Source organism: Rhizobium sp. 01T437, from assembly GCF_056398505.1.
The window spans coordinates 1-57,671 of sequence record NZ_JBFTPM010000015.1 but is presented as its reverse complement, the minus strand read 5'-3'; the positions used below and the strand labels follow the sequence as shown (position 1 = coordinate 57,671).

Annotated in this window: 50 protein-coding genes and 1 pseudogene (1 of these 51 running past the window's edge); 22 read left to right on the top strand and 29 right to left on the bottom strand. The window is 59.0% G+C overall.

Translation table 11 applies throughout. The features are described 5' to 3' along the window. The 6 genes and pseudogenes from AC1DM5_RS26210 to AC1DM5_RS26185 form a co-directional block, all read left to right on the top strand. Positions 1–351, top strand: the 3' portion of a protein-coding gene (locus tag AC1DM5_RS26210) for a flavin reductase family protein (protein WP_477820692.1). 390 nt of this gene lie to the left of the window's left edge; 351 of the gene's 741 nt are visible here — the last part of the coding sequence; its start codon lies off the left edge, out of view; the stop codon is at positions 349–351. Positions 352–562: 211 nt separating this feature from the next. Next, positions 563–817 (top strand): annotated as a pseudogene (locus AC1DM5_RS26205) (mandelate racemase/muconate lactonizing enzyme family protein); the annotation flags it as partial. A gap of 191 nt (positions 818–1,008) precedes the next feature. Beyond that, positions 1,009–1,884 (top strand): carbohydrate ABC transporter permease, encoded by an 876-nt coding sequence (locus AC1DM5_RS26200; protein WP_037108821.1) that lies wholly within the window; start codon positions 1,009–1,011, stop codon positions 1,882–1,884. Next, positions 1,881–2,789, top strand: a complete 909-nt coding sequence (locus AC1DM5_RS26195) for an ABC transporter permease subunit (RefSeq protein WP_025670029.1) — start codon at positions 1,881–1,883, stop codon at positions 2,787–2,789. Before AC1DM5_RS26200 ends, AC1DM5_RS26195 begins: the two co-directional genes overlap by 4 nt. Positions 2,790–2,793: 4 nt before the next feature. Then, on the top strand, positions 2,794–3,897 hold the full coding sequence (locus tag AC1DM5_RS26190) for an ABC transporter ATP-binding protein (RefSeq protein WP_477820691.1): 1,104 nt from the start codon (positions 2,794–2,796) through the stop codon (positions 3,895–3,897). A gap of 40 nt (positions 3,898–3,937) precedes the next feature. Continuing rightward, a complete protein-coding gene (locus AC1DM5_RS26185; RefSeq protein WP_477820690.1) occupies positions 3,938–5,185 on the top strand; it encodes an ABC transporter substrate-binding protein in 1,248 nt (415 codons plus the stop codon). Between the two features lie 79 nt (positions 5,186–5,264). On the opposite strand, the gene AC1DM5_RS26180 is transcribed toward AC1DM5_RS26185, so the two are convergent. Next, positions 5,265–5,708: a VOC family protein gene (locus tag AC1DM5_RS26180; protein ID WP_477820689.1), complete on the bottom strand. Its 444-nt coding sequence runs from the start codon at positions 5,706–5,708 to the stop codon at positions 5,265–5,267. A 3-nt stretch (positions 5,709–5,711) separates the two neighbouring features. After that, positions 5,712–6,146, bottom strand: a complete 435-nt coding sequence (locus AC1DM5_RS26175; RefSeq protein WP_477820688.1) for a VOC family protein — start codon at positions 6,144–6,146, stop codon at positions 5,712–5,714. Between the two features lie 258 nt (positions 6,147–6,404). Here AC1DM5_RS26175 and AC1DM5_RS26170 point away from each other — a divergent pair, with 258 nt between their 5' ends. Next, complete coding sequence (locus AC1DM5_RS26170; protein ID WP_477820687.1) at positions 6,405–7,217, top strand: IclR family transcriptional regulator; 813 nt, start codon at positions 6,405–6,407, stop codon at positions 7,215–7,217. A gap of 133 nt (positions 7,218–7,350) precedes the next feature. Here AC1DM5_RS26170 and AC1DM5_RS26165 read toward each other — a convergent pair whose 3' ends face one another. From AC1DM5_RS26165 to AC1DM5_RS26155, 3 genes are all read right to left on the bottom strand, one after another. Continuing rightward, positions 7,351–8,475, bottom strand: coding sequence for a Gfo/Idh/MocA family protein (locus AC1DM5_RS26165; protein ID WP_477820686.1), 1,125 nt, complete (start codon positions 8,473–8,475; stop codon positions 7,351–7,353). A 9-nt stretch (positions 8,476–8,484) separates the two neighbouring features. Continuing rightward, on the bottom strand, positions 8,485–9,414 hold the full coding sequence (locus tag AC1DM5_RS26160) for a sugar phosphate isomerase/epimerase family protein (RefSeq protein WP_477820685.1): 930 nt from the start codon (positions 9,412–9,414) through the stop codon (positions 8,485–8,487). A gap of 208 nt (positions 9,415–9,622) precedes the next feature. Then, entirely contained in the window at positions 9,623–10,681 is a 1,059-nt protein-coding gene (locus AC1DM5_RS26155) for a substrate-binding domain-containing protein (RefSeq protein ID WP_477820684.1), read from the bottom strand. 226 nt (positions 10,682–10,907) lie between these two features. Here AC1DM5_RS26155 and AC1DM5_RS26150 point away from each other — a divergent pair, with 226 nt between their 5' ends. The 6 genes from AC1DM5_RS26150 (at position 10,908) to AC1DM5_RS26125 (ending at position 18,246) form a co-directional block, all read left to right on the top strand. Then, on the top strand, positions 10,908–11,837 hold the full coding sequence (locus tag AC1DM5_RS26150; protein ID WP_477820683.1) for an aldo/keto reductase: 930 nt from the start codon (positions 10,908–10,910) through the stop codon (positions 11,835–11,837). Positions 11,838–12,186: 349 nt separating this feature from the next. Continuing rightward, positions 12,187–12,933, top strand: a complete 747-nt coding sequence (locus AC1DM5_RS26145) for a histidine phosphatase family protein (RefSeq protein WP_477820682.1) — start codon at positions 12,187–12,189, stop codon at positions 12,931–12,933. Positions 12,934–13,096: 163 nt separating this feature from the next. Then, positions 13,097–13,795, top strand: a complete 699-nt coding sequence (locus tag AC1DM5_RS26140) for a GntR family transcriptional regulator (RefSeq protein ID WP_477975984.1) — start codon at positions 13,097–13,099, stop codon at positions 13,793–13,795. Positions 13,796–14,231: 436 nt separating this feature from the next. After that, complete coding sequence (locus tag AC1DM5_RS26135; RefSeq protein WP_477820680.1) at positions 14,232–15,431, top strand: amidohydrolase family protein; 1,200 nt, start codon at positions 14,232–14,234, stop codon at positions 15,429–15,431. Next, positions 15,431–17,005 carry a gamma-glutamyltransferase family protein gene (locus tag AC1DM5_RS26130; protein ID WP_477975982.1) on the top strand — a complete coding sequence of 525 codons (1,575 nt, stop codon included), beginning with the start codon at positions 15,431–15,433 and terminating at the stop codon, positions 17,003–17,005. The genes AC1DM5_RS26135 and AC1DM5_RS26130 overlap by 1 nt, the downstream gene beginning before the upstream one ends. Continuing rightward, entirely contained in the window at positions 17,002–18,246 is a 1,245-nt protein-coding gene (locus AC1DM5_RS26125) for an amidohydrolase family protein (RefSeq protein ID WP_477820678.1), read from the top strand. The genes AC1DM5_RS26130 and AC1DM5_RS26125 overlap by 4 nt, the downstream gene beginning before the upstream one ends. Before the next feature lie 52 nt (positions 18,247–18,298). Here the strand turns inward: AC1DM5_RS26125 and AC1DM5_RS26120 are convergent, their stop codons facing one another. From AC1DM5_RS26120 to AC1DM5_RS26060, 13 genes are all read right to left on the bottom strand, one after another. Next, positions 18,299–19,042 carry a tyrosine-protein phosphatase gene (locus tag AC1DM5_RS26120; protein WP_477820677.1) on the bottom strand — a complete coding sequence of 248 codons (744 nt, stop codon included), beginning with the start codon at positions 19,040–19,042 and terminating at the stop codon, positions 18,299–18,301. Positions 19,043–19,044: 2 nt separating this feature from the next. After that, complete coding sequence (locus tag AC1DM5_RS26115; RefSeq protein WP_477820676.1) at positions 19,045–19,905, bottom strand: carbohydrate ABC transporter permease; 861 nt, start codon at positions 19,903–19,905, stop codon at positions 19,045–19,047. Beyond that, positions 19,895–20,848, bottom strand: coding sequence for a carbohydrate ABC transporter permease (locus AC1DM5_RS26110; protein WP_477820675.1), 954 nt, complete (start codon positions 20,846–20,848; stop codon positions 19,895–19,897). The genes AC1DM5_RS26115 and AC1DM5_RS26110 overlap by 11 nt, the downstream gene beginning before the upstream one ends. Positions 20,849–20,929: 81 nt before the next feature. Next, positions 20,930–22,225: an ABC transporter substrate-binding protein gene (locus tag AC1DM5_RS26105; protein ID WP_477820674.1), complete on the bottom strand. Its 1,296-nt coding sequence runs from the start codon at positions 22,223–22,225 to the stop codon at positions 20,930–20,932. A gap of 16 nt (positions 22,226–22,241) precedes the next feature. Further along, positions 22,242–23,084, bottom strand: a complete 843-nt coding sequence (locus AC1DM5_RS26100; RefSeq protein ID WP_477820673.1) for a metallophosphoesterase family protein — start codon at positions 23,082–23,084, stop codon at positions 22,242–22,244. A 111-nt stretch (positions 23,085–23,195) separates the two neighbouring features. Then, on the bottom strand, positions 23,196–23,837 hold the full coding sequence (locus AC1DM5_RS26095) for a TetR/AcrR family transcriptional regulator (RefSeq protein ID WP_477820672.1): 642 nt from the start codon (positions 23,835–23,837) through the stop codon (positions 23,196–23,198). 166 nt (positions 23,838–24,003) lie between these two features. Next, entirely contained in the window at positions 24,004–25,728 is a 1,725-nt protein-coding gene (locus tag AC1DM5_RS26090) for a peptidoglycan D,D-transpeptidase FtsI family protein (protein WP_477820671.1), read from the bottom strand. A 585-nt stretch (positions 25,729–26,313) separates the two neighbouring features. Continuing rightward, positions 26,314–27,624 carry an HlyD family type I secretion periplasmic adaptor subunit gene (locus tag AC1DM5_RS26085; RefSeq protein ID WP_477820670.1) on the bottom strand — a complete coding sequence of 437 codons (1,311 nt, stop codon included), beginning with the start codon at positions 27,622–27,624 and terminating at the stop codon, positions 26,314–26,316. Then, positions 27,611–29,458 (bottom strand): type I secretion system permease/ATPase, encoded by a 1,848-nt coding sequence (locus tag AC1DM5_RS26080; RefSeq protein WP_477820669.1) that lies wholly within the window; start codon positions 29,456–29,458, stop codon positions 27,611–27,613. The genes AC1DM5_RS26085 and AC1DM5_RS26080 overlap by 14 nt, the downstream gene beginning before the upstream one ends. A gap of 7 nt (positions 29,459–29,465) precedes the next feature. Continuing rightward, the gene (locus tag AC1DM5_RS26075) at positions 29,466–30,203 is read right to left on the bottom strand and encodes a hypothetical protein (RefSeq protein ID WP_477820668.1); all 738 of its coding nucleotides are present in this window, start codon (positions 30,201–30,203) and stop codon (positions 29,466–29,468) included. 76 nt (positions 30,204–30,279) lie between these two features. Continuing rightward, entirely contained in the window at positions 30,280–32,679 is a 2,400-nt protein-coding gene (locus AC1DM5_RS26070; RefSeq protein WP_477975980.1) for a TonB-dependent receptor, read from the bottom strand. 373 nt (positions 32,680–33,052) lie between these two features. Further along, complete coding sequence (locus AC1DM5_RS26065; protein ID WP_477820666.1) at positions 33,053–34,069, bottom strand: FecR family protein; 1,017 nt, start codon at positions 34,067–34,069, stop codon at positions 33,053–33,055. A 117-nt stretch (positions 34,070–34,186) separates the two neighbouring features. Further along, complete coding sequence (locus tag AC1DM5_RS26060) at positions 34,187–34,687, bottom strand: RNA polymerase sigma factor (protein WP_477820665.1); 501 nt, start codon at positions 34,685–34,687, stop codon at positions 34,187–34,189. Between the two features lie 421 nt (positions 34,688–35,108). Between AC1DM5_RS26060 and AC1DM5_RS26055 the strand changes: the two genes are divergently transcribed. From AC1DM5_RS26055 to AC1DM5_RS26040, 4 genes are all read left to right on the top strand, one after another. Beyond that, positions 35,109–35,780 (top strand): L,D-transpeptidase, encoded by a 672-nt coding sequence (locus tag AC1DM5_RS26055; protein ID WP_477820750.1) that lies wholly within the window; start codon positions 35,109–35,111, stop codon positions 35,778–35,780. 13 nt (positions 35,781–35,793) lie between these two features. Continuing rightward, complete coding sequence (locus AC1DM5_RS26050; protein ID WP_477820664.1) at positions 35,794–36,330, top strand: OmpA family protein; 537 nt, start codon at positions 35,794–35,796, stop codon at positions 36,328–36,330. 287 nt (positions 36,331–36,617) lie between these two features. Next, entirely contained in the window at positions 36,618–37,928 is a 1,311-nt protein-coding gene (locus tag AC1DM5_RS26045) for a polysaccharide biosynthesis/export family protein (protein WP_477975978.1), read from the top strand. A gap of 79 nt (positions 37,929–38,007) precedes the next feature. Next, entirely contained in the window at positions 38,008–39,516 is a 1,509-nt protein-coding gene (locus tag AC1DM5_RS26040; RefSeq protein WP_477820662.1) for an O-antigen translocase, read from the top strand. 71 nt (positions 39,517–39,587) lie between these two features. Here the strand turns inward: AC1DM5_RS26040 and AC1DM5_RS26035 are convergent, their stop codons facing one another. Genes AC1DM5_RS26035 through AC1DM5_RS26010 form a run of 6 tightly spaced genes read right to left on the bottom strand, consistent with a single transcriptional unit; the run spans position 39,588 to position 45,122 of the window. Then, positions 39,588–40,805 (bottom strand): DegT/DnrJ/EryC1/StrS family aminotransferase, encoded by a 1,218-nt coding sequence (locus AC1DM5_RS26035; protein ID WP_477820661.1) that lies wholly within the window; start codon positions 40,803–40,805, stop codon positions 39,588–39,590. Further along, complete coding sequence (locus AC1DM5_RS26030; protein WP_477975976.1) at positions 40,802–41,776, bottom strand: NAD-dependent epimerase/dehydratase family protein; 975 nt, start codon at positions 41,774–41,776, stop codon at positions 40,802–40,804. The genes AC1DM5_RS26035 and AC1DM5_RS26030 overlap by 4 nt, the downstream gene beginning before the upstream one ends. Next, entirely contained in the window at positions 41,773–42,492 is a 720-nt protein-coding gene (locus AC1DM5_RS26025) for an acyltransferase (protein ID WP_477975974.1), read from the bottom strand. Before AC1DM5_RS26025 ends, AC1DM5_RS26030 begins: the two co-directional genes overlap by 4 nt. After that, complete coding sequence (locus tag AC1DM5_RS26020) at positions 42,482–43,585, bottom strand: DegT/DnrJ/EryC1/StrS family aminotransferase (protein WP_477824202.1); 1,104 nt, start codon at positions 43,583–43,585, stop codon at positions 42,482–42,484. The genes AC1DM5_RS26025 and AC1DM5_RS26020 overlap by 11 nt, the downstream gene beginning before the upstream one ends. Further along, positions 43,582–44,619, bottom strand: a complete 1,038-nt coding sequence (locus AC1DM5_RS26015; protein WP_477824201.1) for a Gfo/Idh/MocA family protein — start codon at positions 44,617–44,619, stop codon at positions 43,582–43,584. The genes AC1DM5_RS26020 and AC1DM5_RS26015 overlap by 4 nt, the downstream gene beginning before the upstream one ends. Further along, the gene (locus AC1DM5_RS26010) at positions 44,616–45,122 is read right to left on the bottom strand and encodes an acyltransferase (RefSeq protein ID WP_477824206.1); all 507 of its coding nucleotides are present in this window, start codon (positions 45,120–45,122) and stop codon (positions 44,616–44,618) included. Before AC1DM5_RS26010 ends, AC1DM5_RS26015 begins: the two co-directional genes overlap by 4 nt. A 556-nt stretch (positions 45,123–45,678) precedes the next feature. Between AC1DM5_RS26010 and AC1DM5_RS26005 the strand changes: the two genes are divergently transcribed. Then, positions 45,679–46,467 (top strand): LuxR C-terminal-related transcriptional regulator, encoded by a 789-nt coding sequence (locus AC1DM5_RS26005; protein WP_477824200.1) that lies wholly within the window; start codon positions 45,679–45,681, stop codon positions 46,465–46,467. 279 nt (positions 46,468–46,746) lie between these two features. Here the strand turns inward: AC1DM5_RS26005 and AC1DM5_RS26000 are convergent, their stop codons facing one another. The 5 genes from AC1DM5_RS26000 to AC1DM5_RS25980 form a co-directional block, all read right to left on the bottom strand. Next, positions 46,747–47,739 (bottom strand): glycosyltransferase family 2 protein, encoded by a 993-nt coding sequence (locus tag AC1DM5_RS26000; RefSeq protein ID WP_477824199.1) that lies wholly within the window; start codon positions 47,737–47,739, stop codon positions 46,747–46,749. Positions 47,740–47,811: 72 nt separating this feature from the next. Then, positions 47,812–48,816: a glycosyltransferase family 8 protein gene (locus AC1DM5_RS25995; RefSeq protein WP_477824205.1), complete on the bottom strand. Its 1,005-nt coding sequence runs from the start codon at positions 48,814–48,816 to the stop codon at positions 47,812–47,814. Between the two features lie 59 nt (positions 48,817–48,875). Continuing rightward, positions 48,876–49,928 (bottom strand): UDP-glucuronic acid decarboxylase family protein, encoded by a 1,053-nt coding sequence (locus AC1DM5_RS25990; RefSeq protein WP_007813015.1) that lies wholly within the window; start codon positions 49,926–49,928, stop codon positions 48,876–48,878. A gap of 45 nt (positions 49,929–49,973) precedes the next feature. After that, on the bottom strand, positions 49,974–51,461 hold the full coding sequence (locus AC1DM5_RS25985) for a sugar transferase (protein ID WP_477824198.1): 1,488 nt from the start codon (positions 51,459–51,461) through the stop codon (positions 49,974–49,976). A 15-nt stretch (positions 51,462–51,476) separates the two neighbouring features. Further along, a complete protein-coding gene (locus AC1DM5_RS25980) occupies positions 51,477–52,334 on the bottom strand; it encodes a WecB/TagA/CpsF family glycosyltransferase (protein WP_477824197.1) in 858 nt (285 codons plus the stop codon). Positions 52,335–52,703: 369 nt separating this feature from the next. On the opposite strand from AC1DM5_RS25980, the gene AC1DM5_RS25975 reads away from it, so the two are divergent. The 4 genes from AC1DM5_RS25975 to AC1DM5_RS25960 all read left to right on the top strand — a co-directional run bounded on the left by AC1DM5_RS25975 (position 52,704) and on the right by AC1DM5_RS25960 (position 57,430). Beyond that, the gene (locus AC1DM5_RS25975; protein WP_477824196.1) at positions 52,704–53,534 is read left to right on the top strand and encodes a phytanoyl-CoA dioxygenase family protein; all 831 of its coding nucleotides are present in this window, start codon (positions 52,704–52,706) and stop codon (positions 53,532–53,534) included. A gap of 712 nt (positions 53,535–54,246) precedes the next feature. Beyond that, positions 54,247–55,197 carry a glycosyltransferase family 2 protein gene (locus AC1DM5_RS25970; RefSeq protein ID WP_477824195.1) on the top strand — a complete coding sequence of 317 codons (951 nt, stop codon included), beginning with the start codon at positions 54,247–54,249 and terminating at the stop codon, positions 55,195–55,197. Continuing rightward, positions 55,194–56,294: a glycosyltransferase family 4 protein gene (locus tag AC1DM5_RS25965; RefSeq protein WP_477975972.1), complete on the top strand. Its 1,101-nt coding sequence runs from the start codon at positions 55,194–55,196 to the stop codon at positions 56,292–56,294. The genes AC1DM5_RS25970 and AC1DM5_RS25965 overlap by 4 nt, the downstream gene beginning before the upstream one ends. After that, positions 56,288–57,430 carry a glycosyltransferase family 4 protein gene (locus tag AC1DM5_RS25960; protein ID WP_477824193.1) on the top strand — a complete coding sequence of 381 codons (1,143 nt, stop codon included), beginning with the start codon at positions 56,288–56,290 and terminating at the stop codon, positions 57,428–57,430. Before AC1DM5_RS25965 ends, AC1DM5_RS25960 begins: the two co-directional genes overlap by 7 nt. Positions 57,431–57,671 lie beyond the last annotated feature (241 nt).

Genomic DNA, 57,671 nt, shown 5'->3' with positions numbered 1-57,671 from the left:
GAGGTCGGGAACCGCAGCCTGTTTGAGGAGCCGGACAAGCTGCAGAAGTCGGGGGTTTCTATTTTCGACGTGCCGGGACAGGACCTGCCCTTCGTGGAAGGCTGCTCGGCCTGGCTCGCCTGCAAACTGATCAACGAGCCTCATATCCAGCATGCCTACGACCTGTTCATCGGTGAAGTAACGGCGGCATGGGCAGATGATCGTGTGTTCCGCGATGGACACTGGCACTTTGAAACGGCCGGCCCTGAATGGCGCAGTCTGCACCACGTCGCGGGTGGCCATTTCTATGCGATTGGCGAAGCGCTTTCGGTTGAAGCCAAACCTGTCGAGCGCGCGCAATCCTCACTCTGAGCGGAAGGCCAATTTAGCCCTTGGTCGCCCCTGCCGTCAGCCCGCCGACGAAAAGGTTCTGGAAGAAGAGAAACAGGAGAGCGATCGGCACCGTCATCACCATGGAGGCGGCCATGACCGCTCCCCAATCGGTGTTGAACTCGGTCGAGAATTCCGCAAGCCCGATCGGCAGGGTCTTGATCGAGGAATCCGTCGCAAAGCAGAGCGCGCGCACGGCACAGCGAACGGGCTGCTTGGCCTCGGTGCGCTCATCCGGGTCTGCGCCACCCTCCCCCGTAACTTCATCGCCTTCGAATATACGACCGGCGATCCGGACTGGTGGTACGACATCGTCGAAGGGCTACCGCAGGCGATCGTCAAGGATGGCTTTGTCGATGTGATCGAAAGGCCGGGCATAGGCGTCGACCTCGTGCCCGAACGGGCAAGACAGTATCACGCGGAAGACGACCAGACGTTCTTCGATTGATCGGCGGTCCGAGAGCCCTCACCCTTCCAACTTCAGCGCGAACAATACCGAAGGGCGCAGCCAATTGTTATTTGACATCGCGATTTTTTGAATCCTATAGTTGATCCGTTATGAACTGGATATAGTTCATATAGAAACAGGATGGCGGCGATCCGGAGGAGCGGAGCGCTGTCGACCTGAGGAGGAGGCTCATGGGAATCCGATGGAGCCGCGTCATTCCGCATCTGGCCGTTGCGCCTGCTGCGCTGTTGACGCTTGTCTTTTTCATTGGGGCGATAGGCTGGACAGTCTATCTCTCCTTCACGGCATCTAGACGCTTTCCCGACTATGAACTGGTTGGCTGGAAGCAGTATTGGCGGCTGTTTCACGATCCGTCCTGGACCCTGTCGCTGCAGAACCTCGTCATCTTTGCCATCGGCAGTCTGCTGTCGATCGTGATGGGCTTTATTCTCGCGGCCTTGATCGACAAGGAGGTGCATGGCGAAGGCATCTTCCGCACGGTTTTTCTCTATCCGCTTGCGGTCTCGCTGATCGTCACCGGGCTCGTCTGGCGCTGGCTCTTCAATCCGGGCCTCGGCGTCGAAAATGTTCTGCATTCGATGGGCTGGGAGAGCGCCTCCTTCAACTGGCTTGCGAGCCAGGACACCGTCATGTTCGGGGTCATTCTGGCGGCGGTCTGGCAATCGACCGGCTTCTTCATGGCGCTGATGCTATCAGGCCTGAAGTCGATCAATACCGAGATCTGGCAGGCCGCGCGCCTCGATGGCGTGCCCTTCTGGCGACTATATATCGAGGTCATCATTCCGATGATGAAACTCACCTTCCTGACCTGCATCATCCTGCTCTGCATCGGCGTAGTGAAGGCCTATGACATCATTGTCGCCATGACCAATGGCGGGCCAGGCGGCGCATCGGTCATGCCGGCCTATTTTGTCATCGATGCCTATTGGCAGAAACAGAATCTCGGCTTCGCCTCGGCGGGTGCCACCGTCATGCTTTTGACGACGCTCGTTCTCTTCCTGCCCCTCGTCATCATCACCGCGATCCGGCAAAGGAGGGACGCATGACGGCGATATCAGCCACATCGCAACCCGGCCGCGTGACGAAAGTGCGCCGGCGCCCGCTGATCCGGCCAAGCCGGGTGGTGATCTTCGTCTTCCTGCTGATGGCAGCCGCCTTCTTCGCGGTTCCGCTCTATGTCGTCGTCGTCACGTCCTTCAAGACGATGGATCAGATCCGCGAGGGACAGATTTTCTCGCTACCCTCGCCCTGGACGGTCGATGCCTGGTCCTATGCGTGGATGCAGGCCTGTTCCGGCATGAACTGCAACGGCGTGCGCGTCGGCTTCGTCAACTCGCTTTATATCCTCGCCCCCAGTCTGGTTCTGACGATCTCGCTGTCGATCGTCACCGGCTACGGTCTGGCGCTCTGGAACATCAAATGGGCGAACGGTTTCCTGTTCGTGCTTTTCATCTGCGCCTTCGTGCCGTTCCAGATCATCATGTATCCGCTGATCAAGATCACCGGCTCACTGCATATCTACGGCACGACATTCGGCATCGCTGTCATTCACAGCGTCTTGTCGATGCCTTTCCTCACATTGATCTTCCGCAATTATTTCAAGGGTATGCCACCGCAGATCATCGCCGCGGCGATGATCGATTCCGGCTCCTTCTGGCGGATCTTCTTCGAGATCGTCCTGCCGATGTCGGGCAATATCATGATCGTCGTGCTGATCCTGATGATCACGGGCATCTGGAACGACTTTCTGGTCGGCCTGACCTTCGGCGCGCAGGACACGCAGCCGATGACGGTCGTGCTCAATAACATCACGGTTACGACGACCGGCGCCAAGAATTATGCGGTCGATATGGCTTCGGCTCTGCTCACCGCGTTGCCGCCGCTGGTCATTTACTTCGTTCTCGGCAGATTTTTTGTGCAGGGCATCACTGCCGGCGCCATCAAGGGATAGAGGCATGCCTTCCATCGCATTCAACAATATCGTCAAGAAGTTCGGTGCGCTGACGGTTATCGAGAACCTGAACCTCAGCGTTGGCGATGGCGAGTTTCTGGTGCTGCTCGGACCTTCCGGCTGCGGCAAGACAACGCTTCTCAATCTTCTGGCCGGGCTGCTCGAAATCGACGACGGGGAAATCCTGATCGATGAGCGGGATGTGAGCTATCTCGATCCCAAGGATCGGGGCCTCGCCATGGTTTTCCAGTCCTATGCGCTTTATCCGACCAAGACCGTGCGCGGGAACATGAATTTCGGGCTGTCTTCCCGCGGCATTTCGCGGGAGGAGGCGAACAGGCGAATCGCCTGGGCGGCCAAGCTTCTGCAGATCGAGCACCTGCTCGACCGCAAGCCCTCGCAGCTTTCCGGCGGTCAGCGCCAGCGCGTCGCGATTGGCCGCGCGCTGGTCAAGCAATATGGCGTCTGCCTGTTCGACGAGCCGCTTTCGAACCTCGATGCCAAGCTGCGCAACGAGATGCGCATGGAGATCAAGAAGCTCCATAACCAGCTCAAGAATACCGTCGTCTACGTGACCCACGACCAGGTCGAGGCCATGACCATGGCGACCAAGATCGCCGTGATGAACAAGGGTGTCATCCAGCAATTCGGCACGCCCGATGAAATCTACAACGAGCCGGCCAATCTCTTCGTCGCCGATTTCGTCGGCTCCCCGGCCATGAACGTGCTCGACTGCACCGTCAGACGCGACGGTGGCGATCTTGTTGCCGTGGATGAGAAGGATGGCATTCGCATCAATCTCGGTGACTACAAGTGGAAGGCGAAGGCTGCCGAAGACAAGCCCGTCAAGATCGGCTTCCGGGCGGAGGAGCTTCTGGTCGAGGAGCGCCACGATGCCGGAAATACCGTGCGCTTCGATTGCCCGGTCGAATATTTTGAGAAATCCGGACCTGACGCTTTCGCCTTCCTGACCATGTCGGGAAAGAGCATCGCCGTGCGTATCGATGGGCGAGATGCCAACCGCTATCGCGGCCAGCCGGCTCTGCCCGTTTATCTGCCGCTGACCAAACTCAATGTCTTCGATGCGCCGACCGGCCAGCGCCTGTGATCAGAAAGATCTGACGAGATTACAAAGGGAGGAATGTTGCATGACGAAATGGAAATCGCTGAAGAGACTATCGCTCCTGCTTGCCGCGACCACACTTGCCGCCAACGCATGGGCAGATGAAGTCGTCGTCTATCACACTTGGTCCAAGCCATCCGAGATCGCCGCACTCGGCGTTCTCCGCGATGCCTGGGCAAAAGACGGTCACCAGTGGAAAGATCTGTCAATCGCCCATGATTCCGGCGCCAATGTCAGCCTGATGAACATGATCACCGGTGGCAATCCGCCCGCGATCTTCATGAATTCTGATCCCGGCATCTATCGCGATCTGAACAAGCAGGGCCTCGGCGTGCCGCTCACCAAGCTGTTCGACAGCATCGGCGCCACGAAGAACTTCCCGCCCTCGGTTCTCAAGAACATTACGGTCGACGGCGAGATCATGAAGGCGCCGGCAACGGTGCATATCGACGGGATGGTTTACTACAACAAACATGTCGCCGAAGCCGCAGGCGTCGACCCGAAGTCCTGGAAGTCGCTCGACGACCTCTTCGCTGCCTTCGACAAGGTAAAGGCCGCCGGCTACATCCCGATCGCCCAGGGCGGCGATCAGTTCCAGAAGGCCTATCTGCTGCAGGCCCTGATCGCCTCGGAAGAAGGTCCTGACATCTACAATCGGTTCTATGGTGAAAAGCCCGACCGTACCGTGATCGACACGCCGGAAATGCGGGCGGCGCTGAAACGCTTCCGCCAGATCGCCGACCACACCGATCCAGGTTCCCCGAACCGCCAATGGAACGATACGACCAATCTCGTTATTACGGGCAAGGCCCTGCTGCAGATCCACGGCGACTGGATGAAGGGCGAGTTCATGGCGGCGCAGAAGAAGCTCGGCGAGGATTTCGACTGCATCAATATCCCGGGAACCAAGGCCGTCGTCGTCACCGTCGATTCCTGGGGCTTCCTCAACACCAACAATGCTGACACTGCAAAAGCCCAGGAAGACTTCGCCAAGCTCGATGTCGATCCGAAGCTCAATGCCGATTTCGTCTTGAAGAAAGGCGCAAGCCCGGTTCGCACAGACGCCGATGCGACGAACCTTGATGCCTGCAACAAGCTCGTCCTGGAGACGCTGAAGGATCCGACAAAGCAGGTTTCCAACCCCTTCAATATGGCGGATGCTGACTGGTATCGCACCATCTGGCAGGAAGCCGACAAATATTGGAGCGATCCGAAGCGGACAGATGACGAGTTCGTGCAGGCGATGCAGGACGCCTACGACCAGATCTTCTGACATCCCACAACGAAAGAACCCGCCAGGTGACTGCCGGGTTCTTTCTCGTTATTTGCAACCGTCGCAGAATACAGTCCGTTCAGACTGATTCTTTATGCAGTCTCTTGATGGCCTGCAGCTGAATGCAATCCGGCGCCATCTCCATGACCTCGATCTGCGTGCCATCGGGATCCTCGATCCATGCGCCGCGATTACCGTCGATGCCGATCTTGGTCGGCCTTGGCTTGCTGGGCTGGATGCCGACTTTCGCAAGCTCTTCGAACGTCTTGTCGATATCTTCGACGGTGAGGCAGATATGGAAGATGCCGATAACATCAGGGCCGGATTCCGGCCTCTTCACGCCCTTCGGGAAAAGCTCGAGGTATTGATCATCGTTGATGCGCAGATAGACGATCCACGCCTCGCCCTGATCGTTGAGCAGACGCGTCATCTCGCGAAAGCCGAGCTTCTGATAGAACGCCAAGGACTTGTCCAGGTCATTGACGCGCAATGCGATATGGCCGAGATGTTTGAAAAGATCCATGACTCAGCCTCGCCCGTTGATGCGGCGAACGGCTGCTGTCTGCATAGCGTCGGCGCCAAGCTGCATCAGCTCGATGCGGTTGCCTTCCGGATCGGCGATCCAGGCCTGATAGTTGTTGTCTACGCCGAGCTTCTTTTCAGCCGTCAGGACAACACCGCGGCTGGTGATGTCAGCGATCGCCTCGTCGATATTCTCGACCTCAAGACAAAGATGGTTATAGCCGACATTGGCAAAAGGCGGCGCGGTGTCACCGACACCTTCCGGAAACAGCTCGATGAACTGCGTGTCGGTGATCCTGAGATAAACGATCCACAGGCGGCCGTCGCGCTCCAGCCGGAACATTTCGTCGAAGCCGAGCTTGTTGACATAGAAGTCGAGCGAGCTGTCGATGTTCTTCACACTGACGGCCACGTGTCCGATCGATTTCACACTCTTCATTGCATCCTCCTCCGTCTTTCCGTTTCACCGCGCGTACTGGCGCAGCCACTCGCCGAACCTCCCGATCCGGCATCTTTTCGGAACGCCGCGTGCGGAATAAATCGACGTGACGTTTCTTATTTGAACTGATATAAGTTCACGTAAGAATTTATCGGCATTCGCGTGCCGGAGTCAATCGAAAGGAGCCGCGATTGCGTGAACTCCACGCATTGCTTATGGAAGGCGAAGCATCGCCTGATGGGCCTGGCAGGATTTTCAATGACCGACATTAGTGAAGACGCCGCGCAGAAATATCGTATCCCCGTCATCGAACAGATGGTGGAGGTGTTCGCGCTTCTGGAACGCACGCCAGAAGGCGCGACGATCCGCGACGTGGTCAAAGCGGTACGGCTGTCACGCACCACCGTCTACCGCATGCTCAACACGCTGAGCGCCTACGATTTCGTGCATCGCTCGCCAGCGGGAAGCTATACGCTCGGCCGCCGCCTCCTGACACTTGCGGCCCATGTCGCGCCGACCGTTGCGAGTTACGACCTGCTGGCGATCGCGCAGCCGCATCTGAACAAGATCTCCGAGCTTCTGGGTGAAGGCAGCAAGCTGACGGTACCGTCAGGCGACAATATTCTGGTTGTCGCCTCGGCGCAGGGGCATGGCCAATATGCGCTATCGGCGACGGCCGGCCAGCGCCTGCCGTTTCATGCCGGTGCGGCCGGCAAGATCCTGCTCGCCTTTTCACTGCAGGAGGACATCGAGCGGCGTCTGACCAAGCTCGAGCGCTTCACCAACCAGACGATTACCGATCCCAAGCAGATGCTTGAAGAGCTTGCGCAGATCCGCAAGCAGAATTGGGCGCGGGACATGGGCGAGCAGATGTCCGGCGTTCACGCAATCGCAGCGCCGGTCAGGGATCATCAAGACACCGTCATTGCAGCCGTCAGCGTTCCTTTCGTTACAGGCGTCGACGAAAAGCGCGTGGCAGACATCAAACAGGCGGTGATCGCGGCAGCGCAATCGATCACCAACGACATCCGATCCGCAACGCCCGCGGCGCCAGCGGCGGGTTGCCACTGAGAAGCCTGCATCAAAACACGCATCTCAGAAGACGGTGGCAAAGCCGAAACAGCGATAGACGTCTGGCAGCCTAAGACCTCTTCCCCTCGGCGGACGGTGCATTCGCGCATCGCCCGACCGGCCGGGAGGAGCTTTACGTGAACTTGCCTTCCTTCAAATACTTCGGGATCGGATCTGGGCGGCCGCAGCTGCTGCGGATGGCAACCGGGCGTTTCGATTGGGCAGACCGTTCAAAGGCGGTCATCACTTCAAGCGCGTGGAAGGCGAGTTCCGACGAGACGCGATGCGGCCTGCCGGAACGCAGTGAATCGACCATCTCGGCAGCACCAAGCCCTCTCAGGCCGAGATGACCGGGAACGCCTTCGACATAGGGATGGTCGACCGCCACCTCCTCCCAGGCCTCATCACCCTCGGTGAAGATCTCGACCTTGCCAGTGAAGTTGTTCGGGTCCGGCGTTACCATCGAGCCCTTGGAACCGTAGATTTCGATCTGGTTGTGCTTGTGTTTGATAACGTCAAAGCTTGTGGCGATCGTCACCGTCGCGCCACTATGGAACTCCATGACGCCGGTCAGATGCGTCGGCGTCAGCACCTTGATCGTCTCGCCGAAACGCGGCTGCGTCTTCACGGTCCGCTCTATGCGGGTGACCTTGGCAGCGCCGAAGACTTCGCGAACCGGCCCGAGAAGAGCAATCAGATTGGTGACATAATAGGGGCCGACGTCGAGCATCGGCCCGCCGCCGCGTCCGTAGAAGAAGGCCGGATTGGGATGCCAATGCTCGTGACCAGGCAGAAGCAGCATGGCGGTTGCGGAAATCGCCGTGCCGATGCGGCCTTCATCGTAGAGACGCCGCGTCAGCTGATGACCGCCGCCAAGGAAAGTATCGGGCGCGCAGCCGAGCCGCAGATCGCCAGCGCGGGCAAGGGCCATCAGTTCCTCGGCTTCTTCCATGGAAACCCCCAGCGGCTTTTCGGAGTAGACGTGTTTGCCGGCAAGCAGCGCCTTCTTGCTGATCGAATAGTGAGCGGTCGGCGTGGTCAAGTTGATGATGAGGCCGATTTCGGGGTCGGCGAGCATCGAATCCAGCGACACCGACTGGACGCCAAACTGCTCGGCAAGCTTACGCGCAGGCTCTTGGTAGAGATCGTAGATCGACTTCACGCGAATGAAATCAAACATATGCAGCGTCGCGACATAGGTGGCGCTGATATTCCCGGCACCGACGATGCCGACTTTCATGGGGCTGTTCCCGCTCATTTTTGTTCCTCAGGCGATGATGATGTCGAGTTCTGCAGCGCAGTCGCGCAGGTAGCGGATGCCGCGTTTCATTTCGGAATCGAATTCCGGCGTGGCTTCCCGGAAATGGGTCCAGTGTGATGCGCCCGGTGCATCCTCGAGCTCCAGGGTGATCGGCCCGGAATAACCGATCGTTCGCAAGGCTGCGAAAATCGCCTTCCAGTCGATCTTGCCGCGGCCGGGGCGCCAGTGGGCATTGGTGTGCCCTTCATTGTCGGAGAAATGCGTGTTGTAGATCCGGTCTCCGAGCGACAGCACCACGTAATGCGGCATGTCGCCGGCAGGAAAGAGATGACTTGGATCGAAATTGAGCCCCAGGTTGGGAGCGCCCGTGCGCTCGATCAACCGCAGCATTCCCTGACCTGAACTGACCCAGCGATAGGGATGCGGCTCGATGGCGACACGCAGCCCGGCATCAGCGGCAATGGCGCAGGCTGCCGCGAAACCTTCGACGACGACCTCATATTCCTCTGCCCAATCCCATTCGGGCTTCACGACAGCCGACCATTCCTGGGCCGTCGGCCGCTGCAGGATCGGCCTGATATCCGATTGGAAAGGATAAGGCGTCATGCTTGTCATGATCGGCGTGCCGATCTTTGCCGCCAGCTCGACGCCGCGTTTATAGGCATCCAGGTCTACGCGTGAAACCGGCGCGCCGTCTCCACGCGAAAACGGCAGATTGTAGAAGAAGTTGGTCAGCGTCAGCCCTTCACCATCAGCGATCGACTTGAGTTCGCGGATCGTCTCGTCGGTGTAATAGCCGAGCATGTCGACCGACCATGCAGTCAGCTCGAAACCTTTGCAACCGGTGGCCGCCAGCCGGCGCAGAGGCGCCGCATAAGGCGGATTCCAGTTGAACGTCCAAATTGGCGAACCGAAAAAAAGTGCTTGAGCACCCACGCCGTCCTCCCATCATTGTCGTAGCGTCTTTGTCTTCCCTTGGGAGCGCTCCAACCCGCCCAAAAGTTAATTCGTAACGTTACGAATGCATGGCAATGCCGATACTGTCAACGTCCTCCTCCATGGAACTTTTACCGCATTGCGGTAGGAAAAGATGAATTCGTAACGTTACAAATGACTTGAGCTGCGCAAGATTTCTGAGGGATTTTTAGCGGAGGCTGAATTCGCTGCGGCGTTCGACGAAACTGGCGCGGACTATCTCGATCAGGCCGGATGCCGGCTCGCCCTGCATCGACCTGTAGAGGAGATCGCTCAGACGCTGTCCGATGACGAAATTCGGAAAATAATAGGTGCTGAGCGGCGGATTGTAGAAATCGTGGAGACGACTGCCGGAATAGGTCAGGATGGAAAAATCCTCGCCGACCTTTCGCCCAAAATCGGCCAGAGCGGAGACGAAGCCGAGAGCTGCCTCGTCGCTTGCCACGAAGGCGCTCGTGACATCAGGATATTTGGCAAGCGCATCCACGGCAATCTTCTTGCCGCTATCAGGCGTGGTTGCGGTGAAGAACATCCGCTCGTCAGGAACAGTCAGGTTCCTACGGTTGAACTCAGCTGTCCAGCCCTTGATGAATTGCAGGCTGTAAGTGAACTGACTGGAGGGCGCGACCAGCAGCGGCGCCTTGTGTCCGGCGTCGAGCAGCCGCGCCGCCGCAGCCGCGCCGATCTCCTCGTGGTCGATATCGATGCTCGGATGTTTGCTGAGCAGCTCGGTGCGGCCGAAGGTGACGAAGGGCATGCCGACTTCCAGCAGATATTTCACCCGATCGTCCTGAGGCCTCGTATGAGTAAGGATGAGACCATCGACGGTCCCCTCCTCGACAAGATCCCGGACGGTTGTCAGCGGGTCGTCAGCCTGAAACTGAGGGGCGACCGTCGTGCGGTAGCCATGTTGTTTCATTGCGCCGCAGAAGCCCTCGATCAGTGAGGCTACCACGATATTCATCTCGCCCTCCCGATGGAACGGCATGATGACGCCGACGGCATGTGTCTTGCCTGTTCTCAGATTGATGCCGCCGAGGTTCGGTCGGTAACCGAGATCGGACGCGGCTTTTTTGACGAGGTCGATCGTCTCCCGGTTGACCTCGGGGCCATCCTTCAAGGCGCGGCTGACGGTCGTGACGGAAAGGCCGAGCGACTTCGCCACAGTGCGCAATGTCACCCGTTGTGCAGCCCGGCGGGATGCCGCCAGTTTTGCTTGATCCGCCACGCAGATTTCCTCCAATTCGACAGCCGATGTCCTTGCTGGACCACGGCGATCTCTAGCCTATCATGGGAGTTTCGTCCAAAGGGAGCGGCGGAATCCGAAGCCGACATCTGCGAATTCCCGACGCCATCGATCGTTGACAGCAACAGCTCCGGCTAGCCACGCGGCCGCCGTTCCCGTAATAAGCGGATAACCATTTAGTTATTTCGCAACCCCTGAGGTATTCATCATGAAATTCTATAGTCTTCCGCAGACAGACCTCGACGTGTCGAGCATCATCCTCGGAATGATGCGGATCGCCAATATGAGCAATGGCGAAATCCAGCAGCTGGTCGGCGGCGCACGCGATGCCGGCGTGACTTTTATCGACCACGCGGACATTTATGGCGGTGCTCCGCATCGCTGCGAGGCTCGTTTCGGCGAGGCGATTTCCCTCACCGCCGCCGAACGCGAGAAGCTTGTCATCCAGAGCAAGGTCGGCATTCGCAAGGGATTTTTCGATTTCTCTGCCGAGCATATTCTGGCCTCGGTGGATCAGTCGCTCGCAGCGTTAAAGACTGACTATATGGACGTGCTTCTGCTGCATCGCCCAGACACGCTTGTCGAACCCGAGGAAGTTGCAGCAGCCTTCGATACGCTCAAATCTGCCGGCAAGGTCCGCCATTTCGGCGTTTCCAACCATACACCTGGCCAGGTCGAACTACTCAAGACCGCGGTCACGCAACCGCTCATCGTCAATCAGGTGCAGCTGAGCATCACCCATGCGCCGCTGATCGCATCGGGCGTTGCCGCCAATATGGCCGGGCTTGATCAATCGATCGATCGCGATAACGGCCTGCTCGATTATTCCCGCATCAACGGCATGATGCTACAGGCCTGGTCGCCGTTCCAGAAGGGCTTCTTCGACGGTGTCTTCCTCGGCGACCGTGAAAATTTCGGCGATTTGAACGACGCCATCGACGAACTCGCGAAGGCCTATGGCGTCACGCCGACGGGTATTGCGGTTGCGTGGATCACCCGTCATCCGGCAAAAATCCAGGTCGTGCTCGGCACCACGAAGCCGGAACGTGTCGTCGAAGCCGCGGCCGGCTCCTCTGTCTCACTGACCCGCGAGGAATGGTATCGGCTGTTCCGAGCTGCAGGACATACTCTGCCCTAACCTGCCCCGAAGATGCGGCCGCCCGTCATTCGGGTGGCCAATCCGAAGCGCCGTGGCTCATATCACAAGCGACATCTTCGCATGTTCGCTCGGCGGGCAACCAACCCTCTGGCTGAATGCGGTGCTGAACGTACCGGCAGAACGATAACCGACCTTCCCCGGCGGATCTCCTCGCGGTCGATCCCAGCGTCCGAATGCTTAACTCCACAGACCAGCGTTTTCGGTTAGCATGCGCGGCCGCCCATTCGGCCGGCGTTTGGGGGCGACCCCGCTGTCCAACGCTTCCCGGCCATTGCACACCGCCCTCACGCCCGTCATGATGCCTCATCCTCAGCATATACGGGCAGCCATGCGCATCTTTCTCGTTCGACACGGCGAATCTCTCGGCAACATTAGCGAGAACGCCTACCGGCAGTTCGGCGATCACAATGTTCCGCTGACGGAATGGGGTTACCGGCAGGCGCTGGCAGCGGGGCGCAGCATCGCCTCCTATCTTGCAGCGCTACCTGGCGCTACGCGAAAGGCGGCCATCTGGCATTCGCCATATCTGCGGACGCGCCAGACGAAGGACGCGATCATCGAGGCCTCGCCCGCGGGCGCCATCGGCGATGTGCATGAGGATTATCTGCTGCGGGAACAGGATTTCGGCCTGTTTACCGAGATCTACGACCGGGCCGAGCAGCGGCGCAAATTTCCGGAGGAATTTGAGAAATGGGCGCGCCTTCGCAACAATAGCGGCAAGTTCTATGCCCGCCCGCCTGATGGAGAGAGCCGGGCCGACGTTGCCCAGCGGGTGCGGCTGTTTCTGCAAACTGTTATGCATGACATCGGCAGCGGCAACGACACCGTGATCATCGTCGGCCACGGTGTCACCAACCGTGCCTTCGAGATGAATTTCCTGCATCACAGCGTCGAATGGTTCGAGCGCTCCGATAATCCAGGCAATGCCGATGTGACTCTGATCCACGGCACGCGTGTGGAAGGCTATCGCTCGATGCTTCTGCACAAGGCCGACGACCGCGATCCATCCGAGGCGACCGAAATGCGCGACGCCTACGGTTCGCAGCTGACGATCGCACCGAAGACCAGTATCTAGGGTCTATAGGCAGCGAGATTTAAGCCTTCAAAAGAGGGTAACTTTCTATCATCTGATCCAGAATATCTTAGCGTGGCATCAACGGATTCGCATCACAAGTATCGCCTTGTTGTATCGCTGATGGCGCTATAATGTATGCAGAACCAACCGAGCCTTTGAAATCATGTCATCTAATTCCGACCGGGTGGATATCGCCCATCGCACACTTCGGCAGGCCATCATCGAGCAGGCGCTGAAAGCCGGCACCAAGCTTCCCGAAGACGAGATCGGCCGGCATTTTTCGATGAGCCGCACTCTGGTCCGCACGGTGCTGGCCAAGTTGCAGGCCCAGGGGCTGGTCGACACCTACCACAAGCGCACGGCCACTGTGGCCCAGCCGAGCCTTGATGAGGCGCGTGATGCTTTTGCCATCCGCCGCGCACTTGAGCGCGAAATGACGAAGGCTGTCATCAAGCGCTGGAACCCCGCCATCGAAAAACTGTTGCTAGAACATGTGCAGGAAGAGGAAGCCGCTCACGCCAARGGAGATGTGCGCCTGTCGACCCGTCTGGCGGGTGAATTCCACCTGAAGCTTGCTGAATTGTCCGGCAATGCGCTCCTCGAACGCTACCTCTCCGAACTCGTCTCCCGCTGCTCGCTCATCCTTGCCATGTATAGCCGGCCGCATTCGAGCGAATGCGCGATCAGCGAACATTCGGGCCTCATCAACGCATTGAAAAAGGGCGACCAGGCTGCGGCGGAACATCTGATGGACGAACATCTATTGTCAGTTGAAAGCCGCGCTCTGATCGAAGATGATCTTGCCGCAGAGCCCGATATTGGTTCGATCCTGTCGCGATTTTCCGCCCGCGCAGCGGGCTGATCTGCCGGTTTTTCAATCGCGTATACAAGATTCTGACTATTATGTAGGCGTGATCTGCTTCCCACATTTTCCGGGTCAGTAGCCACGTTTTCCGGTGAGGCCGTTCATTGCTGTTTTTCACTCAACGAATTCGCGTGCTTAGTCTCTCATGGATTTGAATTCGCCATTTTCGATACATTCTGGCATCCATATTGCATACCTAATTCTCAATATCACGTAGACTGGATTTTGCTCATGTCGCATACCGCGTCATCATTACCGGAATACCGTCTGGAGCTGCGAGGCATCCGCCTATCCGGGCGTCATCGCTAATAATGGGATCGACCTCAGCGCGTATAAGGTACGCTGCCGCAGAACTGATCCTCCATCGCTGGAGAATAGCCGGACCCTGCATCGGGCGGGGTATGGCCGATAATGGAAGGGAAAGGAAACATCAGTGAGTGCAGTGGAAACAGTCTTCACCAACGCAAGGCTTGCCGACGGTTCGCTGAAAAATATCGTGGTGCGGGACGGCCGGATCGCGGCGATAGAGCCGGCAAGCTCCAGCGAAGGCGCGAAAGATGTCGTCGATATCGGCGGAGCGCTCCTCGTGCCGAGCTTCGTCGAGGGGCACATTCATCTCGACACGAGCTTCTATGGAGACAAATGGATCCCGCACAAACCGTGCACCAATGGTTTCGACGTGCATGAGCGCGTCGCCTTTCAGGCTGAGAATATGGCTGCCGCAGCGCCCATGGACGAGCGTGCCCGCAACCAGCTCGACCTTTGCATTTCGAACGGCGCCTTGCAGATGCGCAGCCACGTGATGGTCGATGGATCGGTAGGCCTGAAGTCGCTCGAAACCATCCTGAAAGTACGCGAGGAATACGCTGACATCATCGACATTCAGCTCGTTGCCTTCCCGCAAAGCGGTATCCTGAAAAGCCCCGGTACGCCGGAACTGATGGACGAGGCGATCGCAATGGGCGCCGATCTCGTCGGCGGCCTCGATCCGCTCTCCTTCGACCGCGATATCAAGGGTCATCTCGACGTGGTCTTCGGCATTGCCGAAAAGCGTGGCGTTGATGTCGACATCCATCTTCATGACGCCGGCACACTCGGCGCCATGACGATCGAGGAGATCTGTGCTCGCACGACTGCGCTTGGTATGCAGGGGCATGTCGCCGTCAGCCATGCCTATGGCCTCGGCGATCTCGCGCCTGATGCAGCCAAGAAGATCGCTGCCCTGATCGCCAGAAGCGGCGTCTCGATCATGACCAATGCGCCCGGCAACCACAATTTCCCTCCGGTCGCACTGCTGCGCGCCGCCGGCGTCACCGTCTTCAGYGGCAGCGACAATATCCGCGATTCCTGGTGGCCCTTCGGGGATGGCGACATGCTGCGCCGCGCAGAGATTATCGCCTACCGCTCCGGCTTCTACACCGATGCGGAACTCAGCGCCGCCTTCGACGTGGTGACATCAGGCGGCGCCAAGGCACTACGGCTGGAAGGCTACGGGATTGTTGTCGGCGCAAAGGCCGATTTCGTCACTCTTGCAGCGGATCATGTGCCGGAGGCCGTCGTCGCCATTCCCAAGCCACGCCGCGTCTTCAAGGAAGGCCACCTCGTTGCCGAAAACGGCTCCGTGATACGCTGATGTCCTCTCCCGTCACTCAGACTACTCGGGCTGACACGTCGTCCCACAGCGCCATGATTGTGACGCCGCATTGGCTTGCCAGCGAGGCAGGCGCGAAGGTGCTGCGGCGCGGAGGAAATGCCATCGAAGCACTGGTTGCCGCCGGCGCTGTACTTGCGGTCACCTACCCGCACTTCTGCGGGCTTGGCGGCGATGGCGTCTGGCTGGTCGCGGACAAGACGGGAAAGGCACAGACCTTCCTGGGCATCGGTCAGGCGGCGGGCGTCATTCCGGATGGAGACATCCCACTTCGCGGTGCCCGCTCCACGCTGACGAGCGCCTGCCTCGTCGATAGCTGGGAGAAAGTGCTTGCCCATTCTGTGGCCGAATGGACGGGGTCGGAGAGCTTACCAAGCCTGCTCGACGATGCGATCGCTCTGGCGGACGACGGCTTTGAGGTCAGCCGATCGCATGCCTTCTGGTACGAATTCCGCCGGAGTGAACTCGGGAGCTGGCCGGGCTTCACGAACCTCTTCCGATCAACAGGCATTCAGCGGCAGCCGGAGCTTGGCAAGACGCTTGCCGCTATTGCCCGCAATGGCACCCGTGAATTCTATGAGGGCGCGCTTGCCCGGCGGATCGCCGTTGGGCTTGCAGAAGCCGGCTCGCCGCTTTCGGCCGCCGATCTCGCTGCAACACGAACCGATATCGCGACCCCGCTCCGGCAGACCTATCGCGACACAACCCTACTCGCACCGCCTCCCCCAACCCAGGGAATAACGACGCTCGGTATCATGGGTGTGCTCAATCATTTGCCGATGACGGATTTCTCTCCCGATAGCGCGGGCTTCTACCACAGGCTTGTCGAGGCGGTGAAACAAGCCTTCCTCGACCGGCACGCGATCGCCGATCCCCGCTTCGCAGCCGATGTTTCACAGGAACTGCTCGATCCGGTGCGGCTCGCAGCAAAGGCGGCAGCAATCGATCCCAGCCGCGCATTAGCATGGCCACAGCCCTATCGGCATGGTGACACGGCCCTGCTCGCCGCTGTCGATAGCAAGGGGCGCTGCGCATCGCTGTTGCAAAGCCTCTACTTTGACTGGGGCAGTGGCGTCGTGGTCGGCGATACCGGTATACTCTGGCAGAACAGGGGAGCGGCCTTCAGCACCGACCCCGCCAGCCCCAATATCATCCGTCCCGGCAAGCGCCCGTTCTACACGCTCAATCCCGGCCTGGCGCTCAAGAACGGTCGACCGCATCTCGTCTACGGCACGCAAGGAGCCGATGGACAGCCACAGACTCTGTCGCTGCTTCTCAGCCTGCTGATCGACCATGGGCTCGATCCGGCTGCCGCGCTATCCCGCCCGCGCTTTTTGCTCGGCCGCACCTTCTCCGATAGCCGGGATAGCCTGAAGATCGAGGAGAATGCCGGCCCGGAAATTGTGACCGCGCTCGCCGCCATGGGCCATGAGATATCGACGATCGACAGCTTCAGCCCGCTCGGCGGCCAGGCCGGCGTGATCCGCATCGGGCTAGATGGGATGATTGACGGCGCTCACGATCCGCGCAGCGACGGAGGCGCTATCTCGCTGTGACGATCACCAACCAATTGTTCGATCTCGTTATCCGCAACATCCGCATTGAAGAAAATGGCGCTCTCGTCGACATAGCCGTGCGAAAGGGCCGGATCGCTGACATCGGATCCGATATACGGTGCGAGGCCATAGAAAGCGTCGATGGCGAGGGCGCCTTCGCCTTTGGTGGATTTGTGGACAAGCACATACATCTGGACAAGGCCTGCATTCTCGACCGCTGCACGATTTGCGAAGGCACGCTTGCCGAGGCGGTGCGGGAAACGGCTGAAGCCAAGGCGGGCTTTGAGGGAGAGGATGTCTATGCCCGGGCCGCACGCGTCGTCGAGAAGGCGATTTCGCACGGTACCACGTGGATGCGGACCTTTGTTGAGATCGACCCCCGCGCCGGTTTCCGTTCCTTCGAGGCGATCAAGCGCATCCGCGCGGATTATGCCTTCGCAGTCGATATCGAGATCTGCGCCTTCGCCCAGGAGGGGTTGACGAACGAGCCCGAGACATCAGGCATGCTTGACGACGCCCTTTCCAATGGTGCGGATCTGGTTGGCGGCTGTCCCTATACGGACCCCGATCCCAACAGGCATATCGAAATGATATTCGCGCTGGCACAAAAACATGACGTGCCGGTCGATTTCCATCTCGATTTCAGCCTCGATCCTCACCGAACCGATCTGCCGGCGGTGATCGAGGCCACGCTTCGCCACGGCTGGCAGGGTCGTGTGGCGATCGGCCACGTCACCAATCTCTCTGCCATGTCACAAGCAGAGGTCGTCACCATCGCCGAGAGGCTGGCTGAAGCCGGCATTGCAATTTCCGTTCTGCCGTCCACCGATCTGTTCCTGAACGGGCGCGGTCATGACCGGCTGGTGCCACGCGGCGTTGCGCCCGCTCATCTGCTGGCGGGCCGTGGTGTCGCCACCTCCATTGCAACGAACAACGTCCTCAATCCCTTCACTCCCTATGGCGATGCCTCGCTGATCCGCATGGCCAATCTCTTTGCCAATGTCGCCCAGCTCTCGCGGGATGAGGACATGGCGCTGGTTTTCGACATGGTGACAGAAGTGGCGGCACGCCAGCTCGGCGGGGTCAGACGGTTGCAAGTGGGCGCCGAGGCAACGATCGTGCTGCTCGATACTCCTGGCCCGTGTGCGGCGGTACGCGAGATCGCCCGCGTCATTGCCGGCTGGAAGGGCGGACGCAGGAGTTTCGATAATGGCAGACCACGTCTTTATCGACCGGGCTGACGACGCCCTATCTAAACAGGCTGTCATCTCGCTCGACTCGTCAGAGCAAGGCTCAATCGCACAGCCGCTGTCTAAGGCTGGTGATTTCCGCTTCGCCCAAGCCTATCTGCGTGAGATAGGAGCCAACGCGGCCATAATGCCCGGCAAGGTACCCGAGTGCCCGGGCCATGCTCTGCGGTGCCGAGGCGAGTATCAGGTCTGCAAGGTCCGAAGGTACGCCGCGTGCGATCGCCCGTGCCCGGAAGTCGGTAAGCAAGGGCGCGAATATCGAACCGGTCAGCGTATAATCTTCGATGATCGTCGCTTCATCGACGCCGGCGTGCGCCAGCATCAGAGCGGCGATAATGCCGGTACGATCCTTGCCGGCCGTGCAATGGAAGAGAACGATCCCATCGGGTGCGTGTGCAATCGTCGTCAGCACCTTGGCGATCGCCGGCTGGCAATTGTCGAGGGCATGACAGTAACGGTCGCCCATGTCGAAATCGGTCGCGTCCGCTGCCATCAATTCGACCGGCGCTAGGGCCGAAAACAACGAGACGTTTTCGTAGCGAACGCGCGCATCGTTCAAGAACGGATTGGCTTCGCGTGCGAGTTCCTGAGGATTGCGCAGGTCGATCACCGTCGTGACCCCGTGGGCGATCAGTGCCTCGATGTCGGCCTCACTGAGCGCATGCAGGGCGTCGCCGCGCAGGACCGAGCGCCAGCGCGTCTGCCTGTCATTGCCGGTCGGATAGCCGCCAAGGTCGCGCACGTTATGGGCGCCTTCCAGCGCGATAAGTCTCTGATGATTTTGCATGATCAGCGGATTCCGGATTTCATGAAGGATTCGATGACGTGGCGCTGGAGCACGAGATAAATCAGCAGGATCGGCAGACTGGCGAGTGCCGCCGCCGCCATCAGCGGCCCCCAGAGGTTGCCCTCCTGGGTCATGAACATCTGCAGGCCGATCTGCACGACCGAGTTCTCGGGTTTTCGCGACAGGAGCAGCGGCCAGAAATATTCGTTCCAGGCGGAAATGAAGGCGATGATCGACAAGGAGGCGATGGGCGCGCCCATGTTGGGCGTGACGATCTGCCAGAGGATGCGGAAACTGCGCGCCCCATCCATGCGGGCAGCCTCCAGCACCTCGGTCGGGAAAGCCCGCATCGCATGATAGAGGAGAAGGATCGCGAAAGCGTGGGCGGCATTCGGCACCACCAAACCCGTCAACGTGTCGAGCAGACCAAGCCTGGAGGCAAGCACGTAGTTCGGGATCATCGTGACCTGGAAAGGTACGAGCCAGGAGAGCGCAATCAGACCATGGACGACAGACGATAGCCGCATGCGCCAGCGCACCAGCGCGTAGGCGGCAAACATGCCCGTGGTGACCTGCAGTAGGGCGGTCGCCGCTGATACGGTCGTCGTGTTGAAGAGCATCTGCAGCATCGGCACGCGCGTCAACACGAAGAGGTAGTTGTCGAAGCTCGGATCGGATGGCCAGAGTGCGGTGGAGAAGGTCTCGTTCTCCGGCCGCAGCGACGTGACGATCATCCAGTAGATCGGAAAGATCGAAACGAAGGAGAGCGCGATCATGACAGCGTGCACGCCGAATTTGCGCACCAATCCGCGGGACGGCGCCGATCGGCTCGGCCTATGATCGTCGAGGCTATCAGTTGTCATAGAAGGCAAACCTCTTGGTCAACCACATGCACAGCGCAGCAAGCACCGCGAACCCGGCAAAAGCGATCATACCGGCGGCCGAGCTCCAGCCAGCCGAAAGCGTCTGGAAGCCGTATTCCCAGAGCAGGTAGAAGATGTTGGTGGTGGACTTCAGCGGGCCGCCATTGGTCAGCACATTGATATAGGCAAAGCTCCACTGCGCGCCGAAAAGCACCGTCATCATCGACAGAAGCAGGATCGTCGGCGAGAGCAGCGGCAGCCTGATATCGCGAATGATGCGCCAGCGGCTGGCCCCGTCAATACGCGCCGCCTCGATATAGGACGGGTTGATACCCGCATTGGCGGCAGAAAAGAGCAGCGTTGAGAAGCCGATCAACTTCCAACCGGTGATCCAGGTCAGTGTCGGCAGGGCATAGGCGGGATCGGTCAGAAAGCCTATGCGGCCGAGCCCGAGGCCCTCAAGGGAAAGCGTTATAAGCCCTTGATCCTCGTTCAGCAGCCAGCGCCACAGGATAGCCGCGACGACGGGAGCAATGATCATCGGCACGAAAATCATAGACCGGTAGATCGTCCGGGCGCGGCCGCCGAGATCCTGCGTCCAGATCGCCACGAAAAGCGGAATGATCACCGACATCGGAAATAGGCCGATCGTGTAATAGAGCGTGTTCCAGAGAGCGTTGCGCATTTCCGGTAACACCAGCAGCCGCTGGTAATTGGTCAGCCCGACAAAGCGTTGCGGCGACGTCGGCAGCATGTTCCACTGATAGAAAGACAGGCGGAACGTCTCGGCAAGCGGGATGTAGGTCCAGATCATCAGCAGGATGAGCGCAGGCGCCAGATAGAGCCAAGGCGCAATGGTAAACCGTTCGCGGGTAATCTCCGATCGCACCGAAGTCGTTTTCGCTGCGGCGGGGCCGGCCACCTCTGCCTGGATATCTGTCATTGGTGAAAGCTCCGATCGACTGTCGGTGAAGGGCGGCCCTCGCCGCCGCCCCTCACCTTCCTCGTGAAGATCAAGATGGGCTTATGGCATCAGGTCCTGACCCTGCTCCTGCGCACTCTTCAGCACTTCGACCGGGTCGCCGCTTCCGAAGACAGATTCGCGAACACCGTCCATCATCATCTTTTCGACCTGGCGATAATTCGGTCCGGGAAAGGCGATATTGGCGGTCAGTCGGTCGAGCTGTTTGATGTTGGCCCGGAACATCGGATTTTCCTTGAGCCAGGGGCCGAGATAGTTCGGGTCGTCGACGATATCGAGGCGCAGCGGCAGGTAGCCGATCTTGCTGGTGATGATCGTGTAGGCTTCCTTGCTCGTCAGATATTTGAGGAGCTCATAGGAGGCGCGCTGCTTGTCGGGGTCCTTGCTGAAGACGAAGAGGGCACTGCCGGAATTGGTCGGCGCCGTCGGCTTGTCGCCAAAGGAGGGCATCGGTGCGAGCCGCAGCTCGAACTTGCCCTGAGCCGACTTCTTGACGCTGGAAAGCAGTGCGCTCGTGTAGAGGAACATGCCCATATTGCCCGCGGCAAACGTATCGGATGCGCTCGCCGGATCGATCTTGGCATGCGCGCCGCTGTCGACCATGTTGCGCAGCATCTTCACGGCATCCGCCGCGTCTTTGTCGGCAAAGGTCAGCTTGTTCCCGTCGCGCACCTTGCCGCCATTCGACATGACGATCGACTGATAGACGAAAGTGCCGTCGGTCGGGCCGTAGGCGCCAGGGAGGAAACCGTTCTTGCCTGTCTTCTCCTTGATGGCCTTGCCGGCAATGTTGATATCGTCCCAGGTCCTCGGCGGCTTGTCCGGATCGAGGCCCGCCTGCTTGAAGAGGTCGGCATTGTAAAACAGGATCGGCGTCGAGAACGTGTAGGCAAGGCCATAGGTCTTGCCGTCGACCTTGCCGAGCTCGAGGCCCTGCGGAATCATGCCGGCGAACTGATCCTTCAGTTCGTTCGCATCGACCATGTCTTCCAGCGCGTTGGCGCCGAGGTCGCTGGCGATATAGATCAAATCGCGGAACACCAATTGCGCCACGTCCGGCTGCTTGCCGGCAACGATGTCGGCCTGCACGCGCGACATGATCTCGTTGGACGGGACGGCGACGGTCTCGACCTTGATGTTGGGGAATTTCTTTTCGAAACCGGCGATCAGCTCCTTGGTCGCATCGGCCCCGGCGCTCGCAGAGGCGAGATTGTAATTGTAGAAGCTGATCGTCACCGGCTTGTCGACGGATGCGGGCATTCCGGCAAATATGCCTGACGGTAAGAGCGAGACGGCGGCGAGTGCTGCCGTGAACTTCAACGTGGTCCTGCGCAACATGGATGTCTCCTGAAATTTATTCGGCGGCGACGGGAACGGCCCGCGCCAACAGCATTTCGAGTGGATAGGTATTGAGTTCGGCGCGGTCGGATGGCAGCGGCACGAAGGCCATGGTGAGGCCAGACGGACGGATGGTACCGATGCCGAAAGAGGCGCCGCGCACCATGCGCAAAATGTCGGTGCGCAGAATATCGGTCGCTGCATGCTGGCCGGTGCCGACAACGACGGGGATGCCGTGCCAGACGGACACGCGGTCATGATGGATGTGGCCACTGAGGATGCCGATGATATTGCGGCCCTTGAGCAGCGATCCGAAGCGTTCAGACTGCGGAAAATGAATGGTTCGCCAGTGGGTTGTATCAGGTTCTTCACCTAGAGCCGGCGGATGATGAACGACGATCAGCTTCGGCAGGTCGGGATGCGTATCCAGTGTCGAGGCCAACCAGTCGAACTGTTCCGGATCGATCGTGCCGCCGATCAGTCCCGGTGTCGAGGAGTCGATTGTGACGATGTGGACGCCGTCCACGACGACATCGTGGTCGTAGGGGGCATCCGGATCTTCGGTCGCAACGCCCATGCCCTCGTAAAAACCGGGACGGGTGTCGTGATTGCCGAGCGCATAGATGACCGGCACGTCGATGCGTGCATCCATGATCTCCTTCAGTCGACGGAAGCTCTCCGCATCACCGCGGTTGGTGAGGTCGCCACTGGCGATCACGAATTGCGGCTTAGGCGTGACTGTGGCGACCAGATCGAGCACTTGGTTGAGCGTCTCGGTCGTATCACTGTACAGATGATCGTCATCGGCGGTGCCGATGTGCAGGTCGGTCAGATGAATGAAAGTGGTCTCGCGGCGCATCGGAAGGCTCCCTGACGGTTCTCTGATGAAAACCGATAGAGGGGGCGTGTTTCGCAGGCGTGACGGAATTCGAATGCTGTTCGAAAGAGTTTAGGACYTCATCCGCGCAGATCAGCAAGTCCGGCGGAACATCGGCGCAATCACCTCCACCATGCGCGCGATAACGAGATCCGGATTGTCGAGATCCATTTGACGATTGGTGAGAAGTTGCGTGCGCTGCCTGCTGCGGGTGACCTGCGAGCGGATGCCGAGCGCACAGTTCAGGCGCCAGCCGATATCCACTTCGTCGAGCCAGGGCGCGATCCGCTTCAATTGTGGAATGAAGGCTCGGTGATGCTCGACATCGTCGATGATGCGACGATAGTGAGGCGCACCGTCACGGTGGGAATGGGCCATCGAGGTGAAGTGCGACAGCACAGGATAGCTGGAGGTCGGATCGGTCGCCCAGCGGATCGACGGACCGACAAGGGCTGCAATCACCTCCTCGATATCGGGGGGATTGGGCGCCCGCCGATCGACGGCTTTCTGCAGCAGGCTCAGGCGCTCGGCGTTCAGCCGGCGATAGACGCGCTCGGCAACGGCGGTGATCAGTTCTTCCTGGGATCCGAAATGATAGGCGATCGCGGAGGGTGTCGCCTGCGCCTGGATCGCAATCCGGCGCGCGGTCAGCTCTTCGGGGGCATGCGCCTCGCAAAGCAGCAGCTCGCAGGCATCCATGAGGCGTTTTGCAGTGACGTTCGTTCGGCTGGACATGAGGCGCWCACCTTCGCCCAATGACCTAGGCCGCAAGTATGTAGCCCGGATGACGCAACGCGATGAAAGTTCGATGAACTTCATTGCCGGCAACGATGCCGTCAATAATTGCACTGCTCAGCAGCAAAAACCGCCACAGAAGATTTCAAACCGCGCCCGCCACCCATCAATATGAGGCCAGCAGGTTCTGCCCGAAATCTGGTTCGACGCCCAGAATAGGTGCGGCGCGGCTGATGATGTCATGCACCATGGGTGCTGCCGTATTCGTCGCGAAGGTGAGCCCGTGCTGGCCGGTCAGCGGTTCGTCGATGAAGGACAGCACGACATATTTCGGCGCATCGATCGGGAAGGCCGCGAGATAGGCGTTGAAGCTCAGCGTGTGCGAATAATGGCCGTTCACGACCTTGTTCGCCGTGCCCGTCTTGCCGCCGACATGGAAGCCGGGCACGTCGGCGGTACGTCCGGAGCCTTGTTCGCCATTGAGCTTGAAGAGGGCGCGGATCGTGTCGCTTGTGCTTTTCTTGACGATCTGCTGCTCGGTTTTCGCTGCTTCCTCGGCCGAGCGCGGCAGGAAAGTCGGCTCTATGAGCTCACCGCCATCGACGAGAGCGGCACCGGCAACAGCTGTCTGCAATGGCGTGGTCGCGACACCATGGCCGAAGGAGATCGTGATCGAGTTGATCTTCTTCCACACTTTCGGCTGCGTCGGTGTTTTCACCTCCGGCAGTTCGGTCTGCATCTTTGTCAAGAGGCCAAAGCGGGTCAGATAGTCCTTCTGACGATCCATGCCGACCAGATCCATCATCCTCGCCGTGCCGATATTGGAAGAATAGCGGAAGATTTCCGGAATGGTCAGCCAGCGGCGCGGCACATCATGGTCGTCATGGATGATGAAGCCGCCGTAGTGCAGCGGGCCGGTGGCATCGAAACTGTCGGAGAGTTTGACAGTGCCGCTGTCGAGCGCCAATGCCATCGAGAAGGTCTTGAAGGTCGAGCCCATTTCGAAAGTGCCGTTCGACATGCGATTCAGCCAGCCTTCGCTGCCGGTCGCCTGCGGGTCGTTCGGGTCGAAATCGGGAGCGGACGCCATGGCGAGCACTTCGCCCGTATGGATGTCGAGGATGACGGCGCCTGCGGCCTTGCCCTTGTAGGTGGTGATAGCATCGGTGACGACGTCATGAACGACATTCTGCGCCCGGATGTCGATCGACAGCCTCACCGGCTCCAGATTTTCGCGCACCGCAAGCCCGGTGGATTCCAGGTCAGAAAGCCCCTGCATGTCGAGATATTTTTCCATGCCGGCCATGCCCTTGTTGTCGATATCGACATAGCCGAGAATGTGGGCCGCCGTGCGCCCGCCAGGATAGAAGCGCTTCACCTCGGGGCGGAAGCCGATGGCGGGRAGGCCGAGAGCCAGAACCTCGCTTTGCTGCTTCGGCGTCAATTGGCGACGCAGCCATGTGAACTGCGAACGCTTGTCCGACAGTTTCTGGTAGAGCGTCTTTCGGTCGAGTTCCGGGAAAAGCTGCGTGAGCTTCTCGACCGCCTCATCGACATCGACCATATGGCTCGGCTCGGCAAACATCGAAACCGTACGGATATCGGTCGCCAGAAGCTCGCCGTTGCGGTCGAGAATATCCGGCCGGGAGGCCGTGATCGGATTTGGCGGAATGCTCGATGTCGTCGTATCGACGGCAAGGCCATAATAAATCAGCTTGCCGAACATTCCGGCGTAGACGATGCCGAGGACGCCTGCGAGGGTGACAATACGGCTTCTGGCTTGCCGTGCCGTTCCGGCGGTCTTGCGTGCGGCCCGCGTGAAGGGGGCAGATTCGAAGGTGAGCTTCACCAGCCGACCGCTTCTTACGCTGATACTATGAATGATCGACATTGCCACACACCGAGAACAGAACGCACTTGCGCATAACCCACCCGTCGGCATCGACTCTCGAAGGGGAGGCATGTGCGGATTTAAAGCCCTACGCGGTGGAACAGATTCTCACGGCTCTGGCAGAACGTTTAAACTTCCCTCCATCTGAGACCTGGATGGTTAACAAGGTCTTATCCGGCTGCGTGCATTTTTGTCGCAGCCGCTCTGCACCGCGCCAAGAACCACCGCAGGATTTAAAACGATTTTAAAATAATCGTCCCAAAAGCTAATCGATTTTAATTTTGTGGTTAAAATTTTCTTGTTGCAGCGCAAAAGAATTCGGGCCTAAATCCCTTCGAAGGGTCAATTTGCTCCTCGGAGGAACACGTATGACTGTGACATTTCCGCTRACTGAAAAACGCAACGCCGATGAGTTGCTCAAACATCTGATCCAGCACAACCTCTCTTACCCAGGAAGCTGTGCCGTTTCGCTCAAGGCTCACGTGGCCCTTGTCACTTCTTCCCTTACGTTCGCTCTCAGCACCGCCCGGACGGCTTGGTAGCGATCGACAGCCGGGCTTTGATTTCTAACGATCGCCTTCGGCCTCAGTCCTCCCGAAACGCTCGGAAGATTTGGTCGGAAAGCGGTTTGACGAGATAGGAAAGCGCGGTGCGGTCACCGGTTTTGATCATCACCTCGGCCGGCATGCCGGGGACAAGCGTGAGGGTTTTCAGCTTTTCTTTTTCTGCTTGTGGAATAGCGACGCGCACCAGGTAGTAGGACTGGCCGGACCGTTCATCGGTGGTCAGATCGGCCGCAATTCTACTGACAAGGCCGTTGAGTTCGGGCGTCGTACGAAGATTGAAGGCGGTCATACGCAACAAGGCGGCATGTCCGATCTGGATCTGATCCACATCCTTCGGCGCGATCTGAACTTCAAGGGCCAGATCATCCCCTTCCGGCACGATCAGCATGATCGGATCGGCAGGAGAGATTACACCGCCGACGGTATGGACTGCCAATTGGTGGACGATGCCGGATTGCGGAGCGACAATATCGATGCGTTTCAGGTCGTCTTCGGCTGCAACTTTGCGCTCGACATATTCGCCGATCTGCGCCTGGACCTCCCGCAATTCGCGACCGACTTCGGTTCTAAGATCCTGATCGATCTGCAGGATCTGCAGCCGCGTTTCCGTGATCCGGCCAGCCGATTGGGCTTGGAACGCAATCTTCTCGCCGCGTTCTCCGCCGAATGTCGCAGCCTGGGTCTTGAGGCCGTTCAGCCGCTGGTCGGAGACGATGCCCTGTTCGCGCAACCTGTTCAGAGCGGATATTTCCGTATTGAGAACCTCTATTCCCTCGCCATAAGCAACTTCCTGCGCCTTCAGCCCGGCAATTTCATGCTCGAACTGTGCGATGCGCTGATTGAGCTGGGCTTTCTGCCCTTCCCTCGCGTCGCGCCGAGACTGGAACAGACGAGACTCACTGTGGATGGCAGCAGCCACTTCCGGATCTTCGCGATCGGCAAGCAGCCAGTCCGGAAAAGCAATGTCATCTAGGTCGTCACGTTCGGCTTCAAGTCTCGCCAGCCGCGCAGCCAATTCGTTGAGCCGCTTCGTGACGATCGCCAGGTTGGAGCGGTTCTGGGTGGCGTCGAGGCGCATAAGCACGTCACCGACCCTGACCTCATCACCCTCTCCGACAAGGATTTCTCCGACGACCCCGCCGGTCGGGTGCTGGACTTTCTTGACATAGGAATCGACGACAAAATGCCCCGGTGCCACCACCGCTCCGGCGAGATCCGTCACCGAGGCCCAGGCCCCAGCGCCCCCGACCATTGCGAGCGAAGCGACGACACCCACCATCAGGTGGCGACGGATCGAGCGGCTGACTTCGCGGTCATCAATGTCTGACATCGGCATCCTCCTGACTATCCGGAGCTGCGCCATTTGCTGCATCGGATGTGGCCTGGGCAACGTTTGCGATCACTCGAAGCGGTGCGCTGCCGACGCCCGTTGCTTGAAAGCCCCGGCTCGCCGGCGGGCCCGAACCGCTCTTGAGAACTTTGGCAAGAACCTCGTCGCGGGGACCAAAAGCCTTTTGCCTGCCTCCCTCGATCATCAGCACATGATCGACGATCCCAAGCGCACTGGGTCTATGGGCAACGACGACGACGATGCCCTTGCGATCGCGGACCGCGGCAATGGCTCTCACGACAGCGGCTTCACCCTCGGCATCCAGATTGGCGTTAGGCTCGTCGAGGACGACCAGAAACGGATCGCGATAAAGGGCACGCGCAAGGCCGATGCGCTGGCGTTGACCTGCCGAGAGCGCAGCCCCGGCCTCGCCGATCTGCGTCTCATAGCCGAGTTCGAATTTCAAAATAAGCTCATGGGCACCGGCCGTGTGCGCCGCAGCGATGATCGCTTCCGCATCAGGGGCCTCCTCGAACCTCGCTATGTTTTCGGCGATGGTGCCGTCGAACAGTTCGACGCCCTGCGGGAGATAACCAATATGCTCGCCGAGTGCGGCGCCGTCCCACTGGTCAAGGCTTGCGCCATCGATCCGGACCTTGCCTGCCGATGGCTGCCAGGCGCCGACGAGGATGCGCGACAGGGTCGATTTTCCCGATCCGGACGGACCGATCACGCCGAGCGCGCTTCCTGCGGACAGAGAGAATCCGAGCCCGGCCAGCGTCGACTTTCTTTCGCCCGGAGGCACGACGGTCACAGCCTCGATGCGCAGCTCACGTTCGGGGCGCGGCAGAGCCGTAACGGGGTTGGCCTCGGGGATCTTGTCAAGCAGCTCCTGAAGCCTTGCCCAGCTCTGGCATGCCATCAGAAACGGCTTCCAGTTGCCGATCGCGAGTTCGACCGGGGCGAGCGCCCTGCCCATCATGATCGAGCTTGCGATCATGATACCGCCCGTGGCCTGCTGCGTGATCACGAGATAGGCACCGACAGCAAGGATGGCGGACTGCAGGATCATGCGCAGCGATTTCGACATGCTTCCCAAGCCGCCTCCAATGTCGCCAGCCCGGCGACTAGCAGAGAGATAGGCGGCATTGACCTTCAGCCATCGTTTGGCGAGCCGCGTTTCCAGCCCCATCGCGCGAACGACTTCCGCATTGCGACGCGTGCCTTCGAGGAGCCCGTTGCGGGTCATGTTCTGGGCAATGGTTTCGCGGATAGGACCTCGCGACAGGGTGTTCGTGATCAACGTCAGCGAGACGAGGATGACCGCGCCAGCAAGCGCCGTCACGCCGATCCAGACATGGAAGAGGAAGCATATGCCGAGATATAGAGGCATCCATGGAAGGTCAAAGAAGGCCGTCGGCCCCGTGCCGGACAGGAAGCCGCGGACATTGTCGAGATCCCGCAGCGGCTGCAGGCCGTCACCTTGGGCTCGACTGACCAACGGAAGGCGGATCACGGCCTCATGAACGCGGGCGCTGAGCTTTCCGTCGAACCGCTCGCCGATCCGCAGCAAGACACGGGCGCGGACGATATCGAGGACAGCCTGAAATGCGTAGAGGCCGGCGGCAAGCACCGCCAGACCAATCAGCGTCGGAACGCTGCCGCTTGCGAGCACGCGATCATAGACCTGCAGCATAAACAGAGGCGATGTCAGGGCAAGCAGGTTGATGACCCCGCTGATGAGGGCAATGGCAACGGCATTCGTCTTCAGCGGAAGGATCGCCGCCGCAGCGAAGTGCTGCGACGACGTCCGAACCAAAAACTGGTTCCTCATCGGCCGATCACGCGACGAAGATCAGATCGGAGCTGTCAAGCGTACCGCCGCCTGCAAAGGCAACGTCAATGCTGCTGCCGGCGTAGGAGATCGTCGAGCCGGAAATGCTGCCGCCAGCCGTGACGAAGTCGCTGTAATCATCCCAGCCATAACCGTCGAGAACGATCAGGTCGTTGCCGTCAACGAAGTCGGTGATGGTATCGTCGCCCCATCCGCCGGCATTCAGATCAGCGCGATAGTAGAAGGTGTCGAAGTCGCTCGCACTGGCGCCCGTCAGCACGTCGTCGCCGGCAAAGCTGTAGAGGGTCTCGCCGAGGCCGCCGCTATTGCCGGTCTGCGTCGTGCCCTGCTCACCGAGATAGTCGTAGAGATGCGTCAGGTCGGCGAAATTGGAAAGGTAGTAGATCGCATAGGTGAACGCCGTAGAGGTGGTGGCGTCCGACAGGTCGAGCGTCAGCACCGTGCTGAGATCGTAGCCGGCGGCCGTGCTGCCGGTCAGGTGCGAGCCGAATTCCAGCGTGTCGAGCGAGCCGACGAAGCCGCCCGGCGGAATATAGCTGAAATCGCCATTGAGAATGACGCCCGACTGGGCAGTACCGGCGTTGCCGGCGACCCACTGGTCATAAGGCGCCGAGCCCGGGCTGAACGAGCCATGGCTGCGATATGAGAAGGAGTTGAGCCACGTGGTTTCGAGATAGTTGACCCAATCGGGCGCACCGGCGGGGACCTGAATTCCTACACTCATTGTCTTTCTCCATTGATGGTTGGTCGTCCGTCGATCGACGAACCTCGGATCCGCGGCCTGCCGGCCGGGAAATTGCTTAGAATTTGAAGTTGAGCGATGCCGTCGCCGTGCGTCCCGGCCCGGGCAGACTGATGGTCCCGAGCGCTGGGACGTAAGCGACATCGGTGACGTTGTTGACGGCGAAGCGAAGCTTGACGGTGTCGTTGAACGCGTAGGACCCGTATATGTCGTAGAGCGAATAGTCTTCGGTGACGTAGTTGCTCGCCAGCACGCCGATATTGGGTGATGTGCCGCCGACATGGGTGGCGCGCCCGCCGATCGTCAGCTTGTCGTCGAAAAGCCGCATGCCCGCATCGATGGTGAACTTGTTGCGCGGCGGCACGAAAATGATCGAGGGCTCGATCTCGTAGCTCGTGCCGTCATAGCTGTAGCGGGTGCCGAAATCCGTCTTCAGATAGGTATAGGAAAGGCCGGCATACCATTTGCCTGCGTCGTAGCTCGCCTCCAGCTCGACACCCTTCATGCGCGTCGTGCCGTCGACATTGACATAGGAGGCATAGTCACGTCCGGTCTCGGCACGATGGACAGTGCCGAGCGCGATATAGTTTTCGATCTCGCGGTAAAAGCCGACAGCCTTCAGGCGCAGGCTGTCATCCGCGGACAAGAGCCCGTCGGCCGTGGTATTCACGCCAAGCTCGAAAGTGTTGCCTTCTTCGGCCACGAGATCGGGGTTGGGGGCGTTCTCCACGAGATTGACGCCGGGGTGACCACCCGTCAGGAAGGTTTCCATGATCGTTGGAGGGCGGAAGCTGCGCGAATATTTGGCGAAGGGCTGCAGCCAGTCGACGGGTTTGACGGCGAGCATGGCGGAGGGCAGCAGCGCGCCGTCCGAATTGTCGACAGGGATGACGTTTTCCGGGTAGACCGTCACGCGATCGATGGTGCCTGTCCAGATCCGGCAGGTCACGCCATTAGGGAAGTACAACCGGCATCTCCGGTTATCGATGGTCTTGACTTCCAGACCATAGAGCGATGCATCCCCCGAGAGATTATAGTAGTCGTAGCGCAGGCCGGCCTGCGCCATCAGCCAATCGTCATGTTCGAACGTGGCATTGGCAAAGGCGCTGTAGACATCGCGATCGCCGGATGGGGTTGTGCCGGTATAAGTGGCCGTCATGTCGACGCCGTTGAGGAAGTAATCCTCGAGCGTCTCCGTCTTGCCGCGGTCGAGGAAGGCCTCGACGCCATAGTTCAGCGAAAGCGAACCGCCTGACGTTTCGAAGCGGCTGGTATTGTCGATGCTGAAACCCAGTGTGCCAAGAGCGTAATTGACGGGAAAACCGTCGTCGTTGATGGCGGAGCCGTAGCGTTTCTCGCGGTTCCGCGTGTGGTTGTACCAGAGGCGGGCGTTGAGATCGATGAGTTCGCTGTCGGGATCCCAGTGAAGGCTGCTGGTGAGAGTATCGTTCAGAACCTGTTGCGTGTCTTCGTCGAGGTCGCCGTCATTGTTGTAGGAGCCCTGACTGAAGTCGGAATCGTTGCGAAGCCAGGTCAGTGACGCATCGAGATCGTCGGTGAGTTCCGCCTCGGCCTTCAGCAGGTAGGAGTAGGAGTCCTGCCCCGTGAAGATCGCAGCGCCGTCATGCACGGAGCTGTCATAAAGCTTGATGTCGCCATTCTCGCCGATGTCGTAGGCGCCGATCTTCTTGTGACTGATGCCACCGAGCACCGAGAAGCTGTCCGACAGTCGCACCGCCGCCATGCTTGCGCCATCGAACTGGAACTCGTTGGTGCCAACGGTCGCGTTTGACTCGCCGCCCCATTGGCGGCCGTCTTCTATGAGGTCATCGGCCTCGATGGTGCGGAAATTGACCGAGCCGCCGAGTGCACCGGCTCCGCCGACGCCAGACGTGCCGCTCTTTTCAACGTCGATTTCGCGGATGAAGGCAGTTTCGACATAGGTTCGCTGCGTCGATCCATGACCGTTGCGCTGAAAATTCTGCCTCGCCCCGTCGATCATGGTGACGACGCGGTTCTGATCCTGAAGACCGCGAATATTGACCGTGACGCCGGGGTTCTGTCCCTCGGAGCGGTTGGCATAGACACCGGCGGCCGTGTCGAGCAGGTCGCGCGCGTTGCGGGCGGGAGAGCTTTGAATAGCCTCCCTGGAGATGACGCTGACGCTTGCCGGTTCCTCGTAGACCCAGTCGGGCGTGCCGCGATAGCCCGCACCGGAACTTGCACGCCGGCCGCCTTTGATGACGATCGGAGCAAGCTGGGTAACACCATCCTCCTGCGGAATAGCATTCACGATCTCGCCGCCGCCGATCACCGCTGCGCCGCCATCTCCGGAGATATGGGCCGATACTCCCGTCCCCGACAGCATTCGATCAAGCGCAGCTGCAGGCGTCAATCGGCCAACGACGGCGCTGGTGTTCACCGAGCCTGTCGGCGCAGACGACAGCGTGATCTGCATGCCGGATTGACGCCCGAACGCACGGATCGCACTCGCCAAGGGTTGCGACGGGATATTGAAAGGGAGTGCTGCAGCCGCTTGGGCTCGGACCTGATCGGCCGGCGCCGACTGCGCGTGAGCGCTGGTCATGGCCGATAAAATTGCGAAAGTGGTTGTCGCCAACAACCGTGCACGCCGCACGCGCCCACCCGTTTGGCGCGCGCCGTTGAGCCCCAAAACCCCTACCCTCACTCGCATGCTCACTCTCGTCTCTCCAGTCGCCCGCGCCGACGTCTTGCCCGGCGCTTTCAACGAAATGACGATTAGTGCTCTGAGTTTTTTCAGAGTTTTGAGCGGATTCCGCTAAATCTTGATAATAATAGTCAAATTTTTTCTAGAACCGGCTGACGACGCGCGCGAGCGAGGATATCGAGCGGACCTTCCCGCCATAAGGTTCGACCAGCGCGCGCAGTGCCTGGTCGGGTTGCCTGAGACTGTAGAAGCCTGTGACCCGCTGATGGGCGAGTACCGTGTCGGGAACCGATATCCAGGCCGGGTGGTAGCGCTGGATCTGCTCGATCACCGAGCCGAGCGTCGCGTTGACGACATAGAGTTCGCCATTGCGCCAGTTGGCAATCTCGTCGACCGGGATCGTGTCCTTCGTCATGACGGCGCTGTTCGGATCGACGGTCAGCAGATCTCCGGGCACCAGCCGTTCGGGCGGGGTCGCAGACGAACCCTCAACAGATGCTTGAACGGAACCATGCGCAAGGCCAATGCTGGTCAGCCCGTCGGTGAGCTGCACATCGAAGGCCGTGCCAAGCACCTCGACGCGGACGCCATTTGCCTCCACCGTAAAGGGCCTGTCCTTGTCCGGCGCCACCTCGAAATACGCCTCACCGGCAAGAAGCTTGATGCCCCGCCGTCCGTCGCTGTAGCCCAAAGCTATCGAGGTCGCGGCGGCCATCGTTACCGTGCTGCCGTCCTGAAGGGTGATCGTGCGGGTCTCAGCCGTGGACGTTGAATAGTCGGCGCTTAGGCGAAGCAGAAGGCCGGGCGCAATGACGAGCCCAAGACAGAGCGCGGCCACGACCGCCGCTGCCACGGCAACCCGCCGCCATGGCGCGCGATGCCGAGCAACTGCCGGCTTGCGCATGTCGAGCCGGGCCTCCGATCTTGGCGCATACTCCCACTGCGATTGCATGGCCGGGAGCACCTGCCCCATCGCGGCCCAGGCCTTCTTCGTGCGCTCCCAGGCCAGGCGGTGTTCGCTATGGCTGCCCAGCCAGCGATCCAAGCGCGCTTTGAGTTCAGCGTCTTCCGGCCCTTCTTGCAGGAGAAGGAACCAGTCGGCCGCCACTATCAGCGCCTCGTCCGAAACATCAGGCCTTTTATCCGGTTCGACGACCATCAGTTCCCAGTCTTTCCTGTAGCCAAACCATGTCGCATCCCCGCTGTTTTACCGCTTCACGAACAATGACGTTTATCTCGCCCGTTTTTTTCACGCGGATTCGAGATCTTTAGCGGATCATCCCATTTTTTTGGCGAATTCGACAATTGCGGCTTTGATCAGCCTGTGAACGCCGGCCACCGAAATGTCGAGGTGGCTGGCGATGTCCTCCAAGCGGTATCCGCCGAAACGATGCATTTCCACGGCGATGCGCGCCTGTTCCGGCATTGCCGAAAGGATTGCCTCGACCTGTCTGACCTGATCGCAGAAGAGCGCGTTTTCCTCGGGTGTTCCCGTATCCAGGGGGAGCCCCCACCATGGTGTATCTTCCGGACGGGCCCGCAAGTCGCGCTTCTGGCGCCTGCGCACATCCAGCGCGAGGTTGCGCACCATGCGGAAGAGGTACGCCTTCAGCTTCTGGGGTGTGGCTGCGTCTTCCGGCACGAATTTTATGAAGACCTCCTGGACGAGGTCTTCCGCTTCCTCTCGCGAACCGACGATGGGCGTAGCGTATCGAATGAGGTCGGCGCGATGTGCCGCATAGACCGCATACCGCCGGTCGTCCTCCCTGATGCCCATAGCAATATCCATAAAGAAACGCGGAGATGAACAACCGGCAGGCCAGCCAAACGCCGGATTGCAAATTCCGCATATTTCGCAACGGGAGAGGTAAATCAAAAAAACTTGACAATTTCTAGCATGTTTTTTTCAAGATTGAATTTGCAGGAGTTTCTAAGTTGAGCGACGGTTTGATCAGCAGCTCGATGCACGGAACCGGGATCCAACTTCGCAAGGCCGCACAGTTCGTGGCCGCCTCCCGGCTATGTTATGCAGGTGGGTATAGCGCCGTTCTCTCCGAGTAACGATCAGAGCAACGCAGACCCCGGACATTAGCAACTCCACCTCAGTCTTTAGGGGATGAGAAGAGTTTTGTGTTGTGACAAATGAAAAATCTGATTTACTGGCACCGCGCTGCTTGGCTTTGAGGGGGATACGGCCGATGGTGTGGACTCGCAGGAATATTCTGCTTGGTGGACTGGCATTACTTGGCACCGGCGCGGCACAGAAACCGGCTCTTGCCCAGGCGGCTTCCTATTTTGCCGGCACCGCCGTTGACAATGGCGTCACGTTCCGAGCAACCAACTTCGCCAAGATCGACAAGCAATGGCACCGCCAGGTTGTCAAATATTTCAGCAGCGAGCCGATCGGCACCGTTGTTGTCGATACGCGTCATCATTTTCTCTATGTGATCATGGAGAACAAGACAGCCATTCGCTACGGCGTCGGCGTCGGTCGCGAGGGCTTCAAATGGTTTGGCCGCGCCACGATCGACAACAAATCGCTTTGGCCACGCTGGACACCGCCTCCGGAGATGCGCAAGCGTCATCCCGAACTGCCCGAATTCGTGGCGGGAGGCTCGCCGAAGAATCCACTCGGCCCCCGTGCCATGTACCTGCTGCGTGACGGCGTCGATACCGGCTATCGCTTCCATGGCACGTTGGAACCGTGGAGCATCGGCAAGGATGCCTCCAGTGGCTGCATCCGAATGTTCAACGAAGACGCCATCGATCTTTACCAGCGTTGCCCGATCGGCACCGCGGTGCAGGTTCTGCCGCATATTGCCGACCAGGCGCCCGCCGCCGAGGTCAGCCAGGCCACCCCGGTCGAATGAGGAAATCACCCTGATGTCTGTTTTGACCGCATATGCGAGGCGCCTTGCCGCGTCGGCCATGCTTCTGGCGCTCACGGCCTGCACCACCACCGATATCGCCTCCGTAGAGGAGCCTGCGACAGCACCGATGACCGGCCAGACCAACGATCCCGCACCCGGTTTCGAGAACGTCAAGGCTGGCAGTGAAGAGGATTTCATCCTCAGTGTCGGCCGACGGACCTACTTCACGCAAGATTCCGCCAAGCTCGATACCGTCGCCATGACAACGCTGGACAACCAGGCTGCCTGGCTGAACAGGAACCCGGCCTGGCTGATCAAGCTGCAGGGATTTGCCGATGATTCCGGTTCGGAGTCGAAAATGAAGACCCTGTCGCAGCAGCGCGCCGATGCCGTCATGGCCTATCTCGTCTCGAAGGGCGTCGACGCCAAACGCATGTGGGCCAAGGGTTATGGTGCGGACCGCGAAGTCCGCGACTGCACGCAACGTTCCTGCAAGGTGCAGAACAGGCGCGTCGTCGCCAATCTGCGCATGGAGCGCGATGCGATCTGATCGCAATTTCCTGGCTTATGACGTCAATCCGTGGGGACGCCTAACCCCTCCGCTTTCAACGGCCGTTCGGGAGCCGGGGACACATGTTCCCGCTCGATTTGGGTTGAAGCACGCTACCCCGTCTCATCAATAGTGATGAAGCCAAGCATCCGGCCTTCATCTTCCTCAAGGCTTCACCAGGCTGCACACTGATGTTGCGGCTTCGGACCCGGTGTTCGGCGTGCGCGCAGCGTCTAAGGCATTGAACCTGTATCCGATTAAGGATGCTTTGCAGGCTGGACATGTATATGAAGCTTTCGTACCGCGTTCCTCACATGTTCTTTCGTGCGACGTTTGCCGTCAGCGCACTCGTCTTTCTCACCGGCGCTGTGTCGCCAGCTTACGCCGACGGCACGCCCTTTGCTCCGCAAACGAAAATCCGTTTGACGGTCGTCCAATGGATGCCGTCCAAGGGCCAGTTCGAGCGATGGGATGCGATTGGCGGCGAATATACGATTTCGAATGAAGGCGCAGTCTCCCTGCCCTTTCTGGGATCGCTGTCCGTTGGAAATCTCGACAATGCTGGCCTTACCAACGAAATTGCCAAGCGCCTGCAGGAAAAGATGGGTTTGGCCCAGACACCTGCGGTCACCATCGACGTTCTCGACTATCCGTCCATTTATGTCGTGGGAGACGTAACCACGCCGGGGGAATACAAGTTTCGCTCAGGCCTCAGCGTCCTGCAATCTCTGGCCATGAGCGGCGGCCCACTGCGGCCGGGAGCACGGCAACGATCGCAGACCATCACGCTTGCCGGCGACTTGCGGGAAATCGACCATTCGCTGCTGCGCAGCTCTGCCAAGCTCGCGCGGCTGCAAGCGGAGATGGCCGGAGCAAAGGAGATAACCTTCGACCAGCCGCCCGCCGTCGACCAGCAATATGCCGCCAGTATCTATGACGAGGAGAGGGTCATATTTCAGGCTCGCGCAAGTGCGTTGGACAGGCAGTCGACGGCGCTTGTCGAATTGCGCAATCTCTTGAAGGCGGAAATCGATACGCTGGAAGAGAAGCTGAAGGGTTCGGATGACAATATCCAGTCGGTCGAGGAGCAGTTGACCAGTGTCAAGACGCTGGTCGAGAAGGGCCTCACGATCACCTCACGCCAGATGGATCTGGAACGGTTGCTCACCACCTATCGCTCCGACCGGCTCGACCTCGTCACGGCTATCATGCGGGGTCGCCAGGCGATCAACGAGACGACGCGCAATCTTGAGGGACTTTCCGACACGCGCCGGAGCGAAGTCGCTTCCGAGGTGCAAGCGGAAAAGGCCAACCTCGATCAGCTCAGATTGAAGCGCGACACGACACAACAATTGCTTCTTGAAGAACTCTCCAACGGCAGCAACGTGAGTGACAGCGGTGAAGAACTTCCGCTGACGTTCACCGTGAGCCGGYGGGACAACGGACAAGTCAATCAGTTCCAGGCCTCCGAAACGACGGAACTGGCGCCGGGTGACGTGGTCAAGGTAACACAGCCCCGCATCGCGGATGCGCCGTCCAAGGACGCCACTGCGCTGCCTGTTCAGACAGAGGCGCATATTAGTCAGGTGAGCCGGTGACGCGCGAAAAGCATGTGCCGCAGCCGCGCTTTCTGCGGACGGTTGAGCGTCATCACTGGATAAACGGCTAGGGCATCTGATGACTTTGCGCATGACCCCACCCAGCAGCCAGACCTACACCCAGATCCTCAAGTCGACGATGCTGATGGGCGGCTCTTCGCTCGTGAACGTCGCACTTAGCATTATCAGAAACAAAGCCATGGCTGTTCTGCTCGGGCCGGAAGGCGTTGGGCTCATGGGCCTTTACGGGTCAATCCTCGATATCGCGCAGGCGATTGCCGGGCTTGGCGTGGGAAGTAGCGGTGTGCGCCAGATTGCCGAAGCTGCGGGCACCGATGACGCAGAAAGGATCGCACGATCGGCGACAGTGCTCAGACGCATATCGATGGTGCTCGCATTGCTTGGTGCGCTCCTTCTCGCCGCGCTGGCATTCCCGGTCTCGAATTTCACTTTCGGCGACTACCAGCATGCCGGTGGCATTGCATTTTTGTCGCTGGCAATCTTCTGTCGGCTGGTCTCTGCAGGGCAGACTGCATTGATCCAGGGCCTGCGGGGCATTGCAGATCTTGCCCGCATCAACGTGCTTGCCGGGCTTTTCGGCACGGCGGTCAGCATCCCGCTGATCTATTTGTTCGGCATGCAGGCGATCGCACCGTCCCTCGTGGTGATCGCGGCTGCCTCAATCCTTCCGACCTGGTGGTACAGCCGGCGGATCTGCCCGCATCCCTCGCCAATGCCCGCGCGCCAGTTCGGCCGGGAAGTGTCGGCGCTGCTCAGACTCGGCTTCGTCTTCATGGCAAGCGGGCTTCTGACCTTCGGTGCAGCCTATGCCATCCGCCTCATCGTGCTGAAGGAGGGTGGCGTCATGGCGGCGGGATTGTATCAGGCAGCCTGGGGCCTTGGCGGCCTCTACGCCGGTTTCATCCTGCAGGCTATGGGAACGGATTTCTATCCACGGCTGACCGCAGCAGCGGACAACGATGCCGAATGCAATCGGCTGGTCAATGAACAGGCGGAAATCAGCATGTTGCTGGCCGGCCCCGGCCTGCTCGCCACGCTGACCCTGGCGCCACTCATGATGAGCTTGTTCTATTCCGCGGAGTTTCACGGGGCCGTGGATCTTTTGCGCTGGATCTGCCTTGGAATGATGCTCCGGATTATCTCCTGGCCAATGGGCTTCATTGTCGTCGCGAAGCGCACCCAGGCGATTTTCTTCTGGACGGAGGTGGCGGCCGCAGTCGTGCATGTCGGGCTCGCCTGGCTCTTCGTATCGCTGCTCGGCACGCCAGGAGCCGGCATGGCGTTTTTCGGCCTTTATGTCTGGCACAGCATCCTGATCTACGTGATCGTGCGGAAGCTTACCGGTTTTCGCTGGTCGGCCGGCAATCGCAGGCACGCTTTGCTTTTCCTGCCTGTCTCGGGACTGGTCTTCCTGGCGTTCTCGGTCCTGCCGCTATGGCCGGCCACAGCTATTGGCTCCGTCGCTGTGGCTCTCACCGGGCTCTATTCGCTGCGCATGCTGGTTGATCTGCTTCCGCCAGAATCCGTGCCAGCAATCATCCGGGGATGGATTGCGAAGTCTGCATAACGAACAATGCGCGCATCGGGTGATACGCGCATTGTTCGTCATCCCAAATATTACGTCATGCAAAAACGCTGTCAGGCGAGAGCGACGTCCAGATCGCGTTGCACACTCGTATGACCGGTCACGGCTTCGGCAAGCGCTCCGCGAAGTGCCTCGACAACACGTGCGATGTCGAGCTCCGTCATCTGAGCATAAAGCGGTAGGATAATCGTTTGCTGTTGCGCTGATACGCTTCGCATCAGGCTTGTGGCAACGCGATGCGAGCTCCGATCGGAATAGGCTCTCTCCAGATGAATGTTCATCACGCCGCGCCGCGTCGAGATCCCCTGATCGAGGAGGGTTTGCATGACCGCCCGTTGATCGACCGTTTCAGGCAATCTCACACAGAAGCTCTGCCAGTTGCTGCGAGCCCAACGTGGCTCCACCGGCGACAACCCTTCTGATATCACGGACAGGTGCTTACGATACTGCTCGGCAAGCAGCCTCCGCTGCGCGATCAGCCCCGGCAGCCGCCGCAACTGCTCGCGTCCGACGGCGGCCTGAAGGTCGGTCATACGGTAGTTGTAGCCCAGTTCGTCATAGTCTTCGAAGATCACCTGTTTCGAGCCGTGACGAACTGTATCGGTGACGCTCATGCCATGCTGACGCCATAGCCGGAATTTTCGGTCATATTCGGGATTGGCCGTAGTCAACATGCCGCCGTCACCTGTCGTGACGACCTTCCGGGGATGGAAGGAAAAGCAGGCAATGTCGCCATGCGCTTTGCCGATCTTTTCCCAGCGCCCGTCCCAGAGGATTTCGCTTCCCGTTGCGCAGGCTGCATCCTCGATAACCGGTATCTGAAGGCGCTTGCCGATCTCCACGATCGGGCGGAGATCGCAAGGCATGCCGAGCTGATGCACGCAGAGAATTGCTTTGGTGTGGGGTGTGATTGCCGCTTCGATCAGGCTGGCGTCGATATTGTAACCGTCCGCCTCGATGTCGACAAAAACAGGCACCCCATCGCAATACCGAATGGCATTCGCGGTTGCGATGAACGAATGGCTGACCGTGATGACTTCATCGCCGGCACTGACACCGACGGCCTTCAGGGCGAGATGCAGTGCAGTCGTGCAGTTGGAAACGGCGCAGGCATGCGCCGCACCGACAAAGGTGGCAAATTCGCTCTCGAAAGCAGCGACTTCCGGCCCCTGCGTCACCCATCCTGACAGAATAACGCGGCGCGCAGCCTCGGCCTCCTCCTCCCCAAGAACGGGCTTGGCGACCGGAATTGTAGATGGCGACGGGCTCATGCAGCTTGACCTCCTGCTGCAGCAGTCTTCAGCTGCCACCAGGCCACAAGGTCGCGAAGCCCTTGTTCCATCGATATTTCCGCCTTGAATCCCAAGAGTTTCTCGGCCTTGCTGATATCGGCAAGACGACGGGTCACGCCATTGACCGCACGAGCTTCTTTGTGCTCCGGTTCGAGCGAGACCCCCATGATGCTGCTCAGCATCTGCGCGAGTTCCAGGAGGCTTATTTCCCTGCCGCTCGCGACATTGAACACCTCATCCGTGACATCGCTCTTCGCAGCCAGCAGGTTTGCCCGGGCGATGTCGCGTGCATCGACGAAGTCCATCGTCTGACTACCGTCTCCATAGACGACCGGCGGCATTCCGGCGACCAGACGCTCCATCCAGCGGATCAGCACTTCGGTATAGGCGCCGTAAACGTCCATTCGCGGCCCGTAAACGTTGAAATAGCGGAGCGCCACATAGCGCAGGCCGTACATGTCAGCGAAGCTGCGAAGCAGCCCCTCATTGAACGTCTTGGCCGCGCCGTAGATCGTCCTGTTATTGTAGGGATGATGCGCTTCGGTAGTCGGAAAGCTCTCGGCAAGCCCCAACACGGAGGCGGAAGAGGCAGCAACGACCTTTGAAACACCTGCCTTGACGGCGGCTTCGAGAACATTGAACGTGCCCTCGGCCAACACATCGAAGGCGAGCCGCGGATCTTCCGCGCATTGGGTAATGCGGATGGCTGCCTGATGAAAGACGATGTCGACGCCCTCGAAGGTTTTCGCGAGCAGCGCTCTGTCGCGGATATCTCCCTCGATGATGTTGACGGACCCACTGGCTATTGCCGTGCTGAGATTGTCCCGGCGCCCGCGCACGAAATTGTCGAGGATGATGATCTCGCGCGGTTTTTCCAATGCGACGAGATCGGCAATATGCGACCCGATCAGGCCGGCTCCTCCGGTAATGAGCACCCGTTGATTTCTCACGATCTTCCTCCACGCGATATATCCAGCACAGGATCGGCTTCCGTGCGCCAGCGTATGAACTTCGCCGGCACACCGGCGACAACTGAAAACGGTTCGACATCGGAGGCGACAACCGCGCCTGCTCCGACGATTGCCCCCTTCCCGATGCTGACGCCGGGAAGAATTGTGGCGTTCGTACCGATATCGGCCCATGCGCCGATGCGGACCGGCTTGATTTCAAGATCGGTGCGGATGATTGGCACATCCACCGGCACTGCCGTGTGGGCTGAGCCAAGCACCTTGGCGCCGGGCCCCCAGCCGACACAATCCTCAATCACCAGATCACGCGCGTCGAAATAGGCCATCGGGCCGATCCAGACGTTGTCGCCGATCACGCAAGTGCCGTCGAAGCGCCCCTGGATATAGGCCTGGGCGCCGATGAAAACGCCATTGCCGATTTCGAAGGTTTCCGGATGTTTGAAACCGGCGCCACCTGCGACCTGCAATCCCGTGCCGCAGCTGCGCACGATCGCTTGCCAGATGGCTTTCCGCATCAGGGTGTCGACGAGACCGTCACCGCTGGCGAAGCGACCGTAGAGTTCGATCAGGCCAGCGCGCCCGTATGATTGCCTGAGTTCTTCGGCTAACCCAGCCTGGTAGGCAGGGTCCGCCGGCCTTTCGTGGCGGCCATGGACGGCCTGCACGACCCTGGCCTCGCCTGCACGACTAGCTGACATAGGCGTACTCCAGCGCAGCGGCCACTTGATCGACGTGCCACGCAGGCATTTCGGGATAGATCGGCAGCGAGAGGACCTCCCGTGCCGCGGCTTCCGAGACTGGGAAATCACCGGCTTGGTAACCAAGATCGGCATGGGCCTTCTGCAGATGAACGGGGATCGGATAGTGCAGCCCGGACTGAATGCCTTCCGCAGTAAGAGTGCGTTGAAGCGCATCGCGATCGCGGCTTCTGACGGCATAGACGTGGTAGACGTGGCGCCGGTCGGTAATTTCCATGGGCGTCTTCAAATGCGCCGATCCCGAAAGCAGAGACGAGTAGCGGCGGGCATGAGCACGGCGCGCCTCGGTCCAGGCTTCGAGATGCCGGAGCTTGATACGCAGGATAGCGCCTTGAATGGCATCCATGCGGTAATTGAAGCCCTTCAGCAGATGGTGATAGCGCTGCTCCTGACCCCAGTCGCGCAGCATGCGCATCGTCTTGGCGTGATCGTCGCTGTTCGTGACGACGATACCTCCCTCGCCGCAGGCGCCGAGATTTTTGCCCGGATAGAAGCTGAAGCAGCCGGATGTGCCGATGCTGCCGGCGCGAGCACCCTTGTAGCGAGCTCCATGCGCCTGGCAGGCATCCTCGATGACCGGTATCCGATAATGGTCGGCGACCGCCTTGATCGCGTCCATATCGGCCATCTGGCCGTAGAGGTGGACAGGAATAATGGCCTTGGTCCGGGACGTAATCTTCGCCTCGAGCTGGGCCGCATCCATTGTGAGCGTCACGGGCTCGACATCGACGAAGACAGGTCGTGCACCTGCGTAACAGATCGCCGACACCGTTGCGACAAAGGTGAATGGCACGGTGATAACTTCATCGCCGGGGCCGACACCCGCCGCAAGAAGGGACAGATGCAAAGCACTCGTCCCGGTATTGACGGCGATCGCATGCTTGACGTTGCAATAGTCTGCGAACTCCTGCTCAAGACGGGCAACCTCCTCGCCAAGTATGTATTGGCCAGAGGCCAGGACGCCGAGCACGGCGGCGTCGATTTCGCTCTTGATGGATTGATATTGTGCTTTCAGGTCCAGAAAGGGGATCATGCAATGCGCCTCGCCTCTTCGAGCTCGATGATACGGCCGCGCTGAGCGAGCGACCGGCTTGCAGCTTCAAGAATGCGAACGACGCGCAGGCCGGCATGGCCGTCCGTGATGGGTCGCGAATTCTGGTCGATGCACTCGACGAACTGATCCAGTTCGCGTTTCAACGCCTCGGTCATATCGAGCTTGGGCGCCCACATATCGCCACTGCGGTAACCGACCATCATCTGATGCACCTTCTCGCCGTAAGCCTGAGAATTCGGGTTCAGCGTGATGCCCTTGTCGTAGACCTTGATTTTTTCACTGGGCTCCAGATCGTCGTAGACGACCATCTTGTTGCTGCCGCCGATCAGCGTGCGGCGCACCTTGACCGGTGCCAGCCAGTTGACGTGGATGTGAGCGATGAGCTTGCTTTCGAAAAAGAGCGTCAGATAGGCGATGTTTTCCGGCTCGCCGAGTACATGGCTCATGCCTGTCGCTGAAACAGCCACCGGCCTTTCCTGTACGACATGGTCCAGGATGGAGAGATCGTGCACTGCGAGATCCCAGATGACGCTGACATCATGCTGGAAGAGCCCCAGATTGACCCGAACCGAGTCGTAATAATACATGTCGCCCAAGCCACTCTCGACCAGTTCGCGCATCTTGCGAACGGCGCCTGTGTGGACGAAGGTATGATCGACCGCCAGCACAAGACGTCGACGTGTGGCCTCTTCGACCATCCGTGAGGCTTCCTCCGTCGTCGAAGCCATCGGCTTTTCGACGAAGACATGCTTTCCGGCCATCATAGCCTGCATTGCGAGCTTGAAATGGGTGAAGACCGGCGTCGCGATAGCGATGGCATCCACTCTTGGATCGCGCAGGACTTCCTCAAAATCATCGGTGATCGTCACTGCGGGGTAGCGGCTTTTGACCGCCGCCAACCGTTCGACATTGAGATCACAGACTGAAATGAGCTGCGCACCGGCCGCTTCCGAGATGTTGCGAACCAGATTCGGGCCCCAATACCCATATCCAACAACAGCAATACCGATCATCGCATTTCTCCCAACGCTTGCATGTCAACTGCCCGGTCATGAACGCGACCGGTAATCCTGGCCGGAACGCCGGCGACAATGGCGCCCGCAGGCACATCTTTTGTTACAACTGCCCCGGCACCGACCTGCGCGGCTTCTCCGATGGTTACGCCAGGCAGAATGGTCGCATTGCTCCCGATTGACGCGTGGCGCTTGACCAGCGTGGGGATGACAACCCAGTCTGCTTCGGTCTGCAGACTGCCATCTGCATTGACGGCGCGCGGGTACGTGTCATTGGTGAACATCACCCCGTGGCCGATAAAAACACCGTCTTCCAGCGTCACGCCTTCGCAGATGAAGGAATGGCTGGAGATTTTGCAGTCTTTTCCGACGAGGACGTTTTTCTGGATTTCAACGAAAGTGCCGACGCGCGTTCCCGCGCCGATCGTACAGCCATAGAGATTCACAAGATCTCGATGATGGATGACGCAGCTATCATCCAGCTTTACGTTTGATGCAATCATACGCATGCACCCCTTACTCTTCAACAAACCCGGATTTCCAAATGAAACCGTCAACCATATGATTGCGCCCAAGGTTTCATTTCGAAAAAACAAATATTTCTTTCTATTCAAAGAGAATTGTTTTCGTCATCGGAGTAAAGAAACAAAACGTCTAAGCTTATTCACCTAAAGACGTATCTACCCATGACGATGTACGCCGAAGTTCATAGCCAACAATCAACATTGGTGGTGGAACAGGCGCGGACCGGCTTCGATCACGCGCCGGGGGTGAGCATTATTTTCATGCGTTTAGCAGCTCCGTCCGTAACCGAGGGGCAACATAATCAACCCCACCGCGAAGGACCTAGTATCGCATAGGTCTATACCAAGAATTACGTCCTCTTTACACCTTACGATGGAACTAATCTGCTCCTTTAGCCTATATTAGCTAGTTTAAGATAAAAGGAACTGTGGTATTTAATTCCTACTTTAGTGCTGCCAAACCCTCATATCTGAAGGGCTTGAGTGTTCGGTTGTTGTTGAGGCGTAGAGAAACTCGGCTGGGGAGGATGAAGCAGTGAATTCAGCGCTTGTACCAAATTTAGACCTTAGGCAGGAAAACGTAGCTCTTCCACTTAAGGTAGATAATAGTTCCACTGGTTTGAGCTTACAGTCGAGGCCAAAGCACTCTTTGGTGATCCTCGACAATCGTGAACTTGATCGGCAATGCCTCGCGCAGTGCATGGCCGCCTACAAGACGGATTTACTTATACTGGCATTCGGAAGTGTCGAGGAGTGGAAGCAGAAATGCGACGAATATCCGCCGCTTTCGGCAATCCTCCTGAACATTGGCGGCAAGAAGATCGACGAGCCCTCTGTTTCGGGGCAGATCAGGAGCCTTGCTGCGGAATTCGGGGCGATACCAGTCATCATATTGGCTGACAGCGACGATTTCGGCCAAATCGTGAGGGCGATCGAATACGGGGCCAAGGGCTACATACCCGCTTCGGTCAGCATCAGCGTCTGCATGGAGCTGATCGCGCTGTCGGTAGCGGGCGGCGTTTTTGTGCCTGCAAGCACGCTATTCGCCATGCGTCACTTGCTGGAGTCCAGCAACACGACCGCTCGCCCGCTGGCCGGGATCTTCACGGATCGTCAAGCCGAAGTCGTAGAGGCACTTCGGCGCGGAAAGGCGAACAAGATCATCGCCTATGAGCTCAATCTGCGAGAAAGCACCGTCAAGGTGCATGTTCGCAATATCATGAAAAAGGTCAAAGCAACGAACAGAACGGAAGTTGTGTTCAAGCTCAATGATCTGTTTCAGGGTAGTATTTCCGGCTTCAGCGCGAATAAGACGCTGTGCTGACGCCGTCGTCCGATCAAAGCTTTTCACATGCCGCAAGCACGTTCTTGCTCTAACTTATCCCGGTGGCGCAGACCAAAAGGCCACCGGGGTTCTGTTTAAGCCGCGGCACCCTCGGACCCGTTGTCGCTTACCCGAATATCTGAAGTCGCCATAGCGCGTTCGAAACTGCCGAAGATCTCCGATTTTCTGCCTTACATCCCCGTCTTGGCGTGAGCAGCGATCAAGCGCTCAACCATCGGCTATTGTTTCCGTGCCCTGCGGATGAACCAGATGAACCACTCATCCTGCAACTCGTCGCCCAATAGAATTCAAGGCACACCAGTATTTGGGCCCGATGGTTTGCTTGCAGACCAACTTGATCCAGGGCAATGAATTTCGCACTTCAGGGGAAACTTCCAGAGCGAAGCGCTGAATAGCCACAGCTGTAGCAACATCGAAATTATTGAACGCCATGCCGGCCAGTCGAAGCGCCTCTTTCCCGAGGTCTCTGGCAAGAAAGCGTCTTAGTTTCTCATCTTTCTTGAGGCTATCTGCGCCCTGCCGAAACAGAATATCGAAAGCCTGTTTTCTTTGTCGAAGGTCGGGAAGAATACTTTGTCCATAGTATTGCAGCGACATATTCGAAGCATGTCTGCGATATACTGCTTGATCTTCGTTGATGTAGCCCACTCCGGCATGCGATGCGAGCCGCAGCCACATCTCCATATCGCCGGCATGGGGCAGTTCCTTATGGTAGCCGCCGACCTGCTTTTGCAACGCCGTTCTCACGACGGCCGTCGGCGTCGGAACTAGGTTGCTTGCTCCGCTCAACCGCATGAACTGCGGACCGGACAAGACCTGCATGGCGGGCACATTATTGTCTCCGAGAGGATCGACCCGCTTGGTAATGATGCCATCTGACTCAGCGATGAGCGCGTTCCCGAACGTGAAACCTACATCCGGATGATTGTGCATAAGCTCCGCGGCGCGGCCCAGCGCGCCCGGCAAAAGATAATCATCTGCGGAAAGAAGCAGGAATAAGTCGCCGCCGGCCCACTCGATTCCCTCATTATAGGTGGCAATGTGGCGCTTGTTTACCGTGTGCCGCCGATACGTCACCCGTTTGTCCCGGGATGCCAAGGCCATTCCGACTTCCGGCGTTTTGTCTGGCGAGGCGTCATCCAGAATGAGAACGCGCACATCGACATCGGCTTGCGAAAGAACGCTTTCAACACATTCCTGCAGGAAATGAGCGTAGTTGTAGCAGGGAATTACGACATCAACACGTTGCAAACTTATTCCTCCGCAGGCAATAGTTTCGTTCGGGCCATTTCATGACACCCTGAATTCGGCTTGGTTTCGCTCTTATGTGTTCTTCGCTCCCCGTTTCACTCGCGCCGACGTTGAGGCGTGCGCCCGTATGGCCGATTTCGTGCAGGACCATGCGGATCTCAAGAAGGCGGATCGGGCAAGCAGCCGGGAGCCTGCACGCTTCAAGCCACTTTGAAGGCGCTCCCGACGCGTGAGCGCAAAACGGGTCCGGGATCGAAACGTATCGTAGAATGCGACATTCGGGCTCAAGCTTCCTGATTTCCAGGGCTTCACATTGGTCACGAAATGAACGATCGCCGGCTTATGCTCGAGAGTGATACGAGCAATCGCCTGCGTAGGCTCGAACTGAAAATTCCAGGCGCGGTCCAGGACTTTCCACTTTCCGTCGCAGGCGACGTTGAGAGCGTCCTGATCCGAATATTCAGTGGTCGGAAAGCGATCGAGATAGTCCAAAGATCGTTCCGATATTCGCTCGGTTCGCCATCTTGCAAGGTCGATAAGAAGAATGCCGGCGTTGAAGTAGCGCTCGACCCGAGCGCCGCCTGTAGCACCCCTGCCGCTGCTCACCACATTGTCCAGCCAGTAATCCGGTACGGCCCCGATCACTGCCTCGCCCAGATCGATATTCCACAACTGTTCGAGCGCAGACAGCACGAGGATGTCGCCGTCCAGATACAGAGCCCGGTTGCAGGTCTCCGGGAGGAACTGCGGCAGAAGGATCCTCGCGAAGGTCATCTTCGAAACGCCGGGGCGAGTGGAAAATCCGCTCGCGAAGGACAAGGTACCGATGGGATGCCACTGGATGACGGCAGAGTTTGCGGGCAGAGAATCAAAGATCCGTCGCTTGGTTTCTTCGCCTATTCCTTCATGAATGACATGGATATCCAGGGGCCATGCGCTTTTGTTGTTCTCGGCGACCGATCTGAGGGCGGTCGCCAAGGGAACGGCGTAGGCCGCATCGACTGCAAAGACGATAGGCCCTAACCGCTGTTTTGCGCCCACAGGGGCGGCTCCTGTTGGTATGCTATGCACATTCATGTTTCCGGCACCATCCCATCGAAAGAAAACGAGCTTCGCCTTATGATCGACGTTGCTGTTCACGTGCCGATCGATACGGCTTCCTGAACAGGAAGGCCGACGGCCGGGGTGGGCAGATGGGTGTAAGCCGGTTGCGGGGACCGGACGCCAGGCATGCTCCTGGTTCCGCCAGAGAGCTTCCACTCGAAATAGGCGATCGTCTTCTCAAGCCCCTCACGCAGGTTCACCGTTGGCTGCCAGCCCAGGTCCTGCTTTGCGCGGCTGATGTCCGGCTTGCGCTGCGTCGGATCGTCGACCGGCAGAGGCTTGTAAACGATGCTTGATTTCGACCCCGTCATTTCGATGACCATTTCGGCCAGTTCCCGGACCTGGAATTCTCCCGGATTGCCGAGATTGATCGGGCCTGTGACACCGGCCGGCGCGCCCATCAGGCGGATGAAGCCCTCGATCAGATCGTCCACGTAGCAGAACGAACGCGTTTGCGTGCCGTTGCCGAAGATGGTGATCGGTTCGTTTTGAAGCGCCTGAACAATGAAGTTGGAGACGACGCGGCCGTCATTGGTCTGCATGCGCGGCCCGTAGGTATTGAAGATCCGCGCCACCCGGATTTCCACGCCATACTGACGATGGTAGTCGAAGAACAATGTTTCGGCACACCGCTTGCCTTCGTCATAACATGCCCGCGGCCCTATGGGATTGACGCTGCCTCGATACTCTTCGGGCTGAGGATGGACTGCCGGATCACCATAGACTTCGCTCGTGGAGGCCTGGAAGATCTTAGCCTTGGTGCGTTTGGCAAGGCCAAGCATATTGATGGCCCCGTGTACATTGGTTTTGACCGTCTGAACGGGATCAAACTGATAATGGACCGGAGATGCCGGACAGGCGAGGTTGTAGATCTCATCGACCTCCACATAAAGCGGGAAGGTAATGTCGTGGCGAAGGATCTCGAAGCGTGGGTCGTCGAGAAGATGCAGCACGTTGTCGCGCGATCCGGTGTAGTAATTGTCTACGGCGAGAACATCATTGCCTTCTCGCAAGAGCCTTTCGCACAGGAATGATCCCAGAAAGCCGGTGCCGCCGGTTACCATAATTCGCTTTTGTCCGTGCATTGGTGTGCTCCGTTGTTGATGGTTGCCCCGCAGAAACGAGGATGGTTAGTAGGCTCCCCTGCGCTTGAAGACCGCAGGGATTGTGCTGAGAAGGATTTGGCAGTCGAACCACAGGGACCGGTTGTCGATGTAGAACTCGTCTAGTTGCTGCTGCAGCTCGATATCCGCATTGCTTCGTTCGGATATCTGCCAAAGGCCCGTGAGCCCCGGCGTTACGGAACGGCGTTTGTTTCGAAATTCGCCGTCCATCGCCAGGAGGTGATATTCCGGAAACGGACGCGGTCCGACGATGGCCATCTCGCCTGCGATGATGTTCGCCAGTTGTGGGAGCTCGTCGAAGCTCGAAGTGCGCAGGAGATGTCCGATAACCGGCAGTACGCGCGGATCGTCCTTGAGCTTGAAATGGGCCAACCACTCGGCCCGCATGGCGGGGTTCTCTCGGAACAATGCCTCGAGGCGCTGTTCCGCATCTCTGTACATCGTCCTCAATTTCAGGACGTGCACCGGCTTGCCGGACAGTCCTTCCCTGGCATGTCGGAAGAAGACAGGTCCCGGATCGATGGCGTAGATTGCGGCGGCCGCAATCGCGATGAAGGGCGCAACCACGATTGCTGCAGGGACCGCGATCGCGAGATCGAGGATCCGGCGAACCAGGTCCGTATTGACCGAACTCCCACCGGTGGTGAGTCGAATACCGATCTCTCCGCCGACATCCGCAGGTCGCAAACCGCTGACCTTGAGGCTCGGCGTATCGGACAGGAGAATAACTTCGGCGAACTTCCCGCGCATCGCTGCCAGATCGGGTACAAGCGAGCCCGCGTCACCCGCAATCAGGGCAATGGACGGCCCGCCGTCGGACGATGCGTCCTCGGGCGAAAAGGGCTCCGGCCTGATGCCATACTGCCAATGGTCCTTGAAATGCGCCATGAGCGTAGGGATAAGATTGCGGCCCCCTATGAGCACCGCACGCTCCCCCCAGATTCCAAGTTTCCAGCACAGGCCGCGTGCGAACCAATGCATGAATGGCTGAACGACCAGCCCGAGGCAGAGGAAACCAATGATGGCAAGCAGCAGTCGTTCCCCTTCCGGTAGGATGATTGCTCCGAAAGCCGCCAGGACAGCCACCTTGACGGCAGCTATGGTGCGCCGCCGCAGATGTTCATGGTCGTGCAGCCGATATCCGGGATAGAGGCCAGCCGATGCATAAAGAACGATCGCAGCCAGCGCTGCGAGGGTGAAAGCACGCTCCAAAACCGTGCTCTCCGAACCGCTGGGAAGAAGAGACACGAGAGCAAAATAGGCAACCAGATAGCTTGCAATGTCGCCGGCAACCAGGAGTGACGATGTTGCAAGCCGAGGAAGCCGGCGCCGTAGTGCAATCGGCATGTTCAGCCCTGACTGCCCTAAGGGGTCGGTGGTCCTGGCTGCTATCGGTGGCACGGAACCTGCCGGAATTGCCCGGGACGCCATGTCATTTGTGGCGGAGGTCTTCGACGGACCCGATGTTATCGCTGACGGCGCAAATGAGGACATGATGCTTTTACTCCTCTACGGCCTTTGTCCCGACGCACCCGATCCAGAAACGGCGTCTTCGATCGGAAATTTTCGAAGGCCCAATCTCTGGAAGGCAGTCAGTGAGATGAAGGTCGGCACGACGAGCGCATAGCGCCGCCACAGCCGTCGCGGCTCGCATAGAAGACGAAACACCCATTCGAAGCCGCTTCTTTGAATGATCCTCGGAGCCTGGCGCTTGAGGCCGGCGTGGAAATCGAAGGCAGCACCGACACCGATGAGCATCGGCGCCTCCAGGCGGTCGCGCATGCGCGCCATCCAGAGCTCCTGCTTGGGACTGCTCAACCCGACCCAGATGATATCGGCGCCCGACCGATTGAGCTGGTCGGCAATATCCGCTTCCTCCTGCGTCGACAGTTGGCGGAAGGGCGGCGCATACGAGCCAACGATCCGCGCTTGTGGAAATTTTGCGAGAAGGCGCGCCTGCAGTTGCTCGAGCGTTTCGGCTGTCGCGCCATAAAGGAAGTGGCGCAAGCCTTTGGAGCTGCCGGCAGTGAAAACGGATAACATGAGATCGGGTCCGTAGACCCTGTCGCTTTCCACATGACCAGCGTGTTTCAGTGCCCATACCAACGGCATGCCGTCGGGGGTTACGAGGAACGCCCGGTTGTGGATGGACCGAAGCTCGGGATCTTTTTGACACCGCACGACACCGTGTGCGTCGCGAACGCACACATATTCTTTCCTGCCGTCTTCAATCGCCTTTTCGATAAGCCCGGTCGCGCTTTTGAGATTGACCGCGGAAACTCGAACACCAAGGACATTCGTCCACTTCAGGGAACCCTTTGGATCAAGGACTGAAGTTTGGTTTCTGTCTGCTGGTGAATTTCTCATGACCTACGCTTTTGCCAACTGAAACTGCAGCTAGAATATGCTGGCAAGCCTGTTGGCTCCATACTTGCAGCTGTAGCTATTGGACGTAGAAAGACTTCCCAATTCTGCGTTCTGTATAGAAATGAATTACAATATTCGAAGTAAGGCAGCGTCCTCGGGGTATGCCTGATTGCTCTTTTTGATAAGCGTTACCCCAAAAGAGCGGTTTGACCTTCGCGCGGCCGCAGAAGACAGTCTCTTTAGCGCGGCCAAAGCTGGGGAGGTTTGAGCGCGACAAAGCCGGGGAGAGAGACAATGGCGAATTCAACAGGGGTGAATTCAATAGACGAATTCCGGGTGCCCGCCAGAGAGCCTTCAAAGGCGCCCAGCATGACCAACCAGCTGCAGAACGATTTGACCTCTGATGGCTATATCGTCATCAGGGATGTCCTGGCGCCTGAGCAGGTGGAAAGATTACGGCGGGTTGCCAAACAATATCTGAGGTCCGGCGGCAAGTATCTGTACGGCGGCAAATTCCAGCTTCACGCCATGTATGCCGTGGACGAAGTCGCCAGGTTTATGACCGCCGATACGATCCTCAATCGCCTCAAAGAAATTACGCAACCGCTCGATGTCGTTCTTACAGGCGAATGCGATCTCATGATCAACACGACATCGTCGTGGCATAATGACGTCCCTCACCATCCTCGCTGCGTTGATGGAAGTATTTTCTCGGACGAGAGCTTCAGGGTCTACAAGATCGCATTCTACCTGCAGGACCAGAACGAGAACTCGAACGCCACATTGAAGGTGCGACCGAGATCCCATCTCAAGGGTTTGGTCCAGAGCCTGCCAGCGAAGGGACTTGGGGTACGGGCGGGCGATGCGATTATCTTCGACGTCCGTATCGAACATGCCGGGCAGATGCCCACACTGGTTGACAGGAGCCTACGCAAATTCTTCGAGCGGATCGGGCCACTGCTTCGCCTGGATGTTCAGAAGGCATTCACCGTGACGCGATCGATCATTCGACGGCTCGGCAGAACGCCTGACCGCGTCGCGGTTTTCATGACATTCGGTCCGTCGGATGCAGAGACCTACTCCTATGCCGAGGAAGGCCGCCATCGCCATCCCGGTGTTCGGGGAACGCTCAGTGCGGACGTGCTGACACAGCTCGCCGTCAACAACATTGTTCCACCGATTATCGGGGCGCCTGCCTAACCACACCAGGCCTCCAGGCGCTGACCTCAATGCACGCAATGGTGCAGGCCCACGACTGCGCACCATCGAATGGTGCGCAGGGCTACGCCGGTCGCGCGGTGGCGAACAGTGCGGCACTGTCGATCAGCTTGACTGCGATCCTGATACCGTCGCCGCCGGCAACATAGGTCGGCGAAATCAAAACGGCATCACAACAATCCGACGGCATCCCCAAGGAACTAACCCCGGTAGCGGCGGCATCTACGTCTAAAGCATGCACTCATTATCCAGGGACCGGGTTGCACTTACGCTCTCCGTGGTTCCCTCCCCCAAAGGGTGGCGGCGAGGGTCTAGGGGATTGCCAATAAGAGCAGATGTCACGTGTGTCCATTCACCGGTAGCTTGGAAAGGAATGCATAGCGCGAAGGACATGGCTGGGCAGTAGTTTCTGATGACGTAAGGCGATGGTTCCGGCGCAGGCTGATTGTTCGTAGTTGACGCTTAGAGGGTTGGGATTCCTATGGTTTCGCGTTCTGGTCCTAGTTCTGCACATTACATGATGGAAACGTCACTCGTCCCGGCATTTTTGGCGGCGACCTCTCCAGTTCCATGCGAGATCCCGGTTAAGCAAAGGGATGCCCTGGATGTCGCCATCATGGAGGTTCCGACGGACACGATCATGATCATGTTGCTGCACCGCAGTGCAGCGCAGCAAGCCGCTTGAGAGGGTGTCATGGAGCGGCAGGGCATCAGCGTTCTTATCAACAATTACAATTACGGTCGCTTTGTCGGGCATGCGATCGACAGCGTCTTGAGCCAGGAGATTGCCGACGTCGAGATAGTCGTCGTCGATGATGGGTCCAGCGACGAGTCGCGTTCCGTTCTGGAAGCCTACGACAGCCGGGTGAAGGTGATCTTTCAGGAGAACTCGGGACAGGCGGCAGCGATCAACGCCGCCGTGAAGCTCAGCAGCGGCGGCATCCTCTGTTTTCTGGATGCCGATGACTGGTGGGCACCGGGCAAGCTGTCGGCGACGGCAGCGGCTTTTTGCTCGCATCCCGAAGTATCGCTTGTCTACCACCGACTTCAGCCAACTTCGATCGATGGCTCGCCGACCCTCAAGCCGATCCCCCGAACTCTGTGTTCGGGAGACCTGTCGCCGCAGTTGACCAAATCGGCCGGCTGGTGGCCCTTCCCGATGACATCGGCCATCTCTGTACGGCGCAGCGCGTGGGATGCTGCAGGGCCGATTCCCGAACAGTTCCGCATATCCGCCGATGCGTGGCTCACGGGGATCTATCCATTTCTGGGCGACGTTGCCGCCTTGCCGGACTCACTTGGATTCTACCGAATTCATAGCAACAACTGGTACCGGCCAGTCGATGATGTCTCCATGCTGAAAAGGCGAATGGCGCATTGGCAGCGTAGTGTCGAAGCGACGAACCGGTTTCTCTCATTCCACGACTTGCCGGCAAGGCTCAGTCTTTCGGATCACTATCCCTATCAGATGGCGGCAGCAGAGCTGGATGGCGTTAATGCGCGCACCCGGCTCAAGCTTGCTGTCGAAGGGTTGCTTTTCGCTGGAGAACCAAACCTGCTGCGGCGGACGCGCGACGCGTTGCGTAGCGCCTACCACCTCCCTCGCCCCAGTCGGGACGTGGGCTTGTCGGAGGCAGCGAAATGAAGGCGCTGCTGCTGGTTTCGGAGCTGGAAGACTACACCATTTCCTTCGCGAGCGGCGTTGCGCAACATATGCCGGTCGTCCTTGGCGTTCCGCGCCGGCGCTACGCGCATCTTGCTTCCTGGTTCGATCCGGCCGTCGATCTTCACCTTCTGGACTGGCCACGGCACCGCTCGCTCGCCAATCCCTGGTTCCTGCATCAGCTCACACGTCTCATCCGGCACGAGCAGCCGAACCTCATTCATCTCCTAAGCAATTCCACGCTCTGGCTGAACTTTGCCGCGCCGTTCTGGCGCCCGATCCCGCTCGTGACCACCGTCCATGATGTGGAGGTGCATCCCGGCGATTCCGATACGCGCACGCTGCCCGGCTGGGCTCCGGAATTGATGGTGAGACAGTCAGGGCATGTCGTCGTGCATGGCGAGGGGCTGAAGCGGATGGTCCTCGATCGATATTCAAAATCCCCGGACTGCGTCCATGTCCTGTCGCATCCTGCCATCCATCGCTATGCGGAACTCGCGCGGCGGCAGAAGATGGCGCGACGTGCCGCCGATGGAACCTTGCGCGTCCTGCTCTTTGGACGGATTTTCGCTTATAAGGGCCTGGAACATCTGATCCGTGCCGAAGCGATGCTCAAGGATGTGCTCCCCAATCTGCACATTACGGTCGCAGGCCGCGGCGACGATCCCTGGGTCTTTAAGCCACTGATGGGAGACGCCGACCGCTACGATATTCGCAACCGTTTTATCGAAGACGCGGAGGTCGCCCAGCTTTTCCTGGACGCCGACATTGTCGTCCTTCCCTACACCGAAGCATCTCAAAGCGGCGTGCTCAACCTTGCTGCGGCGTTCGGCAAACCCGTTATCGTGACTGACGTGGGCGAATTGCGAGCGACCGTTCAGCCCAACGGATTGGGAATGGTGGTTCCGCCGGGCAATGCGGAAGAGCTCGCAAAAGCCATCCGGATATTGGCTGACAATAGCGAGCTTAGAAACAATCTCGGCGCCAACGCACTCGAATGGGCCACAGGACCGAATTCGCCCGAACAGGTCGGCGCCCGGGCCGCAGCCGTTTATCGCGAGGTGGTCGGATCATGCTGATGAAGGTACGCACGGATGGCCATCAGATGGCGATGCGGAACACCGCGAGCGTCCGCCACTATGTGCCGGGTGGCTGCGAGAATGGCGGCGGCATTGGCAGGCTGGTCAGTTATATAACCAGCACGGCGAAAGAGGGCGGGGCAGAACATGCCGTCACCGACACAAGAGGCCCCCGATGGTCCGCGGCGACGTCGTCGCTGCGCCTGCTGGGCGCCATCCTGACGATGGCAAAGGATCGAATCGTCGATCCAACACGCATTCACCATATCCATATCGCGGGCCGCGGCAGCACCTCCCGAAAACTGATCCTGACGGAGGCTGCCCATTTGCTCGGGTGCTTTCACATATTGCACCTGCACGACTACGACTATGCCAGCGACTTTGCTGCACGCTCGCCGCGTCAGCAATCGCTCATACGCCGGATGTTTCAGCGTGCCGATTGCGTCGTGGCGCTGGGCCAACGGGATCGCATGATACTCGCGACACTTCTGGGCGTAGACGAGCACCGCCTCGTGATCGCTCACAATTGCGTGCCCGATCCCGGCGTGCACAATGTTCGTGCCGGCGAGCCGCCGTTGGTCGTTTTCCTCGGTCGGCTGAGCGAACGCAAAGGCGTTCCGGAACTTCTGCTCGCCCTCAGCCATCCGGTCATGAAAGAGCTTCGGTGGCGCGCCGTGCTGGCAGGCGACGGGCCTGTAGAAGATTATCGCCGCCAGGCTGCAGACATGGGCCTTTCAGGTCTGGTTGAGATGCCGGGATGGCTTGGCGCCGACGAGACGCGCGCGCTGTGTGCCCGTGCCGATATCCTGGTCCTGCCCTCGCATGCCGAAGGCTTGGCAATGGCGGTGCTCGAAGGGCTTTCCCACGGACTTGCTGTTGTCACCACTCGTGTCGGAGCGCACGACGAGGTCATCTCCGACGGCGAAACCGGTGTCTTCGTCCCTGTCGGAGATAAGGATGCCTTGGCTGCGGCCCTGGCGAAACTGGTTACGGATCCAGATGTCCGCAACCGCCTGTCGGCCAAGGCGCGCGCCCATTATCTCAACCATTTCAGCATGAAGGCATATATGCGGTCGATGGAAAAACTTTACGAAACCATCTCCGCGCAACCTCAAGCAAGGGTTAGCGCACAATGACAATTTCAACTTTTCCGCCAGATCGCAACGTCCCGCTCCCGGCGGTGCATTATGAACCCCGGTTTCAGACGGAGATGAAATCGGAGGAGTTTGATCTTACATCTGGATTACGATTGCTCCGTCGCCGGATGGTGATGATCGTGGCTCTGATGGTGGTGCTGATGGCTGCCTCCATCGTGCTGATATCGGGGTTGAAGCCGAGCTATCACGCCGGGTCGCGGCTGATGATCCACAAGCCCCT

What these genes read in the sequence shown, in the direction of transcription:
- AC1DM5_RS26040 (WP_477820662.1), top strand. Translation starts at nt 38,008, where the DNA reads ATGACTTTGCGCATGACCCCACCCAGCAGCCAGACCTACACCCAGATC.
- AC1DM5_RS26180 (WP_477820689.1), bottom strand. Translation starts at nt 5,708, where the DNA reads ATGGATCTTTTCAAACATCTCGGCCATATCGCATTGCGCGTCAATGAC.
- AC1DM5_RS26145 (WP_477820682.1), top strand. Translation starts at nt 12,187, where the DNA reads ATGCGCATCTTTCTCGTTCGACACGGCGAATCTCTCGGCAACATTAGC.
- AC1DM5_RS26130 (WP_477975982.1), top strand. Translation starts at nt 15,431, where the DNA reads ATGTCCTCTCCCGTCACTCAGACTACTCGGGCTGACACGTCGTCCCAC.
- AC1DM5_RS26075 (WP_477820668.1), bottom strand. Translation starts at nt 30,203, where the DNA reads ATGAGTGTAGGAATTCAGGTCCCCGCCGGTGCGCCCGATTGGGTCAAC.
- AC1DM5_RS26065 (WP_477820666.1), bottom strand. Translation starts at nt 34,069, where the DNA reads ATGGTCGTCGAACCGGATAAAAGGCCTGATGTTTCGGACGAGGCGCTG.
- AC1DM5_RS26025 (WP_477975974.1), bottom strand. Translation starts at nt 42,492, where the DNA reads ATGTCAGCTAGTCGTGCAGGCGAGGCCAGGGTCGTGCAGGCCGTCCAT.
- AC1DM5_RS26165 (WP_477820686.1), bottom strand. Translation starts at nt 8,475, where the DNA reads ATGAGCGGGAACAGCCCCATGAAAGTCGGCATCGTCGGTGCCGGGAAT.
- AC1DM5_RS26050 (WP_477820664.1), top strand. Translation starts at nt 35,794, where the DNA reads ATGTCTGTTTTGACCGCATATGCGAGGCGCCTTGCCGCGTCGGCCATG.
- AC1DM5_RS25995 (WP_477824205.1), bottom strand. Translation starts at nt 48,816, where the DNA reads ATGAATGTGCATAGCATACCAACAGGAGCCGCCCCTGTGGGCGCAAAA.
- AC1DM5_RS26105 (WP_477820674.1), bottom strand. Translation starts at nt 22,225, where the DNA reads ATGTTGCGCAGGACCACGTTGAAGTTCACGGCAGCACTCGCCGCCGTC.
- AC1DM5_RS26060 (WP_477820665.1), bottom strand. Translation starts at nt 34,687, where the DNA reads ATGGGCATCAGGGAGGACGACCGGCGGTATGCGGTCTATGCGGCACAT.
- AC1DM5_RS26015 (WP_477824201.1), bottom strand. Translation starts at nt 44,619, where the DNA reads ATGATCGGTATTGCTGTTGTTGGATATGGGTATTGGGGCCCGAATCTG.
- AC1DM5_RS26110 (WP_477820675.1), bottom strand. Translation starts at nt 20,848, where the DNA reads ATGACAGATATCCAGGCAGAGGTGGCCGGCCCCGCCGCAGCGAAAACG.
- AC1DM5_RS26120 (WP_477820677.1), bottom strand. Translation starts at nt 19,042, where the DNA reads ATGCAAAATCATCAGAGACTTATCGCGCTGGAAGGCGCCCATAACGTG.
- AC1DM5_RS26020 (WP_477824202.1), bottom strand. Translation starts at nt 43,585, where the DNA reads ATGATCCCCTTTCTGGACCTGAAAGCACAATATCAATCCATCAAGAGC.
- AC1DM5_RS25970 (WP_477824195.1), top strand. Translation starts at nt 54,247, where the DNA reads ATGGAGCGGCAGGGCATCAGCGTTCTTATCAACAATTACAATTACGGT.
- AC1DM5_RS26150 (WP_477820683.1), top strand. Translation starts at nt 10,908, where the DNA reads ATGAAATTCTATAGTCTTCCGCAGACAGACCTCGACGTGTCGAGCATC.
- AC1DM5_RS26100 (WP_477820673.1), bottom strand. Translation starts at nt 23,084, where the DNA reads ATGCGCCGCGAGACCACTTTCATTCATCTGACCGACCTGCACATCGGC.
- AC1DM5_RS25990 (WP_007813015.1), bottom strand. Translation starts at nt 49,928, where the DNA reads ATGCACGGACAAAAGCGAATTATGGTAACCGGCGGCACCGGCTTTCTG.
- AC1DM5_RS26185 (WP_477820690.1), top strand. Translation starts at nt 3,938, where the DNA reads ATGACGAAATGGAAATCGCTGAAGAGACTATCGCTCCTGCTTGCCGCG.
- AC1DM5_RS25965 (WP_477975972.1), top strand. Translation starts at nt 55,194, where the DNA reads ATGAAGGCGCTGCTGCTGGTTTCGGAGCTGGAAGACTACACCATTTCC.
- AC1DM5_RS26010 (WP_477824206.1), bottom strand. Translation starts at nt 45,122, where the DNA reads ATGATTGCATCAAACGTAAAGCTGGATGATAGCTGCGTCATCCATCAT.
- AC1DM5_RS26035 (WP_477820661.1), bottom strand. Translation starts at nt 40,805, where the DNA reads ATGAGCCCGTCGCCATCTACAATTCCGGTCGCCAAGCCCGTTCTTGGG.
- AC1DM5_RS26080 (WP_477820669.1), bottom strand. Translation starts at nt 29,458, where the DNA reads ATGAGGAACCAGTTTTTGGTTCGGACGTCGTCGCAGCACTTCGCTGCG.
- AC1DM5_RS26070 (WP_477975980.1), bottom strand. Translation starts at nt 32,679, where the DNA reads ATGCAGATCACGCTGTCGTCTGCGCCGACAGGCTCGGTGAACACCAGC.
- AC1DM5_RS26095 (WP_477820672.1), bottom strand. Translation starts at nt 23,837, where the DNA reads ATGTCCAGCCGAACGAACGTCACTGCAAAACGCCTCATGGATGCCTGC.
- AC1DM5_RS26055 (WP_477820750.1), top strand. Translation starts at nt 35,109, where the DNA reads ATGGTGTGGACTCGCAGGAATATTCTGCTTGGTGGACTGGCATTACTT.
- AC1DM5_RS26195 (WP_025670029.1), top strand. Translation starts at nt 1,881, where the DNA reads ATGACGGCGATATCAGCCACATCGCAACCCGGCCGCGTGACGAAAGTG.
- AC1DM5_RS25960 (WP_477824193.1), top strand. Translation starts at nt 56,288, where the DNA reads ATGCTGATGAAGGTACGCACGGATGGCCATCAGATGGCGATGCGGAAC.
- AC1DM5_RS26170 (WP_477820687.1), top strand. Translation starts at nt 6,405, where the DNA reads ATGACCGACATTAGTGAAGACGCCGCGCAGAAATATCGTATCCCCGTC.
- AC1DM5_RS26115 (WP_477820676.1), bottom strand. Translation starts at nt 19,905, where the DNA reads ATGACAACTGATAGCCTCGACGATCATAGGCCGAGCCGATCGGCGCCG.
- AC1DM5_RS26200 (WP_037108821.1), top strand. Translation starts at nt 1,009, where the DNA reads ATGGGAATCCGATGGAGCCGCGTCATTCCGCATCTGGCCGTTGCGCCT.
- AC1DM5_RS25980 (WP_477824197.1), bottom strand. Translation starts at nt 52,334, where the DNA reads ATGAGAAATTCACCAGCAGACAGAAACCAAACTTCAGTCCTTGATCCA.
- AC1DM5_RS26085 (WP_477820670.1), bottom strand. Translation starts at nt 27,624, where the DNA reads ATGTCAGACATTGATGACCGCGAAGTCAGCCGCTCGATCCGTCGCCAC.
- AC1DM5_RS25975 (WP_477824196.1), top strand. Translation starts at nt 52,704, where the DNA reads ATGACCAACCAGCTGCAGAACGATTTGACCTCTGATGGCTATATCGTC.
- AC1DM5_RS25985 (WP_477824198.1), bottom strand. Translation starts at nt 51,461, where the DNA reads ATGTCCTCATTTGCGCCGTCAGCGATAACATCGGGTCCGTCGAAGACC.
- AC1DM5_RS26175 (WP_477820688.1), bottom strand. Translation starts at nt 6,146, where the DNA reads ATGAAGAGTGTGAAATCGATCGGACACGTGGCCGTCAGTGTGAAGAAC.
- AC1DM5_RS26190 (WP_477820691.1), top strand. Translation starts at nt 2,794, where the DNA reads ATGCCTTCCATCGCATTCAACAATATCGTCAAGAAGTTCGGTGCGCTG.